The organism is Vibrio splendidus, from assembly GCF_002873455.1.
GTDB classification, from domain to species: Bacteria; Pseudomonadota; Gammaproteobacteria; order Enterobacterales; family Vibrionaceae; genus Vibrio; species Vibrio splendidus_J.
The window spans coordinates 1-57,671 of the sequence record NZ_MCUN01000006.1 but is presented as its reverse complement, the minus strand read 5'-3'; the positions used below and the strand labels follow the sequence as shown (position 1 = coordinate 57,671).

The window sequence follows — 57,671 nt, the reverse complement described above, 5'->3', positions numbered from 1 at the left end:
AGTCGGTCAAGATAGCTGATCTTGCTCGTAATCTAGTTCATTTATCAGGTCTTGAAGTGATAAGTGATGAACATCCTGATGGTGATATTGAGATTATATGTACTGGGCTTCGCCCTGGTGAAAAATTATATGAAGAGTTATTGATTGGAGAGAACGTAGGTAAAACAGCCCATGAGCGTATTATGACGGCAAACGAAGAGTTTTTACCTTTATGTGAATACAATCAATTGCTAGATGATTTAGATACGGCCTGCCATAATTTTGATCATGCAACTATTCGACAGTTATTAATCGACGCACCGACTGGCTTTGCTCCTGTAGATGGTATCGGTGATCTGGTTTGGAAGGCAGAAGCTCCGAGACTATAAGTTTGTAATGCTACACATAGCCTCGAAGGCCGTTTTTATGTGACGCTATTTCCTAAATAATGCTTTAAAGGTATTGCTTATGATTTATCCATTTACTTGATTGTGGTTATTATCTATCATGATCAATTAGTTGTTTAAGCTGAACAGCTAACAGGGGTGTAAAAGTTACCCTCTACATATAAACGTTTATATCAATGGAAATTATTATGAAAAAAATGGCTTTAGTAGCTGCATTAGCAGTTAGCTTCTCAGGTGCTGCTTTTGCAGCAACAGAAACAGCAGCAGCGGGCGCTGGTACTGGTGCAGGAACAAGTGGCGCAGCAGCGGGCGCTGGTGCATCTGCAGCAGCAGCTGGTACAGCAACAACAGTTGCAGTAGCGACAGCAGCAGTAGCGGTAGCTGCAGCAGTTGCAGTTGCTTCTAATGATAGTGGTGCAACAACTACAACTACAACTAACTAATTTTTGTTAGGGTAGGTTTAAACCATTTTATGTGAAAACATAAAATGGTTTTTTTATATCTAATTGATTAATTTTCATATTGGACATCAGCAACCAGATTGCTAGGAAGCAGAACTCGTCATGCTTAAATCTCTAATCATATCTCTTGGCCTTTTTCTTGCTGGTTGTTCTCAGCAGTTTCAAGACGTCAATTCCACTTTTGATGAGGCCTTTTTTGGAAGCTCTGATGTTGAGCTGTCGAAGGAATACATTCAAAACTTACCTTATTCCAGCATTTATGCAGAAGTGAATAACCAAGGTAAAATCTTCATGGTCTTAGCGTACGTCGGTGAAAACCCGCAAACGGGCGCAGAGCAGTTAAAGTGGATGTCTTCTGACAAAGCGATGATCGTCACTGAAAATGGACGTGTCGTACAAACACTATTGCTTCCTTACGAAAACCTTTCTGGTTTGGTATTCCAACCGTTAAATACGTTCTCGTCTGCAAACAGCTCGTCAGCCGATTCTTCTTCTGCGTTTGATGTGTCTGCCAACCCGGGTGCTCAAAAATGGCAAGCGGTTTACGACTGGCAACCCAACTATCGATTCGGCTATAAAGCAAATATCACCCGAACGTATGCAGGGAATGAAACGGTCGAAACACCGTTAGCGTCTATCGATACCAAGAAGTTCCAAGAAAAAATTCGATTCCCAATGTTAGAACAAGACATCACCAACGAATATTGGGTCGACAGCAAAGGCAAAGTGGTCAAAACCATACAGTATTTAGGCCCTGATATGACAAGGCTTGAGTTAACCGTCCTTAAGCATTATCAAAGCCATTAACGAACAGGGTAATGAACTAAAATGATGAATTATGTGAGTCATACATCAAAAATGACGGGACGTCGGTTGCCCGTAGTGAGAGCTCTGTTAATGATGAGAAACTTGTTAGCTTTGAGCGCGCTGTTCTCTCTGTGCACTGTTAGCTACGCTTCTGCGGCACCTAACGTTGTTAAGTCTTCGGTTAAGACAACGGTTGAGCTTCCCCTGCAAGGCGTAACGCTTGAGTATAAAGCTGACGTTCGGCTGCTTCAGGTATTAGATGACGCTAACGCTAGCTTTAATGCGAATGCTAGCTCTAACGTGAATGCTAGCTCTAACGAAAATGCTAGCGACAGTATTGGTTACTTCCCCCTTTCGGCTCAACTGTTTGATAAAACCAATACTCAAGCTATCGAAACAACAAAGCGCAATGTATTGAATCAACTTGACGCTTTCGCAGTAGAAGAGCCAGAAGCAAACTTGGTGCGCCAGCAATTAGCCTCTTTCCAATACCTCAATCGAGTTTTTATTGAGTTAGACCGCAATGCCGTTATCTCACAATCAGATAAGAACCCGTTACTTGTTTCAAGTTCTCATACTAACAAGCCGTCGTCTGCTACCATAAAAAGAGCATCTACTAGCCAAACTCAAGCCTTTTCTCTGTACTTACCACAACGACCAACGTCCATTCAGTTGATGGGTGTAATGAAAGAGTCGGTAACAATGAATCTGATTGAGCATGGAACGTTGAATGATTATCTCGATGCATTGCCGAACGGCATTATTGGTGAATCCGCAGATAAAAGCGTGGCGTATGTTGTTCAGCCAGATGGCGTGGTGCAAGCCATTCAATACGCTTACTGGAACGAACAGCCAGTTTACCTAGCTCCAGGTGCCATCGTATTTATGGCGTTTTACTCTTTGCCATCAGAATACTCAACGTTGAACCAAGATATCGTCGATTTGCTACGTCATAAGGTTGGCCTGTAATGCTGAAACAGAAATCATTCCCTCTATCGGCAGTGTGCACATCGGTTACCTGCGCCTTGTTAATGGCCAGTAGTGCTTCTGTTTTTGCAGAGACGGTTATTGCTGACCCGGTTTTTACAGACACGGCTCGTGCAGAAACAACCATTGATTCCGCTTCAATTCGAGCAGAAAAATCATCATTCGACGACACCGAATACAGAACATCACAAATGAACTTTGGTGGTGTTGGCTTGATGCAAATGCCAACAGGCCGAATGGCACCCGAAGGTGAGTTCAACTTTAGTGCTTCGTTTAACAACGAGTACTACTTTTACAACGTGAGCCTGCAGGTGATGCCTTGGCTTGAAACCACCATTCGTTATACACAAGTACAAGAAATGCCCAATAAAATAGAAGGGCAAGATTGTTCTGATAATTCGTTCAACGGTTGTAGTAAATATACCGACAAGGGTATCGACTTTAAACTGCGTTTAGTCGAAGAGGGGTACTATTTACCGGAAGTATCAGTAGGTGTGCGTGACTTTGGTGGTACCGGCTTGTTTGATGGCGAATTTGTTGCGGCAACCAAACGTTTTGGCCCCGTTGATTTTACCTTGGGCATGGCTTGGGGGTACATGGGCACCAGTGGTAACTTCACTAACCCATTGTGCAAAGCCAGTGACAAGTATTGTGAACGCCCGTCCGATTATAAAGGCAATGGTGGCAGTGTCGATTTTGAGCGCTGGTTTAAAGGCGATGCAGCAATTTATGGTGGCTTTGAATACCAAACCCCGTATAAACCGCTAACCTTGAAGCTTGAGTACGATGGCAATAATTACTCTCAGGACTTTCCTAAGGTGCTGGGAGGGTTTGACATGACACAACACACGCCATGGAACGTGGGCGCTGTGTACCGCTTTACAGATTGGGGCTCGGCTAAAGTGAGCTACGAGCGAGGTGATACTTTAACCCTTGGTTTCGATCTCTCGACTAACTTCAATGAAATGTATTCGGTGTGGCGAGATACCGAAACAGCAGAGTTGCGCCCAAGTGGTGTCGATACGGTTGACGATATTGATATGGCGGCCCTTGCTAAAGAGCTTGAAACAGTCGCAGGCTATGAACAAGCGCAAATCTTGGTCGACGATAACAGCATTGTAGTAAAGGGCACTCAGGTTAAATACCGAGACAGGGATATCGCCCTTGAACGCGGTGCGACCGTGATCGCAAATGCGGTACCGAGTTACATCGATACCTATAAAATTATCGAAAACGATAAATCGATGGAACTCACCGAGACAACGGTAGATGCACAAGCATTCAAAGCGGCGGCGAACAACCATTACCTTAATGCTCAAACCAGTGATGCAACAAACACTCACGAACTAGAGCGTAAGAAATCCGTTATTTATCACGATGGGCGAGAGCGATTCGATGTGTCGATTTCACCAAACCTAGCTCAATCGTTCGGTTCGGCTGAAAACTTCTACTTGTACAGTTTGGGCTTATACACCAACGCTTCGTTCTGGGCGTTAAACAATGTCGAACTGTCGGGCTCTCTTTACGTCAACTTAATTGATAATTACGACAAGTTTAATTACGAAATTCCATCAGACGGCACCGACCAAACGCCAAGAGTAAGAACCTTGTTCCGCTCTTACGTTGACGACCCGGTTCGTTTAGATCGTTTACAACTGACTTGGTTTGAAGACTATGGCAGCGGTGTCTACACCCAAGCTTACGGTGGTTACCTAGAGAGCATGTTTGCTGGCGTAGGTGGCGAAATCCTGTATCGACCATTCAACCAAAACTGGGCCATTGGCGCAGACATGACAGCAATAAGCCAGCGCGATCCTGAAAGTTGGTTCGGCACGTTTGATCAAGAGATCCAAGTCAACCCAGATGACAGCAGCCGAACGTACAAAGTGATCGATAAAGGCACGACTGGCTTTATCACCGGTTACTACACCCCACAATGGGATTTTTTGAGCGATACCTTACTTAAAGTTGGCGTCGGTAAATTCCTTGCGGGTGATATCGGTACTCGTGTCGATTTCTCTAAGCAGTTCAAGAGTGGCGTTATTGCCGGTGCGTTTGTCAGCTTAACCGACATGACAACCGAAGAGTACGGTGAAGGCAGTTATACCAAAGGCTTCTATGTATCTATCCCGTTTGATTTAGTCACCGTGAAACCAAGCTCAAGCCGCGCAGGCTTTACCTGGTTACCGATTACGCGTGACGGCGGACAAGTGCTGAATAAACAATACAACTTGTTCGATCAGACCGATGCTCGCTCACCTTGGTTCCAAAGACCAAGCAGCGTTAAGTAGATTGAGAGCTGGTGCGGGTAACGAAGATCTAAAAAGCAATAACGAGATACGAATAGCTTTTAGCTTTTAGCTCTTCGTTCACTCGTATCTCGTCTACGCGCATCAACCCTTAAACGCTTTAACTTCGAAACCATTCAACTAGGTTGATAATAAGCACAGATTGTGGATAATGCTTACGCAATAAAATAACCGCGTGAAAGTACGAACTTTGACTCGGTTTACGACAAAATACTTCTATCTCAATTCCAAATAGATAGAGGCATATTAACTACGCAGTGTGATGTCGCGGAATATCAAAGGGCGGTAGCATCTCACTTCCCAATCGTAAATGGGAGCAAGATCACAGCTCTTTCACTCCTTAGCTCTATTAAATACTGCGTAGCTGATAAAATGACTCGCTTAACTTCCTTTGGGTATCCTTCGGGATATCACGACACATTCCGTTTCTATGACTTGGTTAACATGAAGATTAATAAACATCGTCTCCTTATAGCGCTCCTTCCTGTATTACTTGCAGGCTGTACGACTCCAGGAACACACCTTTCTACGGGCAATAAGAATGTGATTCAGCCTTCAGAGGAACAGCAAGAATCTGATATCTCTGATGTGGTTAACCTTTACGCACTTACGGCTCAATCTGTATCAAGTTACCGAAATGAGTCTTTATCGGTTTCACAAGCCAACCCGGAACTTGATGTTGATATCGCGAAGTATGAATACCAAGTGGGTGTCGGTGACATCCTAAATATTACCATTTGGGATCACCCTGAACTGACGATTCCTGCCGGTTCTTACCGTAGCAGTGCAGAAGCGGGTAACTGGGTTCATGCCGATGGCACCATCTTCTACCCGTACATTGGTACCGTTGAAGTGGCTGGTAAAACCGTACGCGAAGTGCGTACTGATATTGCAACTCGCTTAGCAAAGTACATCGAAAGCCCTCAGGTTGATGTTAACGTTGCGGCTTTCCGTTCTAAGAAAACCTACATTACGGGCGAGGTTTCAAACCCTGGTCAGCAAGCGATTACCAATATCCCTTTAACGTTATTGGATGCAGTAAACCGCTCTGGTGGTTTATCTGAAGATGCCGACTGGCGTAATGTTTCATTAACCCGTAATGGCGTGGAAGAGAACCTTTCTCTTTACGGTTTAATGCAGCGTGGTGACTTAACACAAAACCGCTTACTGCAAGCGGGTGATATTGTTCACGTACCTCGTAACGATAATCAAAAAGTATTCGTGATGGGTGAAGTGAATGACCCACAACTGTTGAAGATCGACCGTGTCGGCATGAGCCTAACGGAAGCGCTTAGCAACGTAGGCGGCATTAACCAGTTAACGGCAGATGCAACGGGCGTGTTTGTGATTCGCACTTCGGATGATAAATCAGAACGCATGGCGGACATCTACCAACTGAATATGGAAGACGCATCAGCTTTAGTCATTGGTACCGAGTTTGATTTAAAACCTTACGACATTGTTTATGTTACCGCTGCGCCAATCAGTCGCTGGAACCGTGTTATTGGTCAGCTTGTACCGACCATTTCTGGCTTCAATGACCTAACCGAAGGCATGTTGCGCGTTCGTAATTGGTAATAAGCTCTGATTGATAATCAGGTTACATGTTGCGTGTAACCTGATTTTTTATATTTATAAGCTAAGCGCGTCAGATTTATAAATACGCTCGGTTTACGAAAATTAACGTTATAAGTGAATTATGTTTAATAAAATTTTGGTGGTGTGCGTCGGTAATATTTGTCGCTCACCGACTGGAGAACGTGTTCTTCAAAAATTGCTTCCCAACAAAGAAGTCGCCTCTGCAGGCATTGCTGCCGAAAAAAGTCGTTTAATCGGTAAGCCAGCAGATGACACGGCGATTTTGATTGCCTCTGAAAATGGTGTCGATGTTGAAAACCATCAGTCTCAACAAGTCACACCGCAGCTTTGTGCTCAGTATGATTTGATATTGGTGATGGAAAAGGGCCATTTAGAAGTGCTCACGCAAATATCACCGGAAGCGCGTGGTAAAACCATGCTATTTAGCCAGTGGATTGGTCAGAAAGACATTCCCGATCCGTATCGTCAAAGCCGTGAAGCATTTGAACATGCCTATAAATTGATTGACGAAGCGGCACAAGCTTGGGCGAAAAAACTGTAATTGATGCTGTTTTTCAAGCTAGATAACCTTCAGTTTTAAACAGTTAAACAGTTAAACAGTTAAACAGTTAAACAGTTAAACAGTTAAGCTTGAATCGCCACCAATAGAATCACATAAGAGGTAAGGATACGTAAGCCGTACGTCACTTATCTTCAAATATTAGTTTAGGAAGTAGCAATCTGATGACAACACAACCATCTCAGCAATCGCATACAGATAATTCTGATGAGATAGATTTAGGAAAACTGCTTGGCATTCTGCTGGACGCTAAATGGCTAATCATGCTGACCACATTCGCTTTTGCTGTGTTTGGTATTGCGTTTGCATTGCTTTCAACGCCGATATACAAAGCCGATGCCCTGATCCAAATTGAAGAGAAGAGCTCTGGCGGCATTTCATCAATGGTCGGTGATATGGGCGAGTTGTTCTCTCAAGAATCTTCTGCCACAACAGAAGTCGAGATCATCAAATCTCGTATGATCTTGGGCGAAACGGTCGATAAGTTTAACCTCACGACGGTGGCATCTCCTAACTATGCACCCATTGTAGGTAAAGGGTTTGCTCGCTTAACCGGCGACATCAACCACATCTCAGTAAGCCGTTTTACATTGCCAAGCTACGCGAATGGTTACGCACACACCATTCAGATTATCGATGCTGAGCAAGGCACCTACCAACTGGTTCGTGACGATGAACGCGTTATCTTGCAAGGTAAAGTGGGTGAGCTAGCAACAGCCGATGACTACAGCTTGTTTGTGGCTGGTTTTGAATCGCATAACGATTTTGAATTCTCGATTGGCCAACGTAGCCGACTAGAAGCGATCGAATGGCTGAAAGCTTCTTTGTCTCTGTCTGAGCAAGGTAAGCAGACTGGTATTTTGAAGTTAAGCTTTGAAGGTGAAAACAAGCAACAGATTTCTGAAATCCTTAATCATATTAGCCAGATCTACTTCTTACAAAACGTGAAGCGTAATTCAGCAGAAGCAGAGAAGAGCCTAGAGTTCTTAGAAAGCCACCTTCCGGGCATTAAATCTGAGCTAACCGGCTATGAAGACGTATTAAACAATTACCGCCAAAAGAACGAATCGATCGACTTGGGCTTAGAAGCACAATCAACCCTAAAGGTAATGGTAGAGCTTGAAGCGCAATTAAATGAACTGACGTTCAAAGAGAGCGAAATCAGCCAACGCTTCACTAAAGATCACCCTGCCTACAAAGCCTTGCTTGATAAGCGTAAAACGCTATTGGGTGAGAAAGATCGCTTAAACAAGCAAGTGCAAAAGCTGCCAAAAACACAACGTGAAGTACTGCGTATGACACGTGACGTAGAAGTAAACCAACAAATCTACATCCAGCTTTTAAACAAGGTTCAAGAGCTAAGCATTATCAAAGCCGGTACGGTTGGTAACGTTCGTATCTTAGATGACGCTCAGGCGTATGCTCGCGCCGTTAAACCGAAGAAGCCGCTGATTGTTGTGTTAGCTACGCTACTGGGTGGCATGCTAAGTGTCGCGTTTGTATTAGTGAAAGCGGCGTTCCACCGTGGAGTTGAAAGCCCAGACCAAATTGAACAAATCGGCCTTCCGGTTTACGCAGCGGTACCGAAATCTGATTTACAGATTGAGCTAACCAACCGCTTTAAATCGAAGAAACAGCAAACCAAGGGTACCCAAGCTCTGCTTGCTGAATCTAACCCTGCTGACCTTTCGGTTGAAGCGCTGCGTGGCCTTCGTACCAGTTTGCACTTTGCGATGCTAGAAGCGAAAAATAACGTCTTGATGATCTCTGGCCCGGCACCGGGTATCGGTAAATCATTCATCTCGACCAACTTTGCCGCAGTAGCTGCGAAAACTGGCCAAAAGGTACTGTTGATTGATGCCGATATGCGTAAAGGTTACCTACAGCAAAGCTTTGGTGTGAAGTGGGAAAACGGCCTTTCTGATGTATTGAGCAGTAAGCAAGAGTTTGCTCAATCAGTTAAAACGACCCCAGTTGAAAACCTAGAAATTATTACCCGCGGCCAAGTGCCACCCAACCCATCTGAGCTGCTGATGCACCCACGTTTTGCAGAACTCATGGAATGGGCAGCTAAAGAGTATGACTTGGTGATAGTCGATACCCCACCTGTACTGGCAGTAACCGACCCAAGCATTGTCGGCGCCTTTGCGGGTACCACATTAATGGTTGCGCGTTACGGTCAAAACACCATTAAAGAGATCGATGTGGCTCGTCACCGTTTCGAACAATCGGGTATCGAAGTGAAAGGCGTTATCTTCAACGCCATCGAGAAGAAAGCCTCAAGCTCTTACGGCTACGGTTACTACAACTATACGTATTCGAGCGACAAGAAGTAAAGAAAGCAGTAACGAGATGCGAGTAACCGGGTAAACGAAGAGCAGAAAGGCAGATACGAGATTCGAGTGGCGAGATACGAAAAGCGCCACTCGAATCCGCTCTTCATCTCTTCATCTCTTCATCTCTTCGTTACTCGTTTACCCGCTACTCGCATCTGCTCTTTTAGCTCTTCGTATCCCGCTTACTCGCTACCCGCATCTGCTCTTAATCTCTTCGTATCTCGCTTACCCGCTACCCGCATCTATGTTTTATCCACTCGTATCTACTTTTTTATAACGCCACCTGTTAAATACAATCCAATCGCTGCTAACACCGGATAACCAAACGCCTCATTGGTCATTTCCCCCAACGGTTTCCAATCGTAACCGTGCATACAACCTAGAATCACCATCACATGCAGTGCCACATAAGGAATGGTGAACAACAACACAATGTAGCGTTGTACCAACTTAAAAGGTTCATACGCTTTAAGCAGTGCCAGCTTGTGCTTCGCTTTTTCTTCATCAGTAAAAAACATCGCATCTCCTGTGTTGGTGAGTGCACCTAACCCTTTGTTAATAGAAGACTGGCTCCCGAATATTCTTCCGAACAATGTCATACTGCTCCTTGGTTTATTGATTGGCTTTGACCGCATGTATAACCTTTGACTGTATAACCTTATGGTTCGACAACCTTATCGAGACCTTTCCTCCGCCATTTATCTGTTGAATTAGATTCCCTATCACGTTCGTCCCTCACTGTAGGGAATGACGACTACTTTTATTAAGTTAATAATCCCACGACTCCGTCATTCCAGAACTGAGGAACGAAGTATCTGGAATCTGCTTTTAGTCTCTTCGCTACTCGTTTACCCGTCATCCTCATTTGCTCCTCTAGCTTTTCGAATCTCGATACCCGTCACCCGCATCTGCTCTTAAGCTCTTAAAGCCATAACCGGACACGCCTTATTCACACCCCAATCTTTATGCTCCTTCACATTCTCATCTGAAATCAAGAACTGCTCTTGTAACGCTGCAAGCAAACCAAACAGCGCCTTACGCTGCGCAAGTGTGAAGTTGTCTTCTGGTTGCAGCTCGGCATTACAGCCACCGACCAAACAAACCCCAATATTGCCCTTGTTATGTCCTTTTACATGCGCGCCGGTTTGCGACAGTGGCCTGCCAAGTTCGACGTCCCCGTTGCGACGAATAACAAAGTGATACCCCACATCACGCCAGCCTCTCTTTTTATGCCATCGACGAATCTCGGCTACGTCTACATCTTGCTGTGGTGGCGTGGCGCTGCAATGCACCGTAATAAATGAGAATGCCGGGCAATGAGGCAAACGGAGTAAAACCGAAACGAGACTGAAGGAATAGGGTGCGAGTGAAAAGCAAGGCTCTAACGAAGGACTTCGCTCTTCCGTGCTAGCCCGTTCTTCCGAGTCATCCAGTTCTTGTGAATCAGCAGACGCTTCTAACGGCTGATGTGGAACTCGATCAGTTGCTGGTGGAGTGTTTGACAAAATAAATCCTCGTGTTGTTGTAAATAGGCGATTAAAGACGTTGATAACGATTCTTTTAAATTAGGGTGCAATGCGATGTGTTGTCGCAAACTGGTGGCTACGGTTTTGGCATAACCAGAGTGGTGGTTTACATAACGTAAATACATCACGCAGTAACCCAGTGGCTGCCTGCGCCGTGCTCGGCTGATCATCCAACAAATATCCTCATAGCTGTGATCTTCCAAGAGCAAGTCTTCGAAATAAGCTTTTTCAAAGTGCAAGCCTTCAAAATAACGGCACTCGATACTCGCCATTCCGGGTTGGTACGCTGAAATAAAAAGAGAAACTATCGCCTTCATTAAGCACCTTGTTGCTGCATGGGGAGGGCAATGTACTTGAAGATTCTTGATTGGGGTTGGCGGTAATAACGCGAAAACGAAGGAACGTAGAAAAGTGAGAGGTGCTTCGAAGGTAATCATCTTAAGTAGTGTTCTTGTTGCATAACAGTGAGAACACATAGGAAAAACACTTTTTGTTACTTTTTATCTCGCTGCACCTTCGCCCCCAAAGCGCCAAAAAGTGTTGTTAATGCCTTTTGTATCAATGGTTATGCATATCTATGAGTTTTTATAGCGAGAACCATGCAATTAGATAGACCAATTAACAAGGAGCGTTATTCATGTGTGTTTCCCTCATTCTTTCTTTCATCCCATTAAAAACTGGCTCGCCTATCAGCAAGTTGGTGCTATTAAAATTGGCCGACAATGCAGACGCGCGCGGCGTGTGTTTTCCTTCCCTAAATTACTTGGCGCAATATTGCGAAGTGTCGGTAAGAACCGTGAAACGACACGTTAACGAATTGGAAAAACAAGGTTTTGTGAAGCGGATAAAGCGGTTTGATGATTCAGGACGCCAGCGCAGCAACATATATCAGCTACGCCTTCCTAGCGACAGCCACATTCAGCAGGCCGATTTAGACCAAGCAGCCAGAGCTCTAGATCAAGGAGACAGAGATCTAGACCTAAATGATCAAACCGACCTAGCTAACGCCAATGTAGAACAAACAGACTTACCGCCAGCCTCGCCAGAAAATGCACAGAAGACAGAACGTACAAAGAAAACAGACCATGCGCAGAAAACAGATCATTCAGACACCCCCCTGGGTGACTCAAGATCCAACACGGAGAGTGATCACCTGGCACACATAATCTTTCATAAAGAACATAAAACAGAGTTGAGCTTGAAAAATGGCCTCTTAGATAACCCCGATGCACTTGATCCCCCAAGCGGCTCTGAAGAACATGAGATCTCCCCCTTCATATCCAAACCCAAAAGCAAAACCAAAAATGAAGCCGTTATTCACCTGCTCACCAAAGAGGGCAGTGCGCCGATTTATCATGAGTTCACCACCATATTAGAACGCACCTACCCAAAGTTAGATGTGCTGCAAGAACTGCATGCCATGCAAGCGTGGTTGTACATCAACCCCGATAAGCGCAAACCCTTTGAGCACATTGGCCACTTTGTGAATGGCTGGCTAAGAAGAAGCGCCCAAGCCAAAGCGAAGCGAGACTCATCGCAAGTCTCTAAGCCAACAAGAGCGGCTAAACAAGCTAAAGCGGTTAAAAAAACAAAAGTGGTGAAACCCTCAAAGAAAGCTCAATCTATAAAAGCCGTAGGATCAATAAAAGTAGATGTGCCCACAGCTGCTTCAAACCAAGCGCAGCCTATCAAAAGCAATCAAGCCGAAAGCAAACCTCAACAACCCACACCTGTCTCTCAGGCACTAGCGGAATACAAAGCCAAAAGCCCCATCAACCCGTTCGAAGCTCGTATCAAGGCCCTAGTTCAATCCAAATCGCCCGGCACGGATTCTAAGCAATGACCATTCGATCATTCACAGACGAAGCAATTGCTCACACAGCCCAAAGCAATTTGAAAACCAAGAGCTTAGGAAACCAAAAGCGAATACAGACAAAAAACGTCAAGATACAAAAGTAGAATTAGGGAGAGGGAAAATGGACGATACCAGCCTAAAAAAACTGACAACGGAAGAAAAAATAACCATTTTAGAGAAAGAAATAGCGCGAGTGGAAGGGCGTATTGGCGAGTTCTTGAAACTGCTGGTTAGCCACTACCCACACGGATTAACACGCACCGAGATTAAAGCGTTATTGGTTGTGAACAACAACCCAAGCTTCGTCTCGCTGTACCGCAACGGTAACATTTTCATTGATATAGAAAAGCGCTACTGCGACGCAGCACAAGAAAACCGCTACCACATAGGCACTCAGTACCTGCAAGACGTACAATGCTTCCGGTGGCTGAATGCGTGGTGAGTTGTTTGTCATGCCAGAGTCAATTTCAAACTGGTTAATATGCACTTACTTTGCTAGAATGCTCCCAAATTTAAAAGCGTATGAAAACCGCATAAAGCGAACAAATTGTCACTATTGCCTTTAGGAGCCAAACCTAAGGGCGGTAGCGTATTCATATACACATAGATAGCAAAGATACTTGTCTATCTATTGGGCTGGTTTTAATAAAGTAAATGAAATATAGAGCTTAAGGGATACTGGGTGATTCTCGGTGTTTCAAAAGTAGAAATTAGCCTCAGCAATGGAAAGGTCTGAGGTAAATGAGAGTAATCATCAAAGAGTATGTACCAATACAGAGGTGTTTAAGTGAAAAAAGTTGCATTAATTACAGGTGTTACCGGCCAAGATGGTTCATATCTAGCAGAATTACTATTAGAAAAAGGATATGAAGTTCACGGTATTAAACGACGTGCATCTTCTCTCAACACTGAGCGGGTTGACCATATCTATCAGGATTCTCATGAAGATAACCCAAGCTTCTTTCTTCATTATGGTGATCTAACAGACTCGTCAAACCTTACACGTATTATTAAAGATGTCCAACCTGATGAAGTATACAACTTAGGGGCACAATCACACGTTGCGGTTTCTTTTGAGTGCCCAGAATATACGGCTGATGTCGATGCGATGGGCACCTTACGTTTGTTAGAAGCTATTCGTTTCTTAGGGTTAGAGAAGAAAACAAAATTTTATCAAGCTTCCACTTCAGAACTCTACGGTGAAGTACAAGAAATTCCACAAAAAGAAACTACGCCATTCCACCCTCGTTCTCCCTACGCTGTAGCAAAAATGTATGCATATTGGATTGTTGTCAATTATCGTGAATCTTATGGTATGTATGCATGCAACGGTATCTTGTTTAACCATGAATCACCACGTCGAGGAGAAACTTTTGTTACTCGAAAAATTACCCGAGCAATTTCAAATATTGCTCAAGGGTTAGAACCCTGTCTTTATTTAGGTAACATGGATGCACTACGTGATTGGGGGCATGCCAGAGATTACGTGCGTATGCAATGGATGATGCTTCAACAAGATGTAGCAGATGATTTTGTTATTGCTACAGGTAAACAAATTTCAGTTAGAGAATTTGTAACGTTATCAGCAAAAGAAGCGGGTATAGAGCTTGAATTCAGCGGAGATGGTGTTGATGAAATTGCAACAGTGACCGCAGTAATAGGTGCTAATGCACCAGCAGTGAATATTGGTGATGTTATTGTAAAAGTAGACCCTCGATACTTCCGACCTGCTGAAGTAGAGACCTTACTTGGCGACCCAACAAAAGCGAAAGAAAAGTTAGGTTGGGTTCCTCAAATTACGGTCGAAGAAATGTGTGCCGAAATGGTGCAGAACGATTTGAGTAAAGCGAAGCAGCATGCATTGCTCAAAGAGCACGGTCATAATGTATCTGTGGCGATTGAAAAGCAAGATTAATCCAACGTATATAAAGCGATAGAAGGTAGAGCAAATCATTACTGCCCTCTAATTGATAGACTCTATTGAATGTGGAATATCATATGAAAAAAATTTTTGTCGCCGGCCATCAAGGAATGGTCGGTTCTGCTATTGTACGTCAACTAGAACAAAACGGTGGCAATGAAATCATCACAAAGACTCGTGGTGAATTGGATTTACTATCACAATCAGATGTAATGTGTTTTTTTGCAGGACAAAAAATAGATCAAGTGTATTTAGCTGCTGCTAAGGTCGGCGGTATCGTAGCGAACAATATTTATCCGGCAGAGTTTATTTATGAAAATTTAACGATTCAAAATAACATTATTGAAGCTGCTCATCAGAATAGTGTTCAAGATTTATTATTTTTAGGCTCTTCGTGTATTTACCCTAAACTGGCGGAACAACCGATGGCCGAGAAAGCTCTACTTACTGGCACATTGGAAGAGACTAACGAACCTTATGCCATAGCTAAGATTGCGGGTATTAAAATGTGTGAGTCTTACAATAGGCAATATGGTCGCAATTATCGTTCTGTTATGCCAACTAATCTATATGGCGAAAATGACAATTTTCACCCGCAGAATTCACATGTTATTCCTGCTCTAATTCGTCGTTTTCACGAAGCTAAATTAGCTAATCAATCAGAAGTCGTTGCTTGGGGAAGCGGGAAACCGATGCGTGAGTTCTTGCATGTAGATGATATGGCCGCAGCCAGTATTTATGTAATGAACTTAGAAACTTCAACTTATGAATTAAATACTCAACCAATGCTTAGCCACATTAACGTAGGTACAGGGGTTGATTGTACTATTCGTGAGTTGGTTGAAACTATAGCTAAAGTTGTCGGTTATCAAGGTCAAATTGTTTTTGACGTCAGTAAGCCTGATGGTGCCCCTCGTAAGTTGATGGATGTTAGTCGCTTAACAGAACTAGGTTGGACTGCGAGCACTAATTTAGACGTAGGGTTAACAAGCACCTATCAATGGTTTGTAGAAAACCAAGATAACTTTAGAAATTAGCCTATGTATCTTGACCGAACAACATTTTCAACTGTGATTGAAAACACCCCTTTGGTTTCTATTGATTTGATCGTATTAAATAGTCAAGATCAAGCTTTGCTTGGCCATCGTTTGAATAAGCCAGCACTCGGTAGTTGGTTCGTACCCGGTGGTAGAATTTTAAAAAATGAAAATATTGAAACTGCCTTCAAGCGTTTAACTAAAGCTGAGCTAGGTATTGAAATTACGGTCGATCGAGCGGAGTTACAAGGCCCATTTACGCATTTGTATGATGATTGTGTCTTCGGCGATGAGTTTGGTACACATTATGTCGCGATAGCTTATCGCCTTGTCGTTGATGGTAGTGAATTAAATCTCCCTATAAATGATCAGCATAATGCTTACAAATGGTTCAGCATAGATAACTTACTGAAAAGTAAAGAAGTACATCTACATACTAAATGGTACTTCAAAAAAAACCATCGCTAAGAAGCAATGGGTGCTTTTGGGGTGGATATTAAGAATCTAAATTTTAGGAACACTTATGTTATTCCCTGTAATAATGGCTGGCGGCACGGGTAGTCGTCTTTGGCCTTTATCTCGTGATCTTTACCCAAAGCAGTTTCTAACTGTTGCTGGTGAAGACTCTATGTTGCAACAAACCTTTGCTCGTTTACAAGGACTTGAGCATAAAGCTCCTTTGTTAATTTGTAATGAAGAGCATCGTTTTATTGCCGCAGAACAAACGCGTTTAGGTGGCTATGAGCATTCCGGAATTATTTTAGAGCCTGTTGGGCGTAATACTGCACCTGCTATTGCTTTAGCTGCGTTACAGGCATTAAAACAAATGGAAACTGATCAGTTAGGTGATGAGCCGGTTCTTTTGGTACTCGCGGCTGATCACATAATTGAAAACCAAAGTGCCTTTCAAGCTTCGGTTAATAAAGGTCTAGTTTACGCTCAAGCTGACCAACTTGTTACCTTTGGAATTGTACCAACAGCTGCAGAAACTGGGTACGGATATATCAAACGCACCTCTAACTCCAATCAAGGTGATTCTGCATTTAAAGTAGATAGTTTTGTTGAAAAACCGAACTTAACCACAGCACAAGCTTATTTGGATTCTGGTGAATATTACTGGAACAGCGGTATGTTTATGTTTAAAGCTGCACAATACTTAAGTGAGCTTAAAAAACATAACCCAGCAATGCTTGAAGCCTGTGAAAAATCCATGAGCGCTGCTCAAGCAGATTTAGATTTTGTACGTGTTGATGAAGAAGCGTTTGAAGCGTGTCCGTCTGACTCTATCGATTACGCGGTGATGGAGCCCGTATGTTCAGATCATGGTTCAGGTAACTTAGTTGTCGTACCAATGGATGCAGGTTGGAGTGATGTTGGCTCTTGGTCTGCATTATGGGATGTATCCCCCAAAGATGCGCAAAACAACGTGCATAAAGGCGATGTATTCACCGTTGATTCAAGCAATAATTATGTGTATGCAGAGAACAAGCTGATCGCTACGGTTGGTGTAAACAACTTAGTGGTTGTTGAAACTAAAGATGCCATTCTAGTGGCCGAAAAATCTCAAGTACAAGAAGTGAAAGCGATTGTACAACAGCTTAAAGATGCAGGCCGCACTGAATATAAAGTCCATAGAGAAGTGTATAGGCCCTGGGGAAAGTACGATTCAATTGACTTTGGTAAACGTGATCATGTGAAACGTATTACGGTAAACCCAGGTGAAAAACTGTCGATCCAAAAGCACTACCACCGTGCAGAGCACTGGATAGTAGTTTCAGGTACTGCTAGTGTTACAAATGGTGATCGAGTGATTTTGGTTACTGAAGACCAGTCAACTTACATCCCTTTAGGTTGTATTCACGCTTTAGAAAACCCTGGTAAAATACCATTAGAGATGATTGAAGTTCAAACAGGTTCATACTTGGGAGAAGATGATATTGTTCGCTTTGAAGACCGTTACGGGAGAGCGTAAGAAATGTTGATTAGTTCTGAAGTATTAAAAAACAGTGGTGTTGCCTTTGGTACAAGTGGCGCTCGTGGTTTAGTTAGTCAATTTAACGATGAAGTTTGTGCTGCTTTTACCTGTGCTTTTATTGACTCAATGTTAGGAAGGTATTCTTTTCAACAAGTAGCAATTGCGATTGATAATCGCCCAAGTAGCCCTCAAATGGCGAAAGCTTGTGCGGATGCTCTTCAAGAACTTGGCATTGAAACGATATATTACGGAGTAATACCAACGCCAGCCCTAGCATATTCATCTATGCAAAAGGAAATACCTAGCATAATGGTGACTGGAAGTCATATCCCTTTTGACCGTAATGGATTGAAATTTTATCGGCCTGATGGTGAAATAACGAAAGAAGATGAGCTGCTAATTATGAGTAGTAATTCTGAAGTGAAATTGTCTGCTACTAGAAGAGATTTAGATGTTAATTCCTCAGCCGGGAAAGCTTATATTGAGCGTTACACTAAATTATTTAATAAGCAACTGCTTAATGGGAAGCGAATAGCGATATATGAACACTCTAGTGCTGGAAGAGACTTATACAAAGAGCTATTTACTCATTTAGGTGCAGACGTAATCTCTTTAGAGCGTAGTGATGAATTTGTTCCAATTGATACAGAAGCTGTGTCTGAAGCTGATAAGATAAAGGCCAAAGCATGGGCAAAGAAATATGATTTAGATGCAATATTCTCTACAGATGGTGATGGTGACCGCCCATTAGTCTCGGATGAAAATGGTGATTGGTTGAGAGGCGATATTTTAGGTCTGTTATGCTCTCAGTTTTTAAATATTGAAGCTTTAGCAGTACCGGTGAGTTGTAATACATCAATAGAAGCTAGTGGTGTTTTTTCTTGTATAGAGAGAACAAAAATTGGTTCCCCTTTTGTAATTGAAGCGTTTGGTCATTTGATAATGGATTACAACTCTGTAGCGGGTTTTGAAGCTAATGGTGGTTACTTATTAGGGACAGACATAATGGTAAATGGAAAGTCATTGAGCTCTTTGCCTACCCGAGATGCTGTCCTACCTGCAATCATCCTCCTTGCGATGTCAAATGAGAAAGGCATTTCAGAGTTAGTGAGGCAATTACCCAAACGATATACTTATAGCGATAGGATTCAGAATTTTCCGCCTCATCGTAGCCGTACTATTATTTCTAATGGTATAGACGATCCTAATCAATTAATTAAAAAATTAGAAATAAATGGTCAAGTAGAAAAAGTTGATTTAACTGATGGGTTAAGAATAACACTAGAGAAGAACAATATTATACATTTAAGGCCCTCAGGTAATGCTCCGGAACTACGTTGCTATTGTGAGACAGATAGTAATGAACTATCTGAAAGCTTGGTTATTCATGTTTTGGAAAAAATTATTGAAATAGAATGATATAAAATATCATAACTCTTTGGTTCTTTAGATAGGAACTATTTTTAATCTTATTTATTGGGTGGTAGGTTTGAAAAATTCGATTGCTATAATCGGAGGTGGCTTTTTTGGGCTTTATATAGCTAGGCATATGGCTCTTCGCGGTTATCAAGTTGATCTTTTTGAAAAAGAAAAAGAAGCGATGATGAGATCTTCTTATGTAAATCAAGCTAGAATTCACAACGGATATCACTATCCGAGAAGTATATTGACAGCATCGAGATCGCATGAATCATTTGCAAGATTCTGTGAAGAATTTGATCAGTGTGTAGTTAACCAATTTGACAAATATTATGCAATAGGCAGTAAATCAGGAAAGGTTACGGCAAATCAGTTTTCCAAATTCTGTGAAAGAGTTGATATTAGGTGTGATCAAGCATCTAAAAAAATCAGGGATCTGTTTAACCCTCAGCTTGTCGAAGAAGTTTTTAGCGTTGACGAATATGCCTTCGACTTTTTATTGTTGCGGAAGCAAATGATGGAAAAATTGCAAGGTCTAGATGTTGATATAAACTACGAAATACTAGTGGAAGAGATAATCCAATCTAACGAAAATACATTGAAAATTAGGTTGTCACCTGCATCCAATTGTCATAGCAAAGTTTATGAGCATGTATTTAACTGTACATATGCGTCGATAAATCATGTAAATGTTGAATCTGGAATCAAACCTATTGCTCTAATTCATGAGCTTACGGAAATGGCGCTAGTCGATCCGCCAGAAATAATTAAAAACCTTGGTATCACATTGATGTGCGGCCCATTCTTTTCATGTATGCCTTTTCCTTCGACACCATATCATAGTACAACTCATGTGAGATATACACCTAGGTTGGAGTATGATAATTACGATAAAATAAGAGAGCTAAATTCGAGAAGTCAACTTGATAGTTTGTCATCAAGTGCGTGGCCATATATATCTAATGATGTATGTAGATACTTGCCTATTATGAAAGAGGCGGTATATAAAAAATCTATTTGGGAACTTAAAACCATTCTCCCATCTAGTTCAAATGATGATTCAAGGCCTATTTTATTTAAGGCCAACTATGACGGTGTTAAAGGGTATCACTGTATTATGGGGGGGAAAATAGACAATGTTTTCGACGCTGTAGATTGTATTGATAGAGAAGTTTTAGGTAAATAAAAATGAAGAAACAACAGCTAGTTAGTGTTATTTGCGATATGACTGATTTAGACGAAAATACAACGAGAAAATTATCAATTCTATCGAAACACCTAGTAGATGATTATTATTCAAGTGAGATTATAATATTATCAAATGGATTAAATGAAGGTGATTATACTGCATTAAAAGAAGCATCTAGTTCCTTACCCTCATTAAGACTATTAAGAATGAATAGTAAAGTTAGCCCTGACACCGCGATTGTTGCTGGCCTTGAAAATGCTATTGGAGATTATGTCGTATTACTAGATATTGATTCGGATCCGATATCTGTAATTAATGATATAGTCTCAAAAAATATACAGATTAATGGAGTTGTTGTTGGGACATCTGAACCTAGAAGTAGTTTGATAACATATGCTACCAAGTTAACTGGGAAGAGTATACCTGAAGGTGACACAAAGCTCCGTTGTTTATCCAGACATGCAATTAATATGTTGTTAAAGAGTGGCTCATATCACCATAATGTATTATATCGTTTGAATAAGCTTGGTCTATCTACTTATATCTATCAGTATAAACAAGGTTCAAAGAAATATAAGCACTTGTATGATTTGAAATATTTTTTAAGAAATGTCATTTTTGGAGATTCTCAAATAATTCGTAATTTTTACTTGTTTGGGGCGATTTTATCTACGATAGTTTCAATTTTCACAATTACTTTTTCCAGTTCATCGTTAGCCCCACTATATGGAATCGCTATACTTCTGTTTTTATCCATCGGTGGACTTAGTGAATTGGTCTTGCGTCTAATTGATTTACTCACAGAAAAAGATGGCTATATAATCGTAGAAGAGATGTCTACGCCTTTAGCTAGTGATGATAAGAGGTTAAATGTAGTCGATGAGTAATATTGAGAGTATTCCGTGTGTTATAGTTGCTGAGGCATCGGTATTGAATACTGCTAGACTCGCTGTTGAAGGCTTGCTTATCAATAGTAATGTGAGTCGCGTTGATATAGTGGTACCAGACCATCAATACTTAATGTTTTATAATATGGCAAGCGATCTAAATTTTGAAAATGTTAATATAATCAAAGAAACGAATATTATTCCACAGCCTGATATAGAGAAAATAAAAATAGGCCTTGCACATAAAGTGAATAGGTTTGGGTGGTATCTACAACAGTTTCTTAAGTGGCAATATGGCCTTTGTATCAGTGAGAGAAGTTATCTGATATGGGATGCTGACACTGTTTTAATAAAGCCAATGGAATTTGATTCGGATATTTACCAGTTTAATATGGCAAAAGAGAATCACACTCCTTATTTTGATACAATAAAAAAACTTTTGAGCATTGATAAGCAGGTGGACAAGTCCTTTATTTCTCAATATATGTTGATGAAAGTAAGTGATTTAGAAGTACTAATTGAACGAGTCAATGAAAAAGACCTGGGTTGGTATCATACTGTTATTAGTAAATTGAATTTAATTGATAATAGTGAGTTTAGTGAGTATGAAACCTATGGGAATTATATATTAAGCTCGAAAAGCAATGTAAATCTTAATAATGATTTATGGTTTAGGTATGGAAGTGAAATTATAAATATCAATGATAAAACTAGTATCTGTAAGTTAGAAGAAGTGTTCCCACAGTATTATTATATAGCCTTTGAAAGGCATGATAAGAGGCTGTCTAAAACAATTCTAGCCCATGCTCTCCACAAAATGGGAATTATCCTTAACTTTTTTAATTTAGGCACTAAGAAATAGGAATAGCTAAGTTGCTTTCAAGGAAAATTAAGATATTTATCTGCATGTCATTCTTTCTGATTATATCCATTTTTTTTTCATATATATTTCAAATGGAGATAGGGATTTATGATTCTACATTATTGGAACAAAGTGAATATATTATAGATGCATATTATTATATGCAAATGGGAAAGTATATAGTTGCGAATGGATTAGAGATTGGTGATATTTTTCTGATGTCTCCAAATTTAAGCACAATTGGTGTGGTATCATTTTCGTCTGCATTTTATTGGGTTTTTGGTAATTTTTATGTTTATAACGTGGTTATATTTTTTGTCTATTTATTTTTTCTGAATAGAATTTCAAATCAAGTCAAAGAGATTAATGTATCCTATATATCATTAGTATTCTTACCTCTTCTCCCATATTTGTTCATAATTTCGAAAGAGGCTGTGATGCTTCTTTCAATAATGTGCCTATTCCTAAGTAGCATATCTGAAAAAACACTAGGTAAAATAATATATTTGTTATCTTTTATTGTTTTTGTTCTTCTATCTAGGCCTGAGTTTTTGATGATAGCCTTACTTTCCTTTGTTACCTATAAGTTATTTTTGGAGAAAGGCAGATATTTGTTATTAGTTCTTGTTATTTTCGGTGTATACATATCACCTGTTTATGATTTTGTTGTAGCTACATCTATCAGTTTCCAAAACTCAGCGTTAACACTTACAGAAGCTAAATGTAATTATAGTATATTTGATGTATGTATAAGGAATACCAGCTTCGATTTAGTTACATATATTGTCCGTATCGCACTTTTTCTAATGATTCCATTAAAGTGGGTGATTGATCTATTATCGTATTTAATAAATGAAGAAATATATGATTATTATGCGTTGATAATAAAGGGATGTTATTTTATTGGTGGTATAACATTTCCTTTTATATTGTATAGAGTTTTGAATAAGTATAAATATTATTCAAGTGAATCAAAAATTCTTATTTTCTTGTCGGTGATATATATTGTAATTTACTCTGCATTGTTGTTTTTTCAAGGCTCTCGGCAGTTTGCGGTGTTCTTAATGATGCTATGTTTAATTATGGCGTTCCCTATAAAAATTCATAAAGTAGGTAATGATAAATGATTTTCTCTCTTCTTAATACCAGGTTTTTCCCTTGTCCAAGGACTCATAAATATCATTTTGATAAATTTTCTTCTGGGTTTGTTAACAATGGATACACTTACTTAGAGGTTAATGATTTAGAATCTATTCTTCTGCTAGGTGAAGATGATATTCTTTATATATCAAATCACTTTAGTTGTGATTTTACTCATAGATTATTTAAGAGACAATTACAGGATAAATTATATTATTATCTAAGTCGTAGTGTGTGTAAACTGGTTTTTTGGAATTTCCATACAACATTCGATACTTCAGTTTGGCAAGAATTTAGCTATCGCTCCGTTCATCTAGGTGAAGATATGGATAAAGAGTACCTTAAAACTGAGGATGCTCTAGTAAAATTTCAAAGTCAGTATGATATATACCGACTTAAATACAGTTCTAATCATGAAATTAAGCCAAGTTACACACAAAAACGGGATTTTGATTTTCAATTTGTAGGTAGTAATTACAAATCTGAATGGACAAAGCACTGTGACAAAAAATATAATAGCTTTGTCCGAATAACTCCACCAGTTATAAATGAAGTTGAAAGAATAAATTCATATCGGAAGTCAGAAATAAATTTGGTATTTCATAGTGAAGCTAATATTAAGAAAGGAATTATTGTAGAGAGATTTGCAGAAGCTATATCTTTAGGTGGTATAATTTTCCATGACCACCCTAAAATTAACCAATTATTCCCAAATGTAGATAGTTTTTTCTATATCAAATCTATAGGAGATATAGACAAAAATTACAAACATATTACTGGTATGCAAGTTGATGAAATTACCGCATTGAGAAAAGCATCCAGAGAGTGTTGGGAAATATCTAATCTTTCATACCAAAAGCAAGCAAGTTCGATTTTAAAAAAATTGGGAGCATTAAGTGAATAGAGCATTAGTAGGCTTTACAGGTTTTGTCGGCAGTAATTTGGTCAAGCAGGCGAGTTATTCTAGCTTAGCAAACTCAAAAAATATATCAGATTTATATGGAAAATCATTTGATGAGTTGGTAATTGCTGCTGGTGATGCAAGGAAATGGTTTGCAAATCAAAATCCTGAGCACTATAAGTCCCACCTTGATTCATTGTTTAATGATCTAACAAAAATTAGAGCCAAGAAAGTCGTATTGTTTAGCACGGTTGATGTATATGATGAGCAGGCTTCAAGTGATGAGGATGTACAGTGTGTATCCCATGAGCCTTATGGCAAATATAGGTTTTATTTGGAGGAAAAAATATCGGCCCACTTTGAAAATGTGATTGTTATTAGGTTACCAGGTCTATTTGGACAAGGCCTTAAAAAGAATATTATTTACGACTTGATCGTCGGTAAAGATATATCTGGATTTAATCCTAATAGTAAGTTCCAGTGGTTTTGTTTAGATAACCTAACTGATATATTAGAATATGTAGCTAAGAAAAATATCAAGGTTTTGAATGTTGCTGTTGAGCCAATATCAGTTAAAGAGTTGTTTACCTATTTAAATGTTAATACCGATGAACTCGACATCAATGCAAAAAAAATAGTTTATGATATTGGAACTAGGTATGCTCGAGAGTTCTCCAATACTAATAATTACTTATATTCCAAAAATAAAACACTGTCATTGATCGGTAAATTTTATAAAGAAGAAACACAATGAAAATTGGATACTCTACACTAGTAGATTCGAAATTATCGATTGCAGAACAAGGTTCGCTTTTATCGGTATCTGACTGTATCGATTGGGCTCCAACAGTTACAAACCCTAAGTGGGATTTGTTAGACGATCGAGGACAAGCAACTCTAGCTATTTCTAAGCCAATAAGCGCTTTACAGTCCCTTTTTTTTGGTGTTGAAGATGTCGCTTTTTTAGGTAGTGAACAGCAGTTTAACAATATGTTATGTCATTTTGAGAGGCTAATCGTTATCGCAAAAGTATATAATGTTAAGTACATTCTTTGGGGTTCTCCGGGAACTCGAATTTTTGTGGAGAGTCTCACAGAAAGTACAGTTGATGACCGATTCAGAAAAATTCTAGCCCTATTTGAAAACACTAATATTAAATTAATGGTAGAAGCAGTTTCGAGTCGGTTTGGCTGTGAGTTTATAAACACAACAGCGCAGCTTTTGAAGTTTAATAAACGTATGGCTCATGATAATTTGGGGTTGCATTTGGATACTGGACAAATGTTAGATGAAGGTCTAGATGTAATTGAAGTGTTATCTCAATGTAAGGAGGAATTGGAGCATTTACATCTATCTACTCCAGATTTCTCTTATCAAAAGGGATATCTCGATTTTTTTTCCAATGTTGTAAACGAACTGGAAAGAGATTCGAAAGTTGACATTGTGTTTGAAGTTCAAAAAATAGATGAATGCGATATTTTTAAATTGGTAGAAGATATATCTACGGTAAAAGGTTTATGCTAGGTGCTATTACTAATAGAAATCTGTTAATTTTAAGCTCATTGATAACATCAGGTGTAAATTTTCTAATTTTTGTTATAGGACCTACATTTTATGGATTTCAAGAGCTTAGTGTCTTTGTTAGAAATAACTATGTTGGTGGTATTTATTTATTTAGTGTCGCAAGTTCAATATCTATTGTTTCATCTGTGCTTTTATCAAGAAAAAACATAGCAGCTTTGACTTTATATATTAAGTCATGCGTTCTGATTTTTGCTGTGTTTTTTTTGTTTTTGGTCTACTTTAATTTTGATCGTTCTTTTGTAAACTCTATTATTTGTTTATTATCAGCATTAATATTACATATACTTGGTTTCTATGTGGCATCTTTGATTTACAAAGAGTCAATAGCTGTTTGTTTTTGCTTACAGATATCTCAGCCATTATTATTTTTTTCTGGTATTCTATTATTTTCTCCACATGTTGATTGGGCAAAAATTTATTTTGCATCTACATTACTAACACTTATTCTATTCAGTATTAAATTAGATTTTGGTTGGATAAAAAAACGATTTACAAATAATAAAGAAACGATGACTTTTACCGAATTGGCGATGATAATTATTTCTAGTATGTCATTTTCACTATTTTTTCAATTTGAACAGATTTTTGTTGGTGAGTTTACATCAATAGATCTAGGACATTTTGTTTCAATTCAAAGGCTTTATACATCAGTATCTGTAGCTCTGTTCGGAACAATGTTAACTTACCTTTATAAAAATAGAGTTGGTGATTCTGATAAAGAACTGCCTAGGATTTTTGGTTTAATACATTACCCTTTGTTAAGTGTATTCGCTGTGACTGCGTTAATGATAGGGATGAACTTATTAGCTTTGTCTGACTATACATTAAATCAAGTAATCTTAGTTTCTTCCGTATCTTACTTGTTCGGGCTATCGATGTTTATTTCATTTTTTATGAGTATCGATCATCCATTATTGAATATTGGTATTATGCTTTCATCTAGTTTAATTTATGGTTTGATTGCTTCAGTATCAAAAATTAGTACAATACAAGACGTATGTATTATGACTACAATATTTTTTGGCGTCTACTTAGCAGGTTATACATTGATTAGAGAATTTTTTAATAAGGGCAAGGCTATAACTAATGAACGTAATTAATATTCGAGGTGGTTTGGGAAACCAAATTCTTCAATTGTCGTTGATGTTAAACAAAGAAAAAAAATTCATTGTTAATACGAATGAATACAACTTAAATAAATGTCTTTCTGAATTTGATATTTTGACTTGCAATAACTATTTTCTCTCAAAGCTTGGTCTTGCTGCGCGATTTTTTAAGAGTACAATTTATGGTGTTCGTAGTGATTTAGATCTGGGTTTTTTGGTTGATGGGTATTTTCAGGCGAATATAGATGATGATGTAATACCTGACCCATTTTCATCGTACCTTTATAATCATCTTTTAACATACCGTGAACAACAAGAAAAATTTGATTTAGTTATTCACTTCAGAGGTGGTGATTACTTAGATCCTGTCAACGCTAAAATTTTTGAAAATATTAGAATTGAATATTATTTGAATGCTATTTCAGAACTTTGTTCACAAGAAAATATTTCTCTGCAAGAACTTAAAATAGCAATAATCACTAATGATATCTCTTTAGCAAAAGATATATTTTCGAGTTACTTGCCTAAAGATACCGAAATAATGATGAATAGTGAGCTTGGTGACTTTTCATATCTTGAGAATGCTCGATTTGCTATTATTCCTAATAGTACATTTTCTTTGACAGCCAGACTTATTGCACAGAAAAACGATATTAGTAAAGTTACTTATTACCCTAGTCGTTGGTTTACTAATAGTAGTAAGATGATTGGGCCAAAAATTAAGTCTTTTCACATGGTTAACGTAGATTAACCACATGCTAGTAAGGTGTTAGAACTTGAAATATGTTAATGGGTTAGTTTCCATAATTATGCCAGCATATAATGCAGAGAAGTATATATCTGAGAGTATCGATTCTGTTATTGCACAAACTTATACAAATTGGGAGCTCGTTGTCGTAAATGATAATTCTACGGATACTACGTTTTCTATTTTGGAAAATTATTCAGAACAGGAACCAAGGATGGTTGTTGAATCTAATACTTCCGGAATGCATGGTGCAGCAAATGCTAGAAACGTAGCCTTGAAGCTAGCAAAAGGAGAGTATATTGCTTTTTTAGACAGCGATGATGCATGGGAGAAAGACAAGCTATTACTGCAAGTTAATACAATGAAAGAGAAAGGCTATAGTGCTAGTCATTCATCTTATACTAGAATCGATGAAGTTGGTGATACTTTATCTTCGGTTAGTTGTATGCCTCTTGTGAAATATAAAGATCAACTTAAAGGAAATAGAATACCAAACCTAACAGGAATTTATAAGCGTAGTTCAATTGGTTTGTTTCTCCAAAATAATATAGGTCACGAAGATTATGATATGTGGCTGGATGTTTTGGGAAAAGTTGACTCCGTCGGTATACAAAAAAATTTAGCTAAATATCGAGTTTCTTGTGGTTCATTGTCTTCTAATAAATTTAGAGCAGCTATTTGGCATTACAAGATACTTAGTCGTAGAGCGGATGTTAAGGTTCCGCTCCGATTTTATTATTTTATATTCTATATTGTAAATGCCACACTAAAAAGAATTTAAAATTTTGGTTTGGCGATCTTGTGTATTTATTATACTTAAATTCGCTACGCATTGAGATAAAGAAGAGGTAACTCGTGTTTTTTTCTCTAAAAATTATCGTGTGTTAGTTTTGAAAGATTTATAAAGGCGCTAACCAATCGTGCCTTAATATAGTTTATTCTATATGTATTAAAGATATTCTTATATTTTTATGACTCATCAAAACTATAGACTAGGGACTGACTGATTGCTCTTTGAGGTAAGATCTTAAAAAGAGCCTATTATTTCAAGTGAAAAGCAAACGACCAAATGGAGAACTGTCGAAGTTCATTAAATTTTCATATTATAGTCAGTGTTTTTCCCTGGGTATCGATCGCTCTCAATTTTGTTAAGTTAAAGGCTCTAATATAAATTAAATTTTATAGTAAACCCTCTTATATACGCATAAGCTATTGGGAAGTGATTCTTAAACTAGAGCGGGTAATTGTAGCTAAGGTGTTATTTAACTATATGTATGAAATCCATATAAATAGTATATAGGGGAATAGTTGTATTAATGAAACACTGACATAGTAGACGTTCTTTTGTCTGGCGAAACCGCCTTTTAAAAGGCGGATGTTTTCTGAATATATTACTTTTAGCGTCCCATTCCAAAAACAACGGTCTTAACGGTTAAGAATAGAATCTTCAATTCCATACGCCAGTTCTGGTGCTTAATGTAGTAAATATCAAATTTATGCTTCCATACCGCATCTTCAACAGAGGCACCGTACGCGTATTTTACTTGAGCTAAACCTGTTACTCCGGGTTTTACAGCATGGCGAAAACGGTAGTATGGAATCTCTTTTTCTAGATCTTCAATAAACACCTCACGTTCAGGACGTGGGCCTACCATCGACATCTCACCTTTATAGACGTTGATTAACTGTGGCAGTTCATCAATACGTGTCTTGCGAATAAAGTTACCTACTTTGGTGACTCGAGCATCATTCTTAGTTGCCCACTGAGCACCATTCTTTTCTGCGTCGTTACGCATTGAGCGGAATTTGATAACTTCAAACTCTTGGTTGTATTGGCCAGTTCGTCGTTGTTTAAAAAAGACAGGGCCTGGTGATTCAAGTTTGATTAATGCAGCAGTCAAAAGCCCGATAGGGATGGCAACCAAACCGATCATGAAAACGAACAGTAGGTCTATAAAACGCTTTTCGTTGACATTTCTTTTATTTGAAAGGATTGAAAAGGCTTTTTGATGCAGAAAGTACCCGCTATGAAGCAGTTCCGTTTCTGTATAGCCAAGAGTTCGATCAAAGTAGCTCACTAGTGGTTCAACCCACGCACCAAGTTCTGTAGCACCAATTAAAAATGTACGGTGCTCTTCATCAAGCTCCACACTTTTAAAGTGACATAAAGTTTCACCTTTAAAGTCCCTGATGGTGTAGTTATTGATATCGTATTTAATGTCATGTCGAGCTAAAACAGAATGAAGAATATCTAAACATGATTCAGGCGCGTATATGTGAAGTGTCGATTTACTTTCCGATGCTAAGGTTTGTAGAGCCTGATGGTTTGGCTCTGTTTTAAGGGGGGGCTCGGAAAATTCTGATGGGTGAGTCTGTTTTAGAGCAACTGAGTTTTTCATTATAAGTTTGCTTTATAATTATTTAAGAGATATTTGGCCAAAGTTGTATACATATCAATAGCGACTTTGCATTTGCGTGCATCTTACGTTAAAAGTGCTCTAATGTACATGCTGTTGATTATGATGTACTCAGTTATTTCAACCAGTTTTATATAAAATGATTATTAAGCCTTAAACACAAAATGACATTTTTTTTCATATCCGATCCTCCTACCTGCGCCCTTTCTTGATCTTCCGCTACAGTTTTGACTGTAAACTGTAGTAAAATTACGCTAATTTGTTTTTATACCGATTTATTTTGAATTGAACGAGGTCAGTCCTATGTCAGCTAAGAAGCCAATGGCTCTAGTGATCCTTGACGGTTACGGTTACCGTGAAGACAACCAAGACAACGCTATCGCGAACGCTAATACACCTGTATTAGACGGTCTTATTGCTAACCAACCTAACACGCTAATCTCGGCTTCTGGCTTAGATGTAGGCCTACCTGATGGCCAAATGGGTAACTCTGAAGTGGGTCACACCAACATTGGTGCGGGTCGCGTGGTATACCAAGATTTAACGCGTATTACTAAATCAATCGCAGACGGCGAATTCGGTCAAACTGAAGCGCTAGTGAATGCTGTTGATAAAGCGGTTAAAGCAGACAAAGCCGTTCACATCATGGGCCTTATGTCTCCAGGTGGCGTTCACTCTCATGAAGATCACATCTACGCAGCCGTTGAAATGGCAGCAGAGCGTGGCGCAGAGAAAATCTACCTACACGCATTCCTAGACGGTCGTGATACACCGCCACGTAGCGCAGAAAACACATTGGCTCGTTTCCAAGAGTTGTTCGCTAAACTGGGTAAAGGCCGTGTGGCTTCGCTTATTGGCCGCTACTACGCAATGGACCGTGATAACAACTGGGATCGCGTTCAAGAATCTTACGACCTGCTTACTCAAGCGAAAGGTGAATTCACGTTTGATACAGCGGTTGCTGGCCTAGAAGCGGCTTACGCTCGTGACGAAAACGATGAGTTCGTGAAAGCGACTGAAATCAAAGCGGAAGGCGAAGAGTCTGCAGCTATCGTTGATGGCGATGCGGTTATCTTCATGAACTACCGTGCCGACCGTGCTCGTGAAATCACACGTGCATTCGTGCCTAACTTCGACGGTTTTGAGCGTAACGTATTCCCAGCGATCGATTTCGTGATGCTGACTCAATACGCTGCAGACATCCCACTGCTTTGTGCATTCCCACCGGCTTCTCTAGAGAACACCTACGGCGAATGGCTATCGAAAGAAGGCAAAACGCAGCTACGTATCTCTGAAACAGAGAAATACGCGCACGTGACGTTCTTCTTCAACGGCGGTAAAGAAGACGAGTTTGAAGGCGAAGAGCGTCAACTTGTTGCTTCTCCAAAAGTAGCGACTTACGACCTACAGCCAGAAATGAGCGCGCCAGAGCTAACTGAAAAGCTTGTTGCTGCAATCAAAGGCGGAAAATACGACGCTATCGTTTGTAACTTCCCTAACTGTGACATGGTTGGCCACACTGGCGTTTACGATGCAGCGGTTAAAGCCGTAGAGTCGCTAGACGAATGTCTTGGCCAAGTGGTTGAAGCAATCAAAGAAGCCGATGGCCAACTGCTTATCACTGCAGACCACGGTAACGCGGAAATGATGGTAAACCCAGAAACGGGCGGCATCCACACGGCGCACACTAACCTACCAGTGCCACTTATCTACGTAGGCAGCAAAGACGTTGAGTTCAAAGAAGGCGGTAAACTGTCTGACCTTGCACCAACGATGCTTTCTCTGTCTGGTATCGCAATCCCGGCTGAAATGTCAGGTGACGTGATCGTTAAGTAGTCAGTAGTTAAATAGTTGTTTGGCTCAGCGGTTCACGTTGAGCTTTAATGATTTCGAAAGCCCGCACTTCAAAGTGCGGGCTTTTTTATAGATGCGAGTAAACGGGATTCGAAGAGCTTAAAGGGCCAGTATTGGGTTAGAAAAACATGCAGGGTATACAAGTAGGGGATAGCAGAAGGGCACGACCTTAAACAGAAGAGGAAAAGAACGGCCTTGATGAATATCGAAAGAGTGACATTGCTTGAATGATTAGGTAGCTTAAGGCTCATACTATACTTGTCTTTTACCTTATCTTTAGGCTGTTTATATGAACTCAAACCCAGACCGTTGGAAGCAACGACTGCAAAACTTAATGAAAGCACAGCAAAGGCTTGAGAGAGCGTGCTCACAAGATAGCTACAATGAGTTAGAGCTAGCCGGGTTAGTACAAACCTTTGAATTTTCTTTTGAGCTTACATGGAAGACTCTTAAAGACTTACTTGAGTTTGAAGGGTTTGATGTGGCTTCGCCGAGGAGCGTTTTTCGTACAGCCTTAGAAGCTAAGCACCTATCTTCGGAGCAGTGTGAGATCATGCTTGAAGCACTAATAAAACGAAATTTATTGTCTCACACCTATGATGAGGAAAATGTCCTTGAAGCTCAGTCACTGATCTTGGAGTCATTTTCACCAGTGATAGGACAAGTCACACTCTATTTAAAAGTTAAATGTGATCAAGAGAGTAAATGTGATCAAGAGGGTCAATGCGAACAAGAGGTTAAATGTGATCGATAGTTATTTGGTTAGCCCAGGCTCTGTCGGCCTTAAGCCTCATCAATATCAGCTGATTGAGGATGTTGTTTTGAACCATGCTTCAGTCATTCATGCCTGGGTGTTTGGTTCTAGAGCCCTTGGAACTTATAAAGATAACTCTGACATCGATATTGTTATCGAGGGGGACGGTATTTCGTTAAGTGTCGTCGCAGGCTTGCAAGATCGTTTAGAACAATCGTCACTTCCATTCAAGGTTGATTTGCTCGTTAAGCATAGAATTACATCAAGTGAGTTACTTGCCCATATTGACACTTATGGGATTAAACTAAAGTAACCGAACGTATTATTATCAGCGTAACGGTGATGTTGATTCTTGAACCGATTGTTTACGTTTTGCCAGTTTATCTCGAATCTGAGAGCCGGAGTTTACTCGGCCATGTTTTTTATCATCAATAGAAAACGATAATAGTTTCATTAGCGCTATAGCTCCATCTCTACGCTTTCGATCTTCATAAGATTCAATCGTATCAGTGGACATTACCATCACCTCTTTGTATGAAATTTTAAATATAGACTATATGTTGTCTGGTGATAATGGCGCTTCTTGATGGTGAAACTATATATTATCGACCTAGCGAGATAAGGCTTATTGCGTTTTATCTACAACCGAACGCTCAAAATCCAACAACCATTCTTTGCGGCTCATGCCGCCGGTGTAGCCCGTTAATGTACCGTTCGCCCCAATCACTCGATGGCAGGGGACAACAATGCTAAACGGGTTTTTACCGTTTGCACCACCCACCGCTCTTACGGCTTTTGGGTTGTCCATTCTTTTTGCTTGCTCGCCATAACTGATGGTTTCACCATAAGGGATACTGGTCAATGCGACCCATGCCTTGCGTTGAAAATCAGTACCTTTGGGGTCTAAAGGTAAATCAAAGCTGGTGCGTTGGCCTGCAAAGTATTCGTCCAGTTGGCGAGCGGTTTCAAGGCATAACGGGTCGGGGTTTTCTGTCAGCTCTAGTTCGGTATTGATATGGTCAATTTCAATAATCGCACCGCCATTGCTTCTGATGACCATTTTGCCAATCGGTGCGTCATAAAGCATTTTGCAAGTGGTGTCTTCCATGTCATGTTCCTTCTTCTAGTTTCTAGTCTTTTATCTGCTGTTACTTTAAAGCCTTTCGTATTTCGCCTTTCGCATTTCAGTTATTGGCATTCCGCATTGGCTTTAACCCTTACACGAAGCGCAAAGCAATACCCTGAAATACCGCCGACAATATTCCCTAAAGCCAAACCAACAAACATCCCTTCGACACCATCGATTTGGCTGCCTATCCACGCAAAGGGCAAGGTAAACACAAACAAGCGCATGAAGCTCCACTGGAAGGCTTTAAGTGGCTGATGCATCGCGTTCATGCCGCTGATCAACATCATCACAATGCCTTGGAATCCATAGCTAAAGGGCACGACTAACAGGTAATGCCATAATATGCCTCGCACCGATTCTTCTTGAGAGAACAGGGCGGCCAAAGGAATGCTCAGTGGCACCATCATCAAGAAGACCAACCCTTGGAACATCACAGCAAAACGCATGCTTAAAAACAGAGCCTTGAAGCTGCGTTGAGGGTTGTTTGCACCAAAGTTCTGCGCCATGAAAGGCGTAAGAGCCGAAGTAAGAGACATCAACACAATGATAAGAATGGACTCGATACGCTGCGCTGCGCCATACGCCGCCACGGCTTCAGTCCCTTGCTGGGCCAACATCATCATGATGATAGCGCCGGCAAGTGGGTTCAGAGCGTTAGACAAAGCCGCTGGGGTGCCTATTTTTAGGATTTGTCGCCAGTCACTGACGATGTTTGTCAGCTTAGGCGGCGCAAGCAGTTTTTCTCGCACCATCAATACGTAGAGTGAGCCACACAAAGCACCAAACCAACTGAAACCACTGGCAATCGCAGCGCCTTGAATCCCCAGTTCAGGAAAAGGCCCATACCCGAAGATGAGTAGCGGGTCTAAAACGCCATTGATAAGCCCAGCGAGTAGCATGATCTTGGCGGGTGTTTTTGTATCACCTGTCGCTCGAATCGCGCTGTTGCCTGCCATGGGGATGACCAACAATGGGATCGCGAGATACCACACCGACATGTATTCCGATATCAGCGGCAGTAACTCTTGCTTTGCCCCTAACAGGGTAAACAGTGGTTCTAAGGAGAGAATACCTAGAGTAGAAGCACAGCCGACAAGAAGCAGAGCCAACAATAAGCCATGACAGGTAAAGCGTGCTGCATTTTGTGCACAGCCTTGGCCAAGCAATCGCCCAATACATGTCGATAAGCCGATGCCGATTCCCATGGTGATGCAGTTGATGGCAAAGGTGACTGGAAAGGTAAAACTCACCGCTGCTAAGGCTTGAGTACCAAGCAACGAGATAAAGAAAGTATCGACGAGGTTAAACATCAAGATCGCTACCATACCGAATATGGTCGGTATGGTCATGGTACGCAATGTACTCTCAATAGGGGCCGTTAAAAGCCCGTGCTTATCTTGCATGTAAAACGCCGATTGAAACCAAAACCGTAGGATAAACAGATGCGGGATACGAGTAAACGAAAAGCAGGGAAAGATGAGGGGTGAGAATCTGCACTTTAGCTCACAATTTTTTATTTCCCCCCTTGGGATCTTTCACATTGCCCCAACATACTGATTAACCCATGCCAATTGTGGCAACTATCATATTAAATGGAAATTATCAGGAGATACGACCGATGAATATCCGTCCTCTACACGACCGAGTTATCGTTGAGCGCCAAGAAGTTGAATCTAAATCTGCTGGTGGCATCGTTCTAACTGGTTCTGCCGCTGAAAAATCAACGCGCGGTACTATTCTAGCTGTTGGCAAAGGCCGCATTCTAGAAAATGGTTCAGTACAACCATTGGACGTTAAAGTTGGCGATACTGTTATCTTTTCTGAAGGCTACGGCACGAAAACTGAAAAGATCGACGGCAAAGAAGTTCTGATCATGTCTGAAAACGACATCATGGCGATCGTTGAGTAATCCGACCCATAAAACTGAACTGACTGAATAAAGAATTTTAAAGGAAATTAAGATGGCTGCTAAAGACGTTAAATTTGGTAACGACGCACGTATTAAAATGCTAGAAGGTGTAAACGTTCTGGCTGACGCAGTAAAAGTAACGCTAGGTCCTAAAGGCCGTAACGTTGTTCTAGACAAATCATTTGGCGCACCAACAATCACTAAAGATGGTGTTTCAGTTGCACGTGAAATCGAACTTGAAGACAAGTTCCAAAACATGGGCGCACAAATGGTTAAAGAAGTGGCTTCGCAAGCGAATGACGCGGCGGGCGACGGAACAACAACAGCAACAGTATTGGCTCAGTCTATTATCGCTGAAGGCCTAAAAGCGGTTGCTGCTGGCATGAACCCAATGGATCTTAAGCGCGGCATCGACAAAGCGGTTATCGCGGCTGTTGAAGAGCTGAAGAACCTATCTGTTCCTTGTTCAGACACGAAAGCTATCGCTCAAGTAGGTACTATCTCTGCGAACTCTGATTCGACAGTAGGTAACATCATTGCTGAAGCGATGGAAAAAGTAGGTCGTGATGGCGTTATCACAGTTGAAGAAGGTCAGGCTCTACAAGACGAGCTAGACGTAGTTGAAGGTATGCAGTTCGACCGCGGTTACCTATCTCCTTACTTCATCAACAACCAAGAAGCGGGTTCTGTTGATCTAGAAAGCCCATTCATTCTTCTTATCGACAAGAAAGTATCGAACATCCGTGAACTTCTTCCGACTCTAGAAGCGGTTGCTAAGGCATCTCGTCCACTTCTTATCATCGCTGAAGATGTAGAAGGCGAAGCGCTAGCAACTCTTGTTGTGAACAACATGCGTGGCATCGTTAAAGTGGCGGCGGTTAAAGCACCTGGTTTCGGTGACCGTCGTAAATCTATGCTTCAAGATATCGCTATCCTAACGGGCGGCACGGTTATCTCTGAAGAGATCGGCCTAGACCTTGAAAAAGTAACGCTAGAAGACCTAGGTCAAGCTAAGCGTATTACTATCACTAAAGAAAACTCAACCATCATTGATGGTGCGGGTGATGAAGTGATGATCAAAGGTCGCGTTTCTCAAATTCGTCAACAAATCGAAGACGCAACGTCAGACTACGACAAAGAAAAACTTCAAGAGCGCGTAGCTAAGCTAGCTGGCGGTGTTGCTGTAATCAAAGTGGGCGCAGCAACTGAAGTTGAGATGAAAGAGAAGAAAGACCGCGTAGAAGATGCACTTCACGCAACTCGCGCTGCTGTTGAAGAAGGTGTGGTTGCTGGTGGTGGTGTTGCACTTATCCGCGCTGCATCTAAAGTTGTTGGCCTTGAAGGCGACAACGAAGAGCAAAACGTAGGTATCCGCGTTGCACTACGTGCAATGGAAGCACCTATCCGTCAAATCACTAAGAATGCGGGTGAAGAAGACTCAGTGGTTGCTAACAACGTTCGTGCTGGCGAAGGTAACTACGGCTACAACGCAGCAACAGGCGTTTACGGTGACATGATTGAGATGGGTATTCTAGATCCAACTAAGGTAACGCGTTCTGCACTTCAGTTCGCGGCATCCGTTGCTGGTCTTATGATCACAACAGAAGCGATGATCACAGACAAACCACAAGATTCAGGCCCTGCAATGCCTGATATGGGTGGCATGGGCGGTATGGGTGGCATGGGCGGCATGATGTAATCATCCCTCTGACTTAATCCTATAAAGTCTGAAAAGCCCCGTAAATTTAGTGTTTACGGGGCTTTTTTAGTTTTTACTGCCTAAGACATTCAACAAATAAGACATCCAACAGAAATTCACAACTTCTACGTATGGCTCTGAAATCGTGGGAGAAAAAAGCCTTTTGGTTAAAAGATCATGCAGTATGGATAGACGCTAGATATGTATTGATATAACAGTATATGTATTGATTTAACTGGTATCTGTAAATTGTATATAGAAGACATCGATACAAGGCATATTATTGACCTTATTTTGGCTTGCCATCTTTGAAAGTCGCACCTTCAATAACGTGAAGTTCGGCCAAGAAAGAGAAACACATTAAAATTAAATGTGTTACTAAGAGCATAGAACCCCTCTATTTTTTTCTTTATATTAAGATGCTAATTCCACAATTGTCGTCAAGATCATGCAAACCGATTTGAACATCATTGCCGAATTCGAAAAAAAGATTGCAAGACTCGAACAAGAGAATGCTGAGCTCAAGCAAAGCAATGCTCGCCTGCAAGAAAAGTTGAATGCCGCACTCGACAGCAATGGGTTGTGTTTGTGGGAACACCATGTCCCTTCAGGAAAGCTCACTATCTTTAATATGGATTGGGGGAAAATGCTCGGCTACCAACCGCATGAGTTGACTGCGACGTTTGAGACTTGGAAAAATAATTTACACCCTGATGATTATCATCAAGCCATGAAAGCTTTTGAAGAGCACCTGTCGGGGAGCTGTGATTTGTATGAAGTTGTTTACCGAATGACTCATAAAGATGGCAGTGATAGCTATGTGTATGACAGAGGTCGTGTTGTTGAGTTTGATACCAGTGGAACACCGCTTAGAATTATGGGCACGCACATCGATATCACGCAAGAAAAACGCTTTGAACAACAATTGACGACCTTAGCCTCTACCGATAGGTTGACGGGGCTACTCAATAGACAAGCCATCGAACAACGTTTTCGTGAAATGAAAAGCGCTGATACGTTAGTCAGAGCGGCGCTGATCTTTATTGATATCGACAACTTTAAAGCGGTGAATGACACTTTAGGCCACCAGGAGGGCGATCAGTTGTTGAGTTTTATTGCTCAGCGCTTGGTTACTCTAGCCTCTGATGTGAATTCGTTAACTTCTGGTGCGGCTTCGCAAATTTCTGATACAGCTTCGCGAGCTTCTGGTATAGCTACGTCATCCTCTGAACAGGCGCAAATCGGACGGATTGGCGGAGATGAATTTGTCATCTTGTTTCCCGATACGAAGCTAGATCAAGTCACGCACTTTTGTGAAGAGTTGTTGCAGACGGCGGTACCTGAAAGCAATCAAAGGCTGAAGGGCGTCGCCATCGGAATGAGTATCGGTGTGTGTTTCTTTAACCAAGGTGAACATCACTTTAATGACGTGTACCAGCAATCTGATCTGGCTATGTATCAAATTAAGAGAAACGGCAAAAATGGAGTGAAAACTCTGTATCTCTGATGAGAAAGGCGCTTTCATCAAATCCTCCTACGCACGGTTGAACATAACGGGTATTCCATATCCCAATAGTTTGTGCGAACTTTCTTCTTTCTTCTTTCTTCTTTCTTCTTTCTTCTTTCTTCTTTCTTCTTTGTTCTTTGTTCTTTTAGGCCTATATTCAACAGTACAGTTATGACATTGATTTAACATGTATAGCTGTGAGTAAAGGATAATAAATGCTTGATTGAAAATGGATTATCAAGTTAACAATAAGTCAGTGGAGACTCCCCAATGAAAAAACTACTTTCAGTACTTGCTGTTTCTGCAGCAGTAATGGCGCCAGCAGCATTTGCTTCTTCGCCTGTTATGTTCTCAACGATCAACGGTTTTAACGCACCCGATTCAGATGCGGTTGGCGGTGTACGTGTTGCGTTGCTTCATGGGCAAGTGAACGACGTTAAAGGTGTCGACCTTGCTATTATTGGTATGTCAGAGACGCAAACGACGACAGGTGTAAACTTGGGTATTTTTGGTGCGCATAAAGTAAACCAAGAAATGACCGGTGCTTCACTGGGTATATTCAACTGGAACCCTGGAAAAACGACAGGTTTGAACTTTGGTGCAGTTAACATCACTAATGATGTAAAAGGCGCGAACGTGAGTTTTGTTAACTATTCTGAAGGCGACACTATGGTTGATGTTGGTGCTGCGAACCTTTCAGAAGTGTCGACGGTTCAGGTTGGTATCTTCAACAAAACCAACAAAATCGAAGGCGTGCAAATTGGCTTGATCAACTGTGCTGATAACGGCTTCTTCCCGTGCTTCCCGATCGTAAACTTCGCTAAGTAAGTTTATTGTTGAATGCTTGGTTTGCTATTTTTTGTAAACTGAACTTATTTGTAAACCGAGCTTATTTGTAAACTGAACTTATTGGTAAACCAAGCTTATTGGTAGCCGAGATTCTCGTTAAACCAAACTTACTATTAAGCTGAGCTTGTCAGTAAACCGAGTTTATTTATACGCCTAGGCTCCTCTGTTTAGGCGTTAATGTTTTTAATTCCCTTTCAATCAACAGACTTTAAAATACTTGATAAGCATTTAGTTTTATATTTGCTATTGCAGTATTTTTACTTATAAGTACAATGTTCTATAAATTTCCAATGATGATTTATATGCTTTGATTAATCCCCATACCGTCGATTTTAAAAAGGCTTTTTTAAGCCTAACCGCCAGTTTTTTAGTAGTTTTGAGCTTGTTGCTCGTTGATTCAGCGGAAGAATCAGATAAACAGTATGGAATTGAAAACCAAGGCGTGACACGCTCTTTAGCTGAGCTCACACAGATCATTAATGCGCTTGAGTACAACATCACGGCACTCTACCCACTGCATGGTGATACCTACGTATTTTCGCATGAGAAAATGATCGAAGATGAAACGTGCTATTTCACCAGTGAAGAGCAGCATGCCCCTCGCTTTGATTTTATGTTCTCTGGCCCTCGCGAGATGTGCGACCCTAAATCGGATCTTTATACCGAAGCGGGTAAGCGCTTGTTTATCGCGCCAACCATGGCTTATTTTGCCAATACCATTGATACCATCTCTGCGATTTACTTTATCTCGAAAGAGAAATTCATCATATCTTCACCATCTGATTTTGCTCGCTATATCAAGGGCGACACATTTGATTCGGTGGTCAACAGTCGCCCGTATTGGATTAATACAATTCGTTTTGGTTTAGCTCAGGGGCAAGACCAAGTGGTGTATACCGGTCAATATGATGATTACCTGACAGGTAAAAAAGTCGTGACGTTGACCAAAGGCATCTATGTTGACGGAGAGTTTAAAGGTGTATTAGGCGTCGATGGTTATGTTGCTAACTTAGTCTCAAACCCTACCCATGGTTATAAAGTGACGAGTACGCGAGGCGCAAACAAATACGGGTTTATGGATTTTACCTATTCCAAGCCTCTGTATGTTGATGGTATTAATACCCAGTTATATCTGAGTATTGAAGAAGATAAGAGCGAGCACTTTCTGCATGTATTGGAGATGGAGAAGATTCAGCTTTCTATACTGTTGGTTTTATATCTGCTCTTAGTTTTATGGCTATGGCGCTTTTACACCAAGCAAGAGCACAAGCGGTTAAATGATCTTGCGATGCACGATTCAATGACCGGATTATTAAACCGGCGCGGTTTTGAGTCTCGATTGCTGACGCAAGATGAGGAGCCCATTATCGGTGTTGGTGTGTTTGATATCGATGATTTCAAAGTCGTTAATGATCGCTATGGTCATAAAGTGGGGGACGAAGTGATTTGTCATGTCGCTCAATTGATGCTGAACAGTGTTAGGCAGCAAGATATTGTGGCGCGGTTTGGTGGTGAAGAGTTTGTTGTTGCGATCACGGGTGAATCATCGGAATTGCTTTCATCGATTTTTCAACGAATTCAAAATGACATTAGCCTGCAGTGCTACCGCTCTCCAGCTGGCGACAAGATTAATATCTCAGTGTCTGGTGGCGCGACGCTCTACTCTCTGAACAAGTTCGACAGTGTCGGGCATTTGTGGGAAAACCAGAGTATTCGTTCATCGGATGAGCAGCTCTATAAGGCGAAAGCTGCGGGTAAGAACCAAGTGTGCATTCGTGTTTATTAATTAGTCGGATACACAAAGGCCTAGTCGTGTGACTAGGCCTTTTTAATGTCTGTCTCAGGTTGACGTCACTTCTTCATGCGACCCTTGTTCATCCATTTCTGATGCACACCACGGCGCAGGCTTTGGAAGCTGTTTTCGACTTTGTCGACACCAAGCAGAATCACTAACGCCAATAGCGTGATGATGACAGACTGAGAAAGGTGCCCTAACGCAATCATCATACCCAACGCAGCCAACACCCAAATAATGGCCGCTGAGGTGACACCATGAATCTTTCCATCGAGTGTCATCATCACACCTGCACCAAGGAAACCAACCCCGGTAATGATCTGACCAAGTACACGGGCTTGATCGAGCGTGTTGGGGGAAAGGCTAATCGCCATGGTGAGGAAGAAATAGGTACCGCTGATAATAAGAATCGACGTTCGGATTCCTACTGGTTTGCCGCGTGTTTGTCTTTCGATTCCGATTAAAGAACCACACAGCATACATACTGCTAGGCCTGCCCAGCTAAAGGGGGCAAGGTTGAGAGTTTGTTCTATAAATTGTGACATATCACCCCTCCTAAAAATTTAGAATAGAGCCGAGTATGCTAATAATAGACCGGACGATCGAACAAAAAATTTTTGTCTTAACGGTTAGACTTTTAGCTTAAGGCCTAGCTGCCGGTGTTGGTCAACGAGAAGGTAGGGGCTTTTGTCTCTGTCGCTTCTTGATACTCAAGACGATAAGAAGCGACCATTGTTCAAGATAGGATTATTCAATGTGTAGGTCGAGTGGTGTCTTACTGCTGCGTCCACCAATCTCGCGAGTTAACTTAGGCACTAGATAGCCTGAAACCTCAGAGATCAAACCCTTAAAGTGCATCTTTGCTTCTTCATCGGAGATATAGAAATGAGCAGCGCCCTGAACTTTATCAAGTACATGCATATAGTAAGGTAGAACACCGGCGTCGAATAGCTTCTCGCTTAATTCTTTCAACGAGTTAGCGCTGTTATTGACACCTTTTAGCATCACGCCTTGATTGAGCAGAGTGGCCCCAGTTTGCTTTAGTTTATGAAAGGCTTGCTTGAGTTCCAAGTTGATTTCATTAGCATGATTAATATGGCTCACCATCACCACATTGAGACGAGTATTAGCCAATGTTTGGCACAGTTCATCAGTCACTCGAGCGGGGATCACAACCGGTAATCGGCTATGAATTCGAACCGTTTTCACATGCGGGATCTGTTCGATGGCATTGATCAGCCATTCGAGTTCGCTGTCTTTGGCCATCAAAGGGTCGCCACCGGATAAGATAACTTCGTTGATCTCGGGATGTTGAGCCACATAGTCGAGGCTAGTTTGCCACACAGACTTAGAACCCTTGTTGTCTTGGTAAGGGAAGTGACGACGGAAGCAGTAGCGGCAGTTAATGGCACAGCCGCCTTTTACAATCATCAATGCGCGGTTCTTGTATTTATGCAGCAGTCCTGGAATCGCGTTTTCTTGCTCTTCTAGTGGATCGGCTGAATAGCCTTGATGAACCTCGAACTCTTCGTTGAGTGGTAACACCTGACGCAATAGAGGGTCGTGCGGGTTGCCTTTTTCCATTCGTTCTACAAAGCTTAAGGGTACTCGAAGTGAAAACAGCTCACGTGCTGCGAATCCTTTTTGCCACGGTGTTGGGTCTATTTCCAATGCTTGAAGCAGTTTTGTCGGGTCAGAGATCGCATTCGATAGTTGTTTGAGCCAGTTTTGCTCAACAGATTCGACTTTTCGGGTTATGATATGCGGCATTGAAATTAACTCAAAGATGTGGAAGAGAAAATCATGGCGTCAGTAAGCACCAATGAATTCAAAGGCGGTTTAAAATTCATGTTAGATAATGAGCCTTGCGCAATTATCGACAATGAATACGTTAAGCCAGGTAAAGGCCAAGCGTTTAACCGTGTAAAACTTCGTAAACTGCTGTCAGGCAAAGTGTTAGAGAAAACATTCAAGTCAGGCGAAAGCTTCGAGCTTGCAGATGTTGTTGACGTTGAACTAGGCTACCTATACAACGATGGCGAATTCTACCACTTCATGAACAACGAAACATTTGAGCAAATCGCAGCAGACGTAAAAGCAGTCGCTGATTCAGCAAAATGGTTAGTTGAAAATGACGTTTGTACTCTAACGTTGTGGAATGATAACCCTATCACTGTTACTCCGCCAAACTTTGTTGAGATCCCAGTAACTGAAACTGATCCTGGCCTGAAAGGCGATACACAAGGTACTGGTGGTAAACCTGCAACTCTAGCAACAGGCGCGGTTGTTCGTGTACCTCTATTCATCGCTATCGGTGAAGTGGTTAAAGTTGATACTCGTACTGGCGAATACGTTGGTCGTGTAAAATAATTTGATTGTGTCCATCTTGTTTCGGGTGGCTCAGTGAAATAGGAAAGGTCGCTTATGAGCGGCCTTTTTTGTATCTGGCGATCAGGAAAAGCAGGAAGATCAGAGCCGAGTAAGCTAGATATGTGATATTCGACAAGCGACAAAAAAGCAGAGCTGGATAACCTAGCTCTGCTTTTAGTTTTCGTCTTGTCGCTCTTCAGTTTTTAAGCTCTTCGAATCTCGATTACTCGAATCCCGAATCTGCTCTTAACTGTTAGATCATGAAGATAAAGATAACAGACAGTGCGCTGATTAGGCCAGCAACGAAGTAGCAGCCAACTTTACCTGCAACGCCGACGTGGAACTTAAGGTCGTGCATGCCGTGGTGAAGACGGTGCATTGCGTGCCACATTGGTAGAGCTAGTGTACCGATGATGAATAGCGCACCGATAATGCTGGTGGCGAATTCAGAAACACGCTCGTAGCTCATTGCATCCGCATCGATAATGCCCATTGGCACTAAGATACCCAGCACTAAAATCGTGATTGGTGTGATCATCGCGAACCAAGTACCGCCAGCGCCAAATAGGCCCCACCAGATTGGCTCATCAGAGCGCTTCGGATCGTGGTTAACAGGTTTCATTTTGTAATTTGTGTTCATAACGAAGCTCCTTACACCACCATAAGAACGATTAAAGAAATAAATGCCACCGCTGCCCACTGGGTCGGTACGATGATTCTTTTATCTACCAATTTGCCTTTAAGACGGATTGGCATTACTTGAGGCATCATGCTGAAGAAGGTCTGAGCGTGCAGTAAGCTGCCAAGCAGTGCCACGATGTTGATACCAACAACGACAGGGTTAGCCATAAAGCTTAACCAACCTTCCCAAGCTTCAGGACCTTTCACTAGCGAACCCAAACCGAAGGTTAGGAACAGAGTGAATAGAATCAAAGGCAGTACAGTCGCTTCACGTAGCATGTAGAAGCGGTAGAACGGATGGTTGCTCCACCACGTTCTCTTCATCTCACGAACATAAGGCTTACGATTGCTCATATTATGCCTCCTCTGCTGTTTTTACTTGCGATCCGTCTGGTTTGAACATCGAAATAACGAAGTCCATTGAAGACTCAACTTTACCTTGGTTTACTGCTGCTGCTGGGTCTACTTTCTTCGGACAAACGTCAGAACAGTAACCTACAAACGTACAGCCCCAAGCGCCATTGTCGCCATTGATAAGCTTCATACGTTCAGCTTTACCATTGTCACGGCTATCTAGGTTGTAGCGGTGAGCAAGAGCAAGCGCCGCAGGGCCGATGAACTCAGGGTTCAAACCGAACTGAGGACACGCTGCGTAACACAAACCACAGTTAATGCAGCCAGCGAACTGTTTGTACTTCGCCATTTGCTCTGGAGTTTGGATGTTAGTGCCGTCTTCTGGCTTACGGTCGTTACCAATGATGTATGGTTTGATTGCTTCAAGGCGCTCGATGAACGGCGTCATGTCGACAATCAAATCTTTTTCGATTGGGAAGTTAGCCAATGGCTCAATTTTGAAGCCGTTTGGATAATCACGTAAGAAGCTCTTACACGCCAGTTTTGGCACGCCATCAACCATGATGCCGCAAGAACCACAAATCGCCATACGACAAGACCAACGGTAAGACAGGTCTTTATCTAGGTTATCTTTGATGTAACCGATCGCATCAAGTACTGACATGGTTTCATCAAACGGTACTTCAAAGGTTTGAAAATGAGGTTCTACATCGTGCTCAGGGTCATAACGCAGAATTTCAATTTTTTGGATTCGATTCGCTGACATTATGCTTGCTCCTCTTCGCTCTTCTTAGCATTCTCTTCTGCCGCTTTTTCAGCAGCAGCGGCTTTCTCGGCTGCTTCACCGTATAGACGAGCTTTAGGTTGAGATTTAGTAATCTTAACGCCGCTGTAGTCGATAGTTGGAGCTGCATCTTCGTTGTAGAAAGATAGAGAGTGTTTCAGGAAGTTCACGTCATCACGTTCTGTGCAGTTGTCGTCTAGACGTTGGTGTGCACCGCGAGACTCTTTACGAAGGATCGCTGAGTGAACCATCGCTTCTGCAACTTCAAGGCCGTAACCCACTTCGATAGCGTAAAGTAGGTCAGTGTTGAACACTTTGCCTTTGTCTTTAATGCTGATCTTCTTGTAGCGCGCTTTCAGTTCAGTGATTTTGTCGATGGTTTCTTGCATCAAGTCTTCTTGACGGTAGATACCACAACCCGCTTCCATGGTGTGACCCATTTCAGTACGGATGTCAGCCCAGTTCTCATCGCCTTCTTGAGCCAAGATACCTGCGATGCGATCTTCAACCGCTTTAATTTGCTTAGTGATGGCTTCTTCATTCCAGCCTTTGAATTCAGCGGCACGTTTCACGGCTTGTTCACCGGCTACGCGGCCAAATACGACGAACTCAGCTAATGAGTTAGAACCTAGGCGGTTTGCACCGTGCAGGCCAACTGAAGCACATTCACCAACGGCGAATAGGCCTTTAATGCGAGTTTCACAGGTACCGTTAGTTTCAATACCACCCATGGTGTAGTGAACGGTCGGGCGAATTGGGATTGGCTCTTTTGCTGGGTCTACGTTTACGTACGCTTTTGCAAGCTCACAGATGAACGGAAGACGCTCTTGCAGGTACTCTTCACCAAGGTGGCGAAGGTCAAGGTGTACGACATCACCAAGTGGGTGCTTGATGGTGTTGCCTTTCTGCTGCTCGTGCCAGAATGCTTGAGAAACTTTGTCACGAGGACCCAGTTCCATGTATTTGTTTTTCGGCTCGCCCACTGGAGTTTCAGGGCCCATGCCGTAATCTTGCAGGTAACGGTAGCCGTTCTTGTTGACGATGATACCGCCTTCACCACGACAACCTTCGGTCATCAAGATGCCAGTACCCGGTAGGCCTGTTGGGTGGTATTGAACGAACTCCATATCACGCAGTGGTACACCGTGGCGATAAGCCATTGCCATACCGTCGCCAGTTACGATGCCGCCGTTGGTGTTGCAGTGGTAAACACGACCTGCGCCACCCGTTGCTAGAACAACAGATTTAGCTTTGATCGTAACAAGCTCACCTTCAGACATATGAATCGCGATTAGGCCTTGTACTTCGCCATCTTCAACGATCAAATCCACCACAAAGTACTCATCAAATCGTTTGATTGTGTCGTACTTCATCGAAGTCTGGAACAGTGTATGAAGCATGTGGAAGCCGGTTTTATCCGCTGCGAACCACGTTCTTTCTACTTTCATACCGCCGAATCGGCGTACGTTTACTTCACCGTTTTCTTTACGACTCCATGGGCAGCCCCATTGTTCCATTTGGATCATTTCGCGAGTCGAGTTTTCAACAAAGTATTCAACAACATCCTGTTCACATAGCCAGTCGCCACCGCCAACAGTATCGTTGAAGTGGTTATCTAGGCTATCTTCGTCTTTAATTACTGCTGCTGAACCGCCTTCTGCTGCTACCGTGTGCGAACGCATTGGGTAAACTTTAGAAATCAGTGCTACTTCCAATTCAGGATTAGCTTCAGCCGCAGCGATAGCTGTACGAAGACCAGCGCCGCCTGCGCCGATGACTGCGATATCTGTGGTAATTGTCTTCACAGTTATTCTCCAGTGTGATGCGGAGTATTCCGCTTGTAATTATAAAAAGCTTATTGGTAGTACTTATTAATTAACAGCACGTAAACGGCAGCAACCGTTTATTACCCCTAAGCCTTAAGTGGTAGGTTCAGTGTACGAGAGGAAGGTATTTGAAAAGTTGATGTATTTGGGTTTTTAGGTCGGTAATGCATATGGGGGCATAGAAATTATAGGTTATGTGACTGCAATCACGGCAATGAATTGTTGATAACCATTCCCCCACAAGACACGTGTTAACGGCTTGTTGAGTATGATTTTCGTTATCAATGTTGATGTGAAAGCTGTATTGATAATTGTATTGTAGAACGTAATTTCCTGGCTTCATAAAATCTGCATTCTGCTTTCATTAAGAGAAAGATAGAAGCTTACAAAAGAGATGAAAGGTGGTAATTTTCGTCACCTAGAACTCAGTGATATGGAACTTAATAATGCACTCTACATGGCAACCGGCCGCAACCATTAAGCAGTTAAAGCAACGTGCTGATATCCTTAATCAAATTCGTCAGTTCTTTACAGAGCGAAACGTGATGGAAGTGGATACGCCTGCGATGAGTCACGCTACGGTGACGGATGTGCATTTGCATACGTTCAAAACTGAATTCGTAGGGCCGGGTTATGCGCATGGCCAGCCACTGTTCTTTATGACGAGCCCAGAGTTTCATATGAAACGACTGTTGGCGGCGGGCAGTGGCTGTATCTACCAAATTTGTAAGTCTTTCCGTAACGAAGAAAATGGCCGTTATCACAACCCTGAGTTCACTATGTTGGAGTGGTATCGCGTGGGGTTTGATCACCACGATTTGATGGACGAAATGGACCTGCTATTGCAGCAAATCCTCAAGTCTGGCAAAGCGGAGCGAATGACTTACCAACAAGCCTTTATTGATGTACTGGGTGTGTGTCCATTAGAAGATTCTATGGATACCTTAAAGCAAGCGGCTACAACACTTGGGTTAAGTGATATTGCGGATCCAGAAGACGATCGTGACACCTTGCTGCAGCTTCTTTTCAGCATTGGGGTAGAGGCGAAAATCGGCCAAGATGTTCCGGCCTTTGTTTATGATTTCCCGGCATCGCAAGCAGCGTTAGCCAAGATAAATCCGAATGATTCGCGAGTTGCGGATCGCTTTGAGGTGTACTTCAAAGGTATCGAGTTAGCTAACGGCTTTCATGAGTTAGATAAACCACAAGAACAACTGCAGCGTTTTGAAGACGATAATGCCAAGCGTATTGAAATGGGCTTATCACCTCAACCGATTGATCATCACTTGATTGAGGCATTAAAGGCGGGTTTACCAGACTGTGCGGGTGTTGCTCTAGGGATCGACAGGCTGATCATGCTGGCGCTGGGGTACGATCACATCGATGATGTGACGGCTTTTCCTTTCCCACGTTCTTAGCTTTTTGCTTCTACTGAAAGTTAATAGTCCTTAGCTATTAACTTTCAGCTTCTAATCCGCTGCACTAGCTGACCAGAATCCCAGTACCACTATTTGACCAGAATACCAGTGCTATTAGCTGACCAAGATACCGGTACCCACTACGGCAACAATGGCTCCTATCCAAGCGTAGGCGTTCGGTCTCTGCTTGGTGTACAGCCAGAGTATCGGTAACAACATGATTGGCGTGGTCGAAGATAATAGTGCGACCATGCCGACATTGCCTTCCTGCAACGCATACAAAATCAGCGTCATTCCCACGGCCATCGCTAGAAAACCATTAACCGCGGTAATTGCGAATATCTGTTTATTCATTGGGTTGATTGCGCGTGAAAGTTTAGCGCCCGTTAAACGAAACAGAGAGTGAGCAACAAAGGCGGTGATCATTCGAATGGCTGAAGCGGCGACAGGGTCTATGTTGGTTTGCATCACGGGTTTGGCAATAATACCGCCCAATGCTTGGCAGATAGCGGCGGTGATTCCCAGAGCAACACCAATCCACACCGTGCCCTTGATGGTTTCGAGTTGGTTTTTCGCTTGTCCTCGACGACCAAAGAATATTGCAGTTAACACGCCACTGAATACTAAAGCAGAGCCAATAAGCTCAACCGAAGTCATGCTTTCGCTAAACAGGAAGTAACCGAGAATCGCGGAAAATACCGCGTGACAAGAGAACAGCAAACCGGCTTGGCGTGGCCCCATTCGGTTCAAACAGGCAAATAGGGCGGTATCACCAATGAAGATGCCAATTAGACCAGACAGCATCATCGGCGTGACTAAGTCAGCTTCCACACTTGACCAACCGCCAGTAAACCAAGCCATGCTTGATAAGATGATCGCGGTACAACCCATTCGCCAGCGGCTATAAGCGAAAGAACCTAAGTGTTGAGCAGGCTTTACTGACATCAGGCTCGCAATCGCCCAAAGAAAAGCGGCAGCTAGAGCCAACCATTCAAATCCCATCTGAATAACATCCTTGTGTCTGGGATAAATTAGCTCATCAATATGCATCAAACCGAACTGAGAACAAAGCGATTCTTATTAAAGAACGACTTTGTTTCAGTTATTGGTTTGTGTCAGCTGTCACTTGCTGGTGTGGTTCAACTTACTTTGCTTGAGGCGCGCTATACCTCAAAGCGCTAAACCTTAAAGCGCTATACCTTAAAGCGCTCTACGTCTTGGCGCATTGACTCTGCAGCGCTGCTCATTTCATTTGAGCTATTGCGACTGCTTTCCGCTTGCTGGGCAAGATCGTCAGAGGCATCTTTGATCCCTTGCGTATTGCGGCTGATGTCTTCGCTTACCGCGCGTTGCTCTTCTGCGGCACTCGCGATTTGCAGCGCCATGTCGTTGATTTCAGTGATCGCTTGCGTGATTTTAGTGAGGCTGCCATGGGCTTGCTCGGCGAAGCCAACACTGTTTTCGGCCAGTTGAGTGCTGGTGGTCATGCTTTCAACGGCATGTTCGGTATTCTTCTGCAGTGTATCAATCATCACGCGGATCTCTTCCGTCGAGCCGTGCGTTCGTTGGCTGAGCACTCGAACTTCATCGGCCACAACCGCAAACCCACGACCTTGTTCACCCGCTCGAGCGGCTTCAATCGCCGCATTCAATGCCAACAGGTTGGTCTGTTCGGCAATGCCTTGAATGGTGGATAGGATCTGGTTGATGCTTTGAGCATTGCTCTCTAACTCACGAATAACATTGGCGGCATCTTCAACCTGAGTCGCAAGTCCAGTAATCGCATCGCGGTTTTGTTGGATGACCTCTTGGCCTTCGTTACAAGCGGTGGCGGATGCCTGAGAAGCGGATGCCGTTAATTCGGCATGGCTAGCTACTTCGGCTGCGGTGGCGGACATTTCATGAATCGCGGTCGCAATTTGGTTGATATCGTTTTGTTGATTCTCAACGCTAATCGAAGATTGGGTCGCCAGTTGATTGGCTTTCTCTGCATGATTGTTGAGATCGTGGCTGTGTTCTATCACGCCCTTCAACATGCTTTGCATCTGGCTTAAGAACTGGTTTACAAGCTCGGCAAGCTTGCCAATCTCATCCATACGTGTGATATCAATGCGCTGAGTGAGATCGCCTCTGCCTTGAGCGAGTTGGGTCAGCGCTTCTGACAAGGTTTGTAATGGAGAAAGTAAGCGGTTGATCACCACTGTGCTCGCAATTGAAATGATGATGTACAAAATCAAAGAGGTCAGCGTGATGAATTGAATGGCATCAGATACTGCAGAAAACGCCATTTCTTTATCGATAACAAGACCTAACGACCAATCGGTGTTCGGTACATTGGCAATATAGACCAGCTTATCGCCTTGATCAGGCCAAGTGAGAGTGGTGATCATTTGGTTTTGAAGCAGCTGTGACACCTTGTTGGTGGTTAGTTCTGGATTCAAACTGGTCAGTGGTTTTTGACTCAGTTCTTCATCACTGTAGGCCACTATGTTGTTATTACCATCCACTAAGAATGCAAAGCCATCGTTATCCAGTTTTACATTGAGCACGGTATCAATAATGCTGGTTACGGTTAAATCTGCTGCGAGAACGCCCTGTCTATCGCCACTGAATGCTTTTGCGAAACTGATGACAATGCTGCCGTCAAAGTCTTGATAAGGTTCAGTGATGATGAGGTCTGACGTTGCGTTTGCATCTTTATACCAAGGGCGAGTGCGCGGGTCGTAACCTGTTGGCCAATCTTCACCTTTGTCGCCATAAGCGATAGTGCCATCGCTGAACCCAGCATAAACAGACAAGAATTGCCCAGCTTGCTTGGTGATCAATAACTCGCGATCCGAGTTGCTATTGCTTGAAATGGTCGATTCATTGGCAAGCATCATATCGCTGCGGATCGAGAGCCAATCAGCAATATAATTGGTGGTGCCAACACTCACGTTTTTCATTTCTTGATTAATTGCGACTTCAGTCTCTTGAGTCAGCTGATTAACCGATATCCAAGCTTGAGCGCCACTTACGACGGCGATAATCACCGCAATAGCGATCTGGATTTTAAACTTAATAGTATGTCTCAAGGTCTATTCCTCTCTATTAGACAAAAACCTAATTACGTACTTGATGGTGAACTGATGTGTTTCTGATAGAGGTCTAGTGTCATCATATTTAAAATGCGAAACGTGTTTAAAATCATAATTTAAATATATAAATGATCGTTTTTACTAAACAGTGAAGTGGGATCACAATTAGCTGTTGCTAAGGTGTTAATTATTATCGACTTTATCTTTTCAGTTACGGCTTGGTAACCCCCCTCTAGAGAGCAAAATTACTATTGCTATCTAGAGGGGAGTTCGCGGATAAATAGGTGGTCTAGGTGATAATAAACAGTGCTAGGTAGACCATCAGCAAGCCGACGATCCCTAAGATGATACCCATCTTCGCCATGTCTTTGCTTTCGATAAGCCCGGTTGAGTAGGCCAACGAGTTTGGTGGTGTTGATACTGGAAGAATCATACCGAGTGACGCGGAGAAGGCGACCACAACCAGCAAGCCTTGTAAGCCGCCAATCGCGATTAAGCTTTCCATTGATGCACCAATCGCCGCGGCGATAGGCATCAGTAAGTTGGCAGTCGCAGTGTTGGACATGAAGTTTGCCATGAGCCAACAGATGATAGATAGCGTCAGTACCACTGAGGTAGGGGAGAGCGATTCGTAATCAATCGCGTGCGCCAATGCTGCAGCTAACCCTGTTTTATCAAGGCCGATACCAATCGCAATACCACCCGCGACTAACCACAACACATCCCAGTTAATCAGCTTGAGCTCTTCTTTACCCATTATCCCCGTTAGTGTGAACACCGCCAGCGGGATAATAGAGACGACATAGGTGTTCATGCCGTGCAGTTTGGTGGTCATCCACAACAGGATAGTGGCAGCGAAGGTGACGTAAACGACTATCGCTCGCCAGCTCTTTTTAAACTGCCCATCAAGCTTGAGCACCATGTTTTTTTGCTTGGAAGGAAAAAGTTTCTGAAGAAGGAACCAAGCGATGGTGAGTTGGATGATCACAAAAGGTAAACCCATCATCATCCAGCTAAGGAAGTCGATACTGTTCTCCCCCGTCAGGTATTGTAGTGCGATCGCATTGGGCGGTGTACCGATAGGTGTCGCGATACCACCAGTATTCGCTGCAATTGGAATACACAACACGAGCGCTTTAATACCCATGTCGCCTTTAGGTGCTGACGCCACGATAGGGCCAAGCAGTGCGAGCATCATTACGGTGGTTGCAGTGTTCGACATGAACATTGAGAACACGGCGGTGATCAGCATTAAGCCGAGCATAATGAAGCGCGGTTCTGTGCCAAATGGCTTGAGTAGCACTCGAGCTAAGTTGTTGTCGAGTTCATATTTGGATGCCGATATCGCGAGAGCAAAGCCACCCATGAAGAGGATGATAATCGGTGACGAAAATGCACCGAAAATGTCAGTATATTTGATTAAATTGCCGAGATCGTGCCCTGCTGGTGGGTTTCTAAATAGGTGTAGACCTTTGTCGGAAATCATCACTAGTTCAAGCGCAATAATCAGAATTGAAGTAGCGAATACCGGAACGGGTTCAAGCACCCAAAGTAGTGCTGCTAAGAGGAATATGGCGAGCAAACGGTGTTGAATCAGCGTGAGATCATCGATTGGTATTGAATCTATCGGCATGAATAGCACGCCCAAGGGAATCGCAAAACAAATCAACAGCTTGACCAGAACGCCAACATTGAGTTTAGGCATGTACAAAGACCCTATGAATAAAATATCTTCAAATAGAGTAAGTTATCTGGATTTTTGGTACTTGGATACGGGTTGTAAAATCGGAAAGTTGTTTAAGGTTTCGACAATTGTTTTGTTTTTGGTCAATCTTTTTTCTTGGTAATTCCACGTACTGCTCGTTGAGAATAAGGCTGTCGATAGTTGGATTTTTTGAAATCTTGGAGGGAAATATCTCGAACTAGATAAGAAAAAGGCGCGTTATTCTCTAAAAATAGAAAACTAACGCGCCCTTAAAGCTTACTAAGTTAACTCAGAGAGTTAGGCTTGGTCTGTGTTCTCAACCGTTTCAGCAGTATTTTCATTTACTTCAGCTTCTTTGCCCGTAATGTGAGCGAAAGGGGTGCCTAGAACGGTTTTCTCACCATTTATCATCGTATCGTCAAACTTGATTGCGTCTTTAGCGAACAGGTTGATAACCGTTGAACCAAGCTTAAAGCGGCCCATCTCTTCGCCTTTCTTCAAGACGACAGCTGTATCACCTTGTGCAGGGTAATCCCATTTGTAAACTGAGTTACCACGAGGTGGAGTAATGGTACCAGCCCATACTTGCTCGATGCTGCCAACGATAGTTGCGCCAACAAGTACTTGTGCCATTGGGCCAAATTCAGTATCGAAGATACAAACCACACGCTCGTTACGTGCGAATAGGTTTGGAACGTTCTCTGCCGTTAACGGGTTAACTGAGAAAAGATCGCCTGGTACATAGATCATCTGACGCAGTGTGCCGTCACATGGCATGTGCACGCGATGGTAATCACTTGGCGACAAGTAAAGCGTTGCGAACTCGCCGTCTTTAAATTCATCCGCTAGAGCAGCATCGCCACCCAATAGCTCACGAGCTGAGTAGTTATGGTTTTTAGCTTGAATCAGTTGACCGTCAGTAATTGGGCCAAACTGGCTTACACGTGCATCAGCAGGGTGAACAATAACAGAGTCACCTTCAGCGATAGGGCGCATGCCTTCTTTCAATTCACGTACGAAGAATTCATTGAATGTTTTAAAGTGTTTTGGATCGCTATGCAGAGCTTCATCCATGTTTACTTTGTATTGCTTGATGAACCAGTTGATGATCGCTGTCGTTAAGCCACCCGCTTTAGCCGATGCCAGTTTACCGACTAGGCGAGTTAGCCCATGCTGTGGGATCCAGTACTGCAATCCAACTTTAATCTTATCCATTGTATTAATTTTCCAATGCTAATTGTTTTTCAATTAAATCTGTCGATGACGGTTTAGGGCGCGAGATGTTACTTAAATTCGCGCCAATTGTCAGTAAATGCACACATTTGTTCACAAAAACGCGATTAGAGATCAGCTTTCTTGCTTCGTGAGTACTGACGGTTATCTTTGTTGTCAGCCATTGTTTCAATAATGCGATGGTAGCTAGCAAAACGTAAGCGGCTAATTTTACCGTCTTCAACGGCTTCACGTAGCAGGCACCCAGGATCGTCATTGTGTTTACAGTCACGGAATTTACAACCACCTAGGTATGGCTTGAATTCAATGAAAGCATCTGTGACTTCATCGGGTTCTAAATGCCATAGGCCGAATTCACGTACCCCTGGGGAATCGATAAGATCACCACCAGAAGGGAAGTGATACAAGCGCGCTGCTGTGGTGGTGTGTTGACCTAGACCTGAGTTTTCAGAAACCGCGCCTTCTTCAATGTCTAGTGTTGGCATGAGTGCATTCACTACGCTGGATTTACCTACGCCAGATTGACCAACGAAAATGTTGATACGATCTTTCAGTTCGGCTTCCAACTCTTTGATGCCGTAACCCGACTCTTTACTGACGAACATGACTTTATAGCCGATTTTCTCGTATATCTTCAGTGTTTCGCGGTATTCGCTAATTTGTTGTTCTGTCAGCAAGTCGACTTTATTGAGCACAACTAACGGGGCAATGTTCACCGTTTCAGAGGCGATCAAGTAACGGTCGATGATATTAAGTGATAGCTCCGGCAGTACCGCTGAAACGATAACCATTTGGTCTACGTTTGCGGCAACCGGTTTTAGGCCGTCATAGTAATCAGGGCGAGTTAGCATTGACGTTCTTGGCTCAACGGCTTCTACAACACCAGAGATGCCGGCCATTGATTCAAGTCCTGCGCGCCAAATGACTTTGTCTCCAGAAACTAACGTTTCAATACTGCGGCGTAAGTTACAACGGTGAACTTCGTTGGTTTCAAGATCTTCGATATCGGCATGTTGGCCAAAGCGCGTAATTACGAGTCCGCTTTTTGTTCCGCCAAGCATGTTCTCATCCCACTGGATAGAATCTTCTTTCTTGAGTCGCTTGTTCTGGTTGCTACGTACACGACGCACTTGACCTTTGGTTAACTTCTTTTTTTTAGCCACAATTTTTCACTTAACACATCTAACTTGATGATTGAGGACTCAAACGGAATGTTGTTGGTACCATTGATTTCGATGGCCCTAAAGCTAGTTTGAGTATAATTATTTGGGTATAGTACCTCTTTTATACATAAACAAATAGGCGACGCCTTATGTCCTTTAGCGATCAGAACCTTATTTGGGTTGATCTAGAGATGACGGGACTTGATCCTGAAACTCATAAAATTATTGAAATTGCTTCTATCGTTACCGATAGTGAGCTCAACATTCTGGCTGAAGGGCCTGTTTTGGCCATTCACCAACCTCAGAGTGAGCTGGACAAGATGGATGAGTGGTGCACAACGACTCATACTGGCAGCGGTTTAGTTAAGAGAATTCAAGAAAGTACCGTTTCAGAGCAAGACGCTATCAAACAAACGATTGAGTTTCTTGAGAAGTGGGTACCGAAAGGTAAATCGCCTATTTGTGGTAACAGCATTGGACAAGACCGTCGTTTCCTCTACAAGCACATGCCTGAATTGGAAGAGTACTTCCACTACCGTTATGTCGATGTAAGCACTCTGAAAGAGCTGACTCGTCGTTGGAAACCTGAAGTACTCGATGGTTTTTCAAAGTCGGGAAGCCATCTGGCATTGGATGATATTCGTGAGTCGATCGCTGAACTGCAGTACTACCGAAAAACGATTATTAACATCTAGATGGATCAAATGATCACGTTTGTCTAACTTTTCAGGGACATAAGAGCTGGTTTTTTTGCAAATCTGCGTGCTTTTACAGCAGTTGAGTAAAAACTTTCGTAATTTTGCATTAAGGACTTGCATCACAAAAAAATGCTCTTATAATTCGCAGCCCTGAACGACGAAAGACGTTTCAGATTGCGATACTAGCTCAGTTGGTAGAGCGCAACCTTGCCAAGGTTGAGGTCATCGGTTCGAACCCGATGTATCGCTCCAATTTCTTTCTTAGGATTGATGTTGGGAATAGAGTCATTGTCTTAAACAATGCATCCGGACGCGGGATGGAGCAGTTTGGTAGCTCGTCGGGCTCATAACCCGAAGGTCGTCGGTTCAAATCCGGCTCCCGCAACCACATTACAGTTAAACGTTGATACTTCTTTGCAGTAAGAACTTAGCTTCTAGCAGACAAGATGAACGGTTAGCTTATGCGATACTAGCTCAGTTGGTAGAGCGCAACCTTGCCAAGGTTGAGGTCATCGGTTCGAACCCGATGTATCGCTCCAATTTCTTTCTTAGGATTGATGTTGGGAAATAGACTCATTGACTTAAACAATGCATCCGGACGCGGGATGGAGCAGTTTGGTAGCTCGTCGGGCTCATAACCCGAAGGTCGTCGGTTCAAATCCGGCTCCCGCAACCACATTACAGTTAAACGTTGATAGCTTCTTTGCAGTAAGAACTTAGTTTCTAGCAGACAAGTTTAACGGTTAACTAAGCGATACTAGCTCAGCTGGTAGAGCGCAACCTTGCCAAGGTTGAGGTCATCGGTTCGAACCCGATGTATCGCTCCAATTTCTTTCTTAGGATTGATGTTGGGAA

General features: G+C 42.1%; 53 protein-coding genes and 5 tRNA genes (1 of these 58 running past the window's edge). 41 read left to right on the top strand and 17 right to left on the bottom strand.

Annotated elements, in window-relative coordinates; all coding sequences use genetic code 11:
- From BCU75_RS03495 to BCU75_RS03460, 8 genes are all read left to right on the top strand, one after another.
- Positions 1–368 carry the final stretch of a polysaccharide biosynthesis protein gene (locus BCU75_RS03495; protein ID WP_102472943.1) on the top strand. Its footprint begins 1,549 nt before the window's first position, so 368 of the gene's 1,917 nt are visible here — the last part of the coding sequence; its start codon lies beyond the left edge, outside the window; its stop codon occupies positions 366–368.
- Positions 369–574: 206 nt separating this feature from the next.
- Positions 575–829: a hypothetical protein gene (locus BCU75_RS03490; RefSeq protein ID WP_102472942.1), complete on the top strand. Its 255-nt coding sequence runs from the start codon at positions 575–577 to the stop codon at positions 827–829.
- Between the two features lie 120 nt (positions 830–949).
- On the top strand, positions 950–1,654 hold the full coding sequence (locus tag BCU75_RS03485) for a YjbF family lipoprotein (protein ID WP_102472941.1): 705 nt from the start codon (positions 950–952) through the stop codon (positions 1,652–1,654).
- A gap of 21 nt (positions 1,655–1,675) precedes the next feature.
- Positions 1,676–2,623, top strand: a complete 948-nt coding sequence (locus BCU75_RS03480; protein ID WP_102472940.1) for a capsule biosynthesis GfcC family protein — start codon at positions 1,676–1,678, stop codon at positions 2,621–2,623.
- Complete coding sequence (locus BCU75_RS03475; protein WP_102472939.1) at positions 2,623–4,932, top strand: YjbH domain-containing protein; 2,310 nt, start codon at positions 2,623–2,625, stop codon at positions 4,930–4,932. Before BCU75_RS03480 ends, BCU75_RS03475 begins: the two co-directional genes overlap by 1 nt.
- A gap of 462 nt (positions 4,933–5,394) precedes the next feature.
- The gene (locus BCU75_RS03470; protein ID WP_102472938.1) at positions 5,395–6,528 is read left to right on the top strand and encodes a polysaccharide export protein; all 1,134 of its coding nucleotides are present in this window, start codon (positions 5,395–5,397) and stop codon (positions 6,526–6,528) included.
- A gap of 121 nt (positions 6,529–6,649) precedes the next feature.
- Positions 6,650–7,090, top strand: coding sequence for a low molecular weight protein-tyrosine-phosphatase (locus tag BCU75_RS03465; protein WP_102472937.1), 441 nt, complete (start codon positions 6,650–6,652; stop codon positions 7,088–7,090).
- Between the two features lie 182 nt (positions 7,091–7,272).
- Positions 7,273–9,444, top strand: coding sequence for a polysaccharide biosynthesis tyrosine autokinase (locus tag BCU75_RS03460; RefSeq protein ID WP_102472936.1), 2,172 nt, complete (start codon positions 7,273–7,275; stop codon positions 9,442–9,444).
- Between the two features lie 263 nt (positions 9,445–9,707).
- Here BCU75_RS03460 and BCU75_RS03455 read toward each other — a convergent pair whose 3' ends face one another.
- The 3 genes from BCU75_RS03455 to BCU75_RS03445 all read right to left on the bottom strand — a co-directional run bounded on the left by BCU75_RS03455 (position 9,708) and on the right by BCU75_RS03445 (position 11,287).
- Positions 9,708–10,043 carry a hypothetical protein gene (locus BCU75_RS03455; RefSeq protein WP_102472935.1) on the bottom strand — a complete coding sequence of 112 codons (336 nt, stop codon included), beginning with the start codon at positions 10,041–10,043 and terminating at the stop codon, positions 9,708–9,710.
- A 315-nt stretch (positions 10,044–10,358) separates the two neighbouring features.
- The gene (locus BCU75_RS03450; RefSeq protein WP_102472934.1) at positions 10,359–10,949 is read right to left on the bottom strand and encodes an N-acetylmuramoyl-L-alanine amidase; all 591 of its coding nucleotides are present in this window, start codon (positions 10,947–10,949) and stop codon (positions 10,359–10,361) included.
- Entirely contained in the window at positions 10,901–11,287 is a 387-nt protein-coding gene (locus BCU75_RS03445; RefSeq protein ID WP_102472933.1) for a hypothetical protein, read from the bottom strand. The genes BCU75_RS03450 and BCU75_RS03445 overlap by 49 nt, the downstream gene beginning before the upstream one ends.
- Before the next feature lie 320 nt (positions 11,288–11,607).
- Between BCU75_RS03445 and BCU75_RS03440 the strand changes: the two genes are divergently transcribed.
- From BCU75_RS03440 to BCU75_RS03360, 17 genes are all read left to right on the top strand, one after another.
- Positions 11,608–12,813 carry a helix-turn-helix domain-containing protein gene (locus BCU75_RS03440; RefSeq protein WP_102472932.1) on the top strand — a complete coding sequence of 402 codons (1,206 nt, stop codon included), beginning with the start codon at positions 11,608–11,610 and terminating at the stop codon, positions 12,811–12,813.
- Between the two features lie 133 nt (positions 12,814–12,946).
- Entirely contained in the window at positions 12,947–13,267 is a 321-nt protein-coding gene (locus BCU75_RS03435; RefSeq protein ID WP_102472931.1) for a hypothetical protein, read from the top strand.
- A gap of 345 nt (positions 13,268–13,612) precedes the next feature.
- Positions 13,613–14,740, top strand: coding sequence for a GDP-mannose 4,6-dehydratase (gene gmd, locus BCU75_RS03430; protein ID WP_102472930.1), 1,128 nt, complete (start codon positions 13,613–13,615; stop codon positions 14,738–14,740).
- A gap of 83 nt (positions 14,741–14,823) precedes the next feature.
- On the top strand, positions 14,824–15,783 hold the full coding sequence (gene fcl / locus BCU75_RS03425; RefSeq protein WP_102472929.1) for a GDP-L-fucose synthase: 960 nt from the start codon (positions 14,824–14,826) through the stop codon (positions 15,781–15,783).
- A 3-nt stretch (positions 15,784–15,786) separates the two neighbouring features.
- Entirely contained in the window at positions 15,787–16,251 is a 465-nt protein-coding gene (locus BCU75_RS03420) for a GDP-mannose mannosyl hydrolase (RefSeq protein WP_102472928.1), read from the top strand.
- 55 nt (positions 16,252–16,306) lie between these two features.
- Positions 16,307–17,755 (top strand): mannose-1-phosphate guanylyltransferase/mannose-6-phosphate isomerase, encoded by a 1,449-nt coding sequence (locus BCU75_RS03415; protein WP_102472927.1) that lies wholly within the window; start codon positions 16,307–16,309, stop codon positions 17,753–17,755.
- Between the two features lie 3 nt (positions 17,756–17,758).
- The gene (locus tag BCU75_RS03410) at positions 17,759–19,177 is read left to right on the top strand and encodes a phosphomannomutase (protein ID WP_102472926.1); all 1,419 of its coding nucleotides are present in this window, start codon (positions 17,759–17,761) and stop codon (positions 19,175–19,177) included.
- A gap of 70 nt (positions 19,178–19,247) precedes the next feature.
- Complete coding sequence (locus BCU75_RS03405; protein ID WP_102473022.1) at positions 19,248–20,363, top strand: FAD-dependent oxidoreductase; 1,116 nt, start codon at positions 19,248–19,250, stop codon at positions 20,361–20,363.
- A gap of 2 nt (positions 20,364–20,365) precedes the next feature.
- Entirely contained in the window at positions 20,366–21,253 is an 888-nt protein-coding gene (locus BCU75_RS03400; protein WP_102472925.1) for a glycosyltransferase, read from the top strand.
- Positions 21,246–22,115, top strand: a complete 870-nt coding sequence (locus BCU75_RS03395; RefSeq protein WP_102472924.1) for a DUF6492 family protein — start codon at positions 21,246–21,248, stop codon at positions 22,113–22,115. The genes BCU75_RS03400 and BCU75_RS03395 overlap by 8 nt, the downstream gene beginning before the upstream one ends.
- Positions 22,116–22,159: 44 nt before the next feature.
- Positions 22,160–23,242, top strand: a complete 1,083-nt coding sequence (locus BCU75_RS03390; RefSeq protein ID WP_102472923.1) for a hypothetical protein — start codon at positions 22,160–22,162, stop codon at positions 23,240–23,242.
- Entirely contained in the window at positions 23,239–24,159 is a 921-nt protein-coding gene (locus BCU75_RS03385) for a hypothetical protein (RefSeq protein ID WP_102472922.1), read from the top strand. Before BCU75_RS03390 ends, BCU75_RS03385 begins: the two co-directional genes overlap by 4 nt.
- The gene (locus BCU75_RS03380; RefSeq protein ID WP_102472921.1) at positions 24,152–24,910 is read left to right on the top strand and encodes an NAD(P)-dependent oxidoreductase; all 759 of its coding nucleotides are present in this window, start codon (positions 24,152–24,154) and stop codon (positions 24,908–24,910) included. The genes BCU75_RS03385 and BCU75_RS03380 overlap by 8 nt, the downstream gene beginning before the upstream one ends.
- The gene (locus BCU75_RS03375) at positions 24,907–25,680 is read left to right on the top strand and encodes a sugar phosphate isomerase/epimerase family protein (protein WP_102472920.1); all 774 of its coding nucleotides are present in this window, start codon (positions 24,907–24,909) and stop codon (positions 25,678–25,680) included. Before BCU75_RS03380 ends, BCU75_RS03375 begins: the two co-directional genes overlap by 4 nt.
- The gene (locus BCU75_RS03370) at positions 25,674–26,840 is read left to right on the top strand and encodes a hypothetical protein (RefSeq protein WP_102472919.1); all 1,167 of its coding nucleotides are present in this window, start codon (positions 25,674–25,676) and stop codon (positions 26,838–26,840) included. The genes BCU75_RS03375 and BCU75_RS03370 overlap by 7 nt, the downstream gene beginning before the upstream one ends.
- Positions 26,827–27,597, top strand: coding sequence for a hypothetical protein (locus BCU75_RS03365; RefSeq protein ID WP_102472918.1), 771 nt, complete (start codon positions 26,827–26,829; stop codon positions 27,595–27,597). The genes BCU75_RS03370 and BCU75_RS03365 overlap by 14 nt, the downstream gene beginning before the upstream one ends.
- 25 nt (positions 27,598–27,622) lie before the next feature.
- The gene (locus BCU75_RS03360) at positions 27,623–28,375 is read left to right on the top strand and encodes a glycosyltransferase family 2 protein (protein ID WP_102472917.1); all 753 of its coding nucleotides are present in this window, start codon (positions 27,623–27,625) and stop codon (positions 28,373–28,375) included.
- A 616-nt stretch (positions 28,376–28,991) separates the two neighbouring features.
- Here the strand turns inward: BCU75_RS03360 and BCU75_RS03355 are convergent.
- Positions 28,992–29,993 carry a sugar transferase gene (locus BCU75_RS03355; protein ID WP_102472916.1) on the bottom strand — a complete coding sequence of 334 codons (1,002 nt, stop codon included), beginning with the start codon at positions 29,991–29,993 and terminating at the stop codon, positions 28,992–28,994.
- 321 nt (positions 29,994–30,314) lie between these two features.
- On the opposite strand from BCU75_RS03355, the gene gpmM reads away from it, so the two are divergent.
- The 3 genes from gpmM (at position 30,315) to BCU75_RS03340 (ending at position 32,932) form a co-directional block, all read left to right on the top strand.
- Entirely contained in the window at positions 30,315–31,847 is a 1,533-nt protein-coding gene (gpmM, locus tag BCU75_RS03350) for a 2,3-bisphosphoglycerate-independent phosphoglycerate mutase (protein ID WP_102472915.1), read from the top strand.
- Between the two features lie 307 nt (positions 31,848–32,154).
- A complete protein-coding gene (locus tag BCU75_RS03345) occupies positions 32,155–32,619 on the top strand; it encodes an HI0074 family nucleotidyltransferase substrate-binding subunit (RefSeq protein ID WP_016792663.1) in 465 nt (154 codons plus the stop codon).
- Positions 32,609–32,932 carry a nucleotidyltransferase family protein gene (locus BCU75_RS03340; protein WP_016792662.1) on the top strand — a complete coding sequence of 108 codons (324 nt, stop codon included), beginning with the start codon at positions 32,609–32,611 and terminating at the stop codon, positions 32,930–32,932. The genes BCU75_RS03345 and BCU75_RS03340 overlap by 11 nt, the downstream gene beginning before the upstream one ends.
- Before the next feature lie 312 nt (positions 32,933–33,244).
- On the opposite strand, the gene BCU75_RS03330 is transcribed toward BCU75_RS03340, so the two are convergent.
- The gene (locus BCU75_RS03330; protein ID WP_102472914.1) at positions 33,245–33,727 is read right to left on the bottom strand and encodes a methylated-DNA--[protein]-cysteine S-methyltransferase; all 483 of its coding nucleotides are present in this window, start codon (positions 33,725–33,727) and stop codon (positions 33,245–33,247) included.
- Positions 33,728–33,807: 80 nt separating this feature from the next.
- Positions 33,808–35,151 (bottom strand): MATE family efflux transporter, encoded by a 1,344-nt coding sequence (locus BCU75_RS03325; RefSeq protein ID WP_102472913.1) that lies wholly within the window; start codon positions 35,149–35,151, stop codon positions 33,808–33,810.
- 215 nt (positions 35,152–35,366) lie between these two features.
- Between BCU75_RS03325 and BCU75_RS03320 the strand changes: the two genes are divergently transcribed.
- The 5 genes from BCU75_RS03320 to BCU75_RS03300 all read left to right on the top strand — a co-directional run bounded on the left by BCU75_RS03320 (position 35,367) and on the right by BCU75_RS03300 (position 41,498).
- Positions 35,367–35,657: a co-chaperone GroES gene (locus tag BCU75_RS03320; RefSeq protein WP_004733324.1), complete on the top strand. Its 291-nt coding sequence runs from the start codon at positions 35,367–35,369 to the stop codon at positions 35,655–35,657.
- 52 nt (positions 35,658–35,709) lie between these two features.
- Positions 35,710–37,356, top strand: coding sequence for a chaperonin GroEL (gene groL / locus BCU75_RS03315; RefSeq protein ID WP_076678278.1), 1,647 nt, complete (start codon positions 35,710–35,712; stop codon positions 37,354–37,356).
- Positions 37,357–37,804: 448 nt separating this feature from the next.
- Entirely contained in the window at positions 37,805–38,863 is a 1,059-nt protein-coding gene (locus BCU75_RS03310) for a sensor domain-containing diguanylate cyclase (RefSeq protein WP_102472912.1), read from the top strand.
- A gap of 270 nt (positions 38,864–39,133) precedes the next feature.
- The gene (locus tag BCU75_RS03305; protein ID WP_102464379.1) at positions 39,134–39,691 is read left to right on the top strand and encodes a VC2662 family protein; all 558 of its coding nucleotides are present in this window, start codon (positions 39,134–39,136) and stop codon (positions 39,689–39,691) included.
- 328 nt (positions 39,692–40,019) lie between these two features.
- Entirely contained in the window at positions 40,020–41,498 is a 1,479-nt protein-coding gene (locus BCU75_RS03300; protein ID WP_102472911.1) for a sensor domain-containing diguanylate cyclase, read from the top strand.
- A gap of 65 nt (positions 41,499–41,563) precedes the next feature.
- Here the strand turns inward: BCU75_RS03300 and BCU75_RS03295 are convergent, their stop codons facing one another.
- Both BCU75_RS03295 and epmB read right to left on the bottom strand, forming a co-directional pair.
- Positions 41,564–42,052, bottom strand: a complete 489-nt coding sequence (locus tag BCU75_RS03295) for an MgtC/SapB family protein (protein WP_076678274.1) — start codon at positions 42,050–42,052, stop codon at positions 41,564–41,566.
- Between the two features lie 202 nt (positions 42,053–42,254).
- Positions 42,255–43,277, bottom strand: coding sequence for an EF-P beta-lysylation protein EpmB (gene epmB / locus BCU75_RS03290; protein WP_102472910.1), 1,023 nt, complete (start codon positions 43,275–43,277; stop codon positions 42,255–42,257).
- A gap of 33 nt (positions 43,278–43,310) precedes the next feature.
- Here epmB and efp point away from each other — a divergent pair, with 33 nt between their 5' ends.
- The gene (efp, locus tag BCU75_RS03285; protein ID WP_004733338.1) at positions 43,311–43,877 is read left to right on the top strand and encodes an elongation factor P; all 567 of its coding nucleotides are present in this window, start codon (positions 43,311–43,313) and stop codon (positions 43,875–43,877) included.
- 253 nt (positions 43,878–44,130) lie between these two features.
- Here efp and frdD read toward each other — a convergent pair whose 3' ends face one another.
- Genes frdD through frdA form a run of 4 tightly spaced genes read right to left on the bottom strand, consistent with a single transcriptional unit; the run spans position 44,131 to position 47,501 of the window.
- Positions 44,131–44,517: a fumarate reductase subunit FrdD gene (frdD, locus tag BCU75_RS03280; protein WP_054547900.1), complete on the bottom strand. Its 387-nt coding sequence runs from the start codon at positions 44,515–44,517 to the stop codon at positions 44,131–44,133.
- Positions 44,518–44,528: 11 nt separating this feature from the next.
- Positions 44,529–44,912 (bottom strand): fumarate reductase subunit FrdC, encoded by a 384-nt coding sequence (gene frdC, locus BCU75_RS03275; RefSeq protein ID WP_102472909.1) that lies wholly within the window; start codon positions 44,910–44,912, stop codon positions 44,529–44,531.
- Between the two features lies 1 nt (position 44,913).
- Positions 44,914–45,678 (bottom strand): succinate dehydrogenase/fumarate reductase iron-sulfur subunit, encoded by a 765-nt coding sequence (locus BCU75_RS03270; RefSeq protein WP_102472908.1) that lies wholly within the window; start codon positions 45,676–45,678, stop codon positions 44,914–44,916.
- Positions 45,678–47,501, bottom strand: coding sequence for a fumarate reductase (quinol) flavoprotein subunit (gene frdA / locus BCU75_RS03265; RefSeq protein WP_004733344.1), 1,824 nt, complete (start codon positions 47,499–47,501; stop codon positions 45,678–45,680). The genes BCU75_RS03270 and frdA overlap by 1 nt, the downstream gene beginning before the upstream one ends.
- Positions 47,502–47,968: 467 nt before the next feature.
- On the opposite strand from frdA, the gene epmA reads away from it, so the two are divergent.
- Positions 47,969–48,940 carry an elongation factor P--(R)-beta-lysine ligase gene (gene epmA / locus BCU75_RS03255; RefSeq protein ID WP_102464375.1) on the top strand — a complete coding sequence of 324 codons (972 nt, stop codon included), beginning with the start codon at positions 47,969–47,971 and terminating at the stop codon, positions 48,938–48,940.
- Between the two features lie 114 nt (positions 48,941–49,054).
- On the opposite strand, the gene BCU75_RS03250 is transcribed toward epmA, so the two are convergent.
- The 5 genes from BCU75_RS03250 to rsgA form a co-directional block, all read right to left on the bottom strand.
- Positions 49,055–49,942: a DMT family transporter gene (locus tag BCU75_RS03250; protein ID WP_016787270.1), complete on the bottom strand. Its 888-nt coding sequence runs from the start codon at positions 49,940–49,942 to the stop codon at positions 49,055–49,057.
- 191 nt (positions 49,943–50,133) lie between these two features.
- Complete coding sequence (locus BCU75_RS03245) at positions 50,134–52,014, bottom strand: methyl-accepting chemotaxis protein (protein WP_102464374.1); 1,881 nt, start codon at positions 52,012–52,014, stop codon at positions 50,134–50,136.
- Between the two features lie 292 nt (positions 52,015–52,306).
- Entirely contained in the window at positions 52,307–53,722 is a 1,416-nt protein-coding gene (locus tag BCU75_RS03240; protein ID WP_102464373.1) for an SLC13 family permease, read from the bottom strand.
- 297 nt (positions 53,723–54,019) lie between these two features.
- On the bottom strand, positions 54,020–54,937 hold the full coding sequence (asd, locus tag BCU75_RS03235; protein WP_102464372.1) for an archaetidylserine decarboxylase: 918 nt from the start codon (positions 54,935–54,937) through the stop codon (positions 54,020–54,022).
- A 125-nt stretch (positions 54,938–55,062) separates the two neighbouring features.
- On the bottom strand, positions 55,063–56,118 hold the full coding sequence (gene rsgA, locus BCU75_RS03230) for a small ribosomal subunit biogenesis GTPase RsgA (protein WP_004733350.1): 1,056 nt from the start codon (positions 56,116–56,118) through the stop codon (positions 55,063–55,065).
- Positions 56,119–56,267: 149 nt separating this feature from the next.
- On the opposite strand from rsgA, the gene orn reads away from it, so the two are divergent.
- From orn to BCU75_RS03200, 6 genes are all read left to right on the top strand, one after another.
- Positions 56,268–56,813 (top strand): oligoribonuclease, encoded by a 546-nt coding sequence (gene orn, locus BCU75_RS03225; protein WP_102464371.1) that lies wholly within the window; start codon positions 56,268–56,270, stop codon positions 56,811–56,813.
- Positions 56,814–56,992: 179 nt separating this feature from the next.
- Positions 56,993–57,068: transfer RNA gene (locus tag BCU75_RS03220), tRNA-Gly, on the top strand.
- Between the two features lie 59 nt (positions 57,069–57,127).
- Positions 57,128–57,204 (top strand) — tRNA-Met (locus BCU75_RS03215).
- A gap of 75 nt (positions 57,205–57,279) precedes the next feature.
- Positions 57,280–57,355 (top strand) — tRNA-Gly (locus tag BCU75_RS03210).
- 60 nt (positions 57,356–57,415) lie between these two features.
- Positions 57,416–57,492: transfer RNA gene (locus BCU75_RS03205), tRNA-Met, on the top strand.
- A gap of 75 nt (positions 57,493–57,567) precedes the next feature.
- Positions 57,568–57,643, top strand: a tRNA-Gly gene (locus tag BCU75_RS03200).
- The last annotated feature ends 28 nt before the right edge of the window (positions 57,644–57,671 follow it).

Excerpts from the sequence above, each read along its gene's own strand:
- BCU75_RS03465 (WP_102472937.1), top strand. The coding sequence starts at position 6,650 with ATGTTTAATAAAATTTTGGTGGTGTGCGTCGGTAATATTTGTCGCTCA.
- frdD (WP_054547900.1), bottom strand. The coding sequence starts at position 44,517 with ATGAACACAAATTACAAAATGAAACCTGTTAACCACGATCCGAAGCGC.
- BCU75_RS03490 (WP_102472942.1), top strand. The coding sequence starts at position 575 with ATGAAAAAAATGGCTTTAGTAGCTGCATTAGCAGTTAGCTTCTCAGGT.
- BCU75_RS03480 (WP_102472940.1), top strand. The coding sequence starts at position 1,676 with ATGATGAATTATGTGAGTCATACATCAAAAATGACGGGACGTCGGTTG.
- BCU75_RS03330 (WP_102472914.1), bottom strand. The coding sequence starts at position 33,727 with ATGGAAGACACCACTTGCAAAATGCTTTATGACGCACCGATTGGCAAA.
- BCU75_RS03355 (WP_102472916.1), bottom strand. The coding sequence starts at position 29,993 with ATGAAAAACTCAGTTGCTCTAAAACAGACTCACCCATCAGAATTTTCC.
- groL (WP_076678278.1), top strand. The coding sequence starts at position 35,710 with ATGGCTGCTAAAGACGTTAAATTTGGTAACGACGCACGTATTAAAATG.
- BCU75_RS03455 (WP_102472935.1), bottom strand. The coding sequence starts at position 10,043 with ATGACATTGTTCGGAAGAATATTCGGGAGCCAGTCTTCTATTAACAAA.
- BCU75_RS03375 (WP_102472920.1), top strand. The coding sequence starts at position 24,907 with ATGAAAATTGGATACTCTACACTAGTAGATTCGAAATTATCGATTGCA.
- epmA (WP_102464375.1), top strand. The coding sequence starts at position 47,969 with ATGCACTCTACATGGCAACCGGCCGCAACCATTAAGCAGTTAAAGCAA.
- BCU75_RS03385 (WP_102472922.1), top strand. The coding sequence starts at position 23,239 with ATGATTTTCTCTCTTCTTAATACCAGGTTTTTCCCTTGTCCAAGGACT.
- BCU75_RS03410 (WP_102472926.1), top strand. The coding sequence starts at position 17,759 with ATGTTGATTAGTTCTGAAGTATTAAAAAACAGTGGTGTTGCCTTTGGT.
- epmB (WP_102472910.1), bottom strand. The coding sequence starts at position 43,277 with ATGCCGCATATCATAACCCGAAAAGTCGAATCTGTTGAGCAAAACTGG.
- gpmM (WP_102472915.1), top strand. The coding sequence starts at position 30,315 with ATGTCAGCTAAGAAGCCAATGGCTCTAGTGATCCTTGACGGTTACGGT.
- BCU75_RS03420 (WP_102472928.1), top strand. The coding sequence starts at position 15,787 with ATGTATCTTGACCGAACAACATTTTCAACTGTGATTGAAAACACCCCT.
- BCU75_RS03485 (WP_102472941.1), top strand. The coding sequence starts at position 950 with ATGCTTAAATCTCTAATCATATCTCTTGGCCTTTTTCTTGCTGGTTGT.
- BCU75_RS03270 (WP_102472908.1), bottom strand. The coding sequence starts at position 45,678 with ATGTCAGCGAATCGAATCCAAAAAATTGAAATTCTGCGTTATGACCCT.
- BCU75_RS03325 (WP_102472913.1), bottom strand. The coding sequence starts at position 35,151 with ATGCAAGATAAGCACGGGCTTTTAACGGCCCCTATTGAGAGTACATTG.
- frdC (WP_102472909.1), bottom strand. The coding sequence starts at position 44,912 with ATGAGCAATCGTAAGCCTTATGTTCGTGAGATGAAGAGAACGTGGTGG.
- BCU75_RS03460 (WP_102472936.1), top strand. The coding sequence starts at position 7,273 with ATGACAACACAACCATCTCAGCAATCGCATACAGATAATTCTGATGAG.
- asd (WP_102464372.1), bottom strand. The coding sequence starts at position 54,937 with ATGGATAAGATTAAAGTTGGATTGCAGTACTGGATCCCACAGCATGGG.
- BCU75_RS03440 (WP_102472932.1), top strand. The coding sequence starts at position 11,608 with ATGTGTGTTTCCCTCATTCTTTCTTTCATCCCATTAAAAACTGGCTCG.
- BCU75_RS03445 (WP_102472933.1), bottom strand. The coding sequence starts at position 11,287 with ATGAAGGCGATAGTTTCTCTTTTTATTTCAGCGTACCAACCCGGAATG.
- BCU75_RS03470 (WP_102472938.1), top strand. The coding sequence starts at position 5,395 with ATGAAGATTAATAAACATCGTCTCCTTATAGCGCTCCTTCCTGTATTA.
- BCU75_RS03435 (WP_102472931.1), top strand. The coding sequence starts at position 12,947 with ATGGACGATACCAGCCTAAAAAAACTGACAACGGAAGAAAAAATAACC.
- BCU75_RS03345 (WP_016792663.1), top strand. The coding sequence starts at position 32,155 with ATGAACTCAAACCCAGACCGTTGGAAGCAACGACTGCAAAACTTAATG.
- BCU75_RS03390 (WP_102472923.1), top strand. The coding sequence starts at position 22,160 with ATGTCATTCTTTCTGATTATATCCATTTTTTTTTCATATATATTTCAA.
- fcl (WP_102472929.1), top strand. The coding sequence starts at position 14,824 with ATGAAAAAAATTTTTGTCGCCGGCCATCAAGGAATGGTCGGTTCTGCT.
- BCU75_RS03415 (WP_102472927.1), top strand. The coding sequence starts at position 16,307 with ATGTTATTCCCTGTAATAATGGCTGGCGGCACGGGTAGTCGTCTTTGG.
- BCU75_RS03365 (WP_102472918.1), top strand. The coding sequence starts at position 26,827 with ATGAACGTAATTAATATTCGAGGTGGTTTGGGAAACCAAATTCTTCAA.
- orn (WP_102464371.1), top strand. The coding sequence starts at position 56,268 with ATGTCCTTTAGCGATCAGAACCTTATTTGGGTTGATCTAGAGATGACG.
- BCU75_RS03295 (WP_076678274.1), bottom strand. The coding sequence starts at position 42,052 with ATGTCACAATTTATAGAACAAACTCTCAACCTTGCCCCCTTTAGCTGG.
- BCU75_RS03475 (WP_102472939.1), top strand. The coding sequence starts at position 2,623 with ATGCTGAAACAGAAATCATTCCCTCTATCGGCAGTGTGCACATCGGTT.
- BCU75_RS03400 (WP_102472925.1), top strand. The coding sequence starts at position 20,366 with ATGAAGAAACAACAGCTAGTTAGTGTTATTTGCGATATGACTGATTTA.
- efp (WP_004733338.1), top strand. The coding sequence starts at position 43,311 with ATGGCGTCAGTAAGCACCAATGAATTCAAAGGCGGTTTAAAATTCATG.
- BCU75_RS03370 (WP_102472919.1), top strand. The coding sequence starts at position 25,674 with ATGCTAGGTGCTATTACTAATAGAAATCTGTTAATTTTAAGCTCATTG.
- BCU75_RS03395 (WP_102472924.1), top strand. The coding sequence starts at position 21,246 with ATGAGTAATATTGAGAGTATTCCGTGTGTTATAGTTGCTGAGGCATCG.
- BCU75_RS03310 (WP_102472912.1), top strand. The coding sequence starts at position 37,805 with ATGCAAACCGATTTGAACATCATTGCCGAATTCGAAAAAAAGATTGCA.
- BCU75_RS03320 (WP_004733324.1), top strand. The coding sequence starts at position 35,367 with ATGAATATCCGTCCTCTACACGACCGAGTTATCGTTGAGCGCCAAGAA.
- BCU75_RS03240 (WP_102464373.1), bottom strand. The coding sequence starts at position 53,722 with ATGCCTAAACTCAATGTTGGCGTTCTGGTCAAGCTGTTGATTTGTTTT.
- BCU75_RS03305 (WP_102464379.1), top strand. The coding sequence starts at position 39,134 with ATGAAAAAACTACTTTCAGTACTTGCTGTTTCTGCAGCAGTAATGGCG.
- BCU75_RS03250 (WP_016787270.1), bottom strand. The coding sequence starts at position 49,942 with ATGGGATTTGAATGGTTGGCTCTAGCTGCCGCTTTTCTTTGGGCGATT.